This window comes from Roseovarius amoyensis, assembly GCF_003260265.1.
Lineage (GTDB): Bacteria > Pseudomonadota > Alphaproteobacteria > Rhodobacterales > Rhodobacteraceae > Roseovarius > Roseovarius amoyensis.
In genome coordinates this window covers 56,229-112,564 of record NZ_QITQ01000010.1, presented here as the reverse complement: position 1 = coordinate 112,564, position 56,336 = coordinate 56,229, and the positions used below count along the sequence as shown (strand labels likewise).

Below are 56,336 nucleotides of genomic sequence, written 5' to 3'. Positions count from 1 at the left end.
CAGAAACCTAATTCCATGGCCTCTACATGGTTGGTAGATGATAGGCGCGCCATTTTGAAAAAACAGCCACTCTCGGCCGCGAGCCTCACTCATCAGCGATAAATCCGCCGCTCGATCGGCAGCGCATCGACGAACCAACGCGCGATTCTAGCGAATCTAATGACGTTTGCTTGATTACCCATTCTATATGGCCCACTAGGCAACATGGCCGCTGTTTCGTCCTCCCTCTGCTACACGATTGCGGCTCCTTGAGGCCTATAGATCTTTCTTGAGGAGTGTGCCCTGTCATGTGTGGGTTGCATAATTTCGTGTTTCACGCTATGGCTAAGATGCTCTTGGCAGGAGCATGGCACTCGCCGTTCCGAAGCTGCAGGCAGCACTGCCCGAAAATCTTTCTAACGATCCCAATCAGCTAACACTCTGGCTTGTAGGGCGGTAGGCGAGTGACGTTCAGTGTCAAGCCGGGAGATAGCTATGCTGATCGATGGTCCACGACCCACCACCCTTGTTGGGGTGAAACGCCTTGCCAAGCAGTTGAAGAAGACAAACGGAATCAAGCATTCTGATGCGCTTGATCTCGCTGCCAAGTCTGCCGATTGTGTCAATTTTCGCCATGCGCAACGCACTTTGCCCGCCAGTGAGTTCACGAGATCCAAGCCCTATGTGTTGTTGACGATCTACTGGAGCGACAAGAAGCGGGGCCACCGCTGTGGGCGGGAGACATTGCGGACTGAGCTTTCCACACCGATCCTCGACCTCTGCTCCAAAAGTGCGCTCAAATACGTCCGCGGTTTCGGCACCCTTCGAATGGTTGCCGAAGACCATTTCGTCTGTGATGACATCGCCCCTTCGCAGGAGTACGCGAGGGATCAGCTTTGCGCTGCCGAGCGGTCGCTTCGTTTCATGGAGCATACCGGATTGCGTCCAAATCGAGACCGCAAGAAATATCCCAGAGTTCTGGACACCGATAAACTCCCCAACATCGACCATTCCACAGACTGGGTAGACCCGGCTAGCGAGCAATTTGTACTGATCGACGAGCCTTACGGCAATGTGCCCGACGAGACAGAACGCGCCGCTTGGGCGGATCGCAATGGTTGGAGGATCGCAAAGGCGTCATGGCCTGGGATGTACCGCCCCTACGAATGTGATCTCTATGTTGGGATCGACGCACGCTCTGGATACGACCTTGAAGCTCTCGTGGCAAAGATCTGTGCCATGCCAGCTCCGGTCGTTAGCGAAAACTGGACGGGCGAATCTGTATCTTCGTGGGAGACGTTTCTCAGCCCAATGGCGAAGACGAAACAGGACGAACGGCGCGCAAGGTGCAAGGGGATGATCTATCCCTCTGCGAGTAAGGCGACCGTACCCTATAACTACAACCCCGGGTGTTCTCTCCGCCGTCCTGTGGGCGAGCTTGGAATTAATGGTCATGTGCAGGCGGGGCGGGTGATTAAGGCCGTGATGTCATCGCAGTATGCGACGGATGGGGTTTATACGCGTTTGAGCGCGCTTCGCTCAGATCTCGAGGCTTGGTTGAGTCTGGAGATTGGCCCGGGGCAACTCGAGGGCCCTGAGTTTTTTGAGGTATACTATAGAAAAACTGATGATGATAAGGTTTTTCAGAAGTCAATGACTGCTGCTGGCGACTTTGTCGAAGCTCTTCGCGAGCTAGCAAGTCTGTTTAGGAAAGCCTATCCAGATTGTGCCCCACTTCGCCAACAGCTTCGAAGGATTGAAATGAGTGCAACAATAATCGAGAAATCGAGACGACTTGCGTCTTAAACCAAATAATGACTTCGCTCGCAACAGATTAGTTATAGGTGCGGCGAAAGCCAAACTAAGGAAAACCTTTGATCATGGACTATCCGGCAATTTGTAGGGAAGCTTTTGCTCTGGTCGACGATATCGGCAACGGAGCTTTCAACAACGAGTTCAGTGAACGCGGAACACTTGCAACGACCGTTCAGGTCGTCATGCCTGTCCTCGCGATTTTTCGTGAGTTGGACCCGGATGACCTGAATTCAGTCGTTGATGCGCAGTCTCGGCTTTCCGCACTTGCTTCAGCAGAGCAGGGAGTGTTTTCGCGCTATCCTGCTTTGGCTGCTTTTGCGCTTGGTGAGAGCATCGTCGTTCAATAATTCTAACAAGGGTATCATCGGGTCGAGCGAGGCAAAAGCTTGCCTCGCTTTTCTGTTTCGGTCTGATCTCTAGCCAACCTGCTCGTCACCTTTTCCTTCCCTGATGCGTCGCAACAGTTCTTTGTCTCTGGGGTCGACGCCATTCATAATCGCCTCCACCTGAAGGAGGTGTTGTGAGGCACGCCTCAGGTCCCGCGGGATAAGAGCTTCAGTGCTGGTCAGGGCTCTGTCGTCGATTACCTCGTGCCCTTCATGCATCGCCCACCCAAGGAACCCCGCTTCGAAGCGTTTTTTTGTTTCTGCGTCCAGGCAAAGTTCTTGCGTTGGTTGGCCGGCACGTATCCGCAGGACCTGAAAGTCGCGATGAAATCCGCCCCGCCAGTTCTCTGGCAACTTGCCGGACTTTTTCGGCGACTTTGGCATCGGGGTCAGCGCGACTTTCAGGTAGACATCCGGATCGTCAATATTGATCAGGGCCAAAGCTAGATCGAGCGGCTCGCCGAGCGTGCTCTGTGTCCAAATGTTGTGATCGAGGAGGTAATGATCTCCTTCGTGCGTCCAGTATTCGCCGTCGGGGACCCAGAACATAGGCCGATCATCGAGAGGGTCAGGTGCCGTAAACCCAATCGGTTCCCAAACCTGCATGAGTGGCTGGGACAACCTGAACCGGACGCTCCCATGTTCCGCAAATTGTTTCTGACCAAGATGCGGGGCCACTGCTGATGCTAGGCGCAGTGCCAGATCTAGATCGGTGGCCGAGGGCGTATCGCCCTCATCAAGAAGGACCCGCACCCCTTGAGATGCATGGCTTTCGTCAGGCATACGCCCATAAAATTCCGGAATAGACAGCACGCAATCGAAGGGACCGACAACGATCCGAAGCGCATTGCAAGCACTCTGCGCCAAGGTGGGGTACAGCTCGATGGAATTCAGATTTTGGATGGCGTTGTAGACGAGTTGCGCAGCGATCGCTTCAAGATCTGATGCATAGGCTTCGGCGATGCGAATGGCGCCCCCACGATTCAGGATCAGTTTTGCGTAGATGGATGCCTCGCTGTACCCATTCCCTTCCACGACGCTGAGTTCCAAGCCAATGATCGGGTCGCCGGCGTGCCGCATCGCAAATAGCGGGCGGGCTTCTTCAACCAGATAGGCGAGGTCTATTCCATTCCCGGTGTTTTTCAGTTCGGCCAATCGTGCCGGTAATTCTCTGGCGCTTCGATCGACCTCTGGAACCAAGCTGGTGTTCTGCCCTGTCGGCAGGCGAATTTGCTTCGTTTGCTTTGCTTTCAGCGCGCCCCAGTTTGAGCCTGGGGAGATTGCGGCGGCAAGATCGTTCAAGAGAGTCAGCTTGGTCGGGCGATTTTCGCCGGTCCATCGTTCCAGAATTCGGTCGACGCCTTTTGACAGGTTTTCGAGCTTGACAGGGAAGTCTTCGGCTGACCGCACATCAGTGTTCAGGTTCATTTTGCTCATTCCTCTGGCGTACCTCCGAATCCAAATTCAAGCCGTGGGCCCTATAGCAGGAGTCGGAAAGCGCGCAGCTGATTGAGCAAACCGATGAATGTCCAAAAACTCTCGCAAACCAGGATCCAATGGGCCCGGATCAGGTTCGCTGGGTTGGTTTCCACCTGCTGCGCCGACCTGTACCTTACAGCGCGCCAGCCCCAAGTGAGCATAAAGGAATCTACACTGTCTTCTGAGAGCAATCAACAGGAACGATCATTCACCTCAATACAAATAATTCTCCCTCGCCAAGCAAATAAGCTGACACCAGCCGCACACATGTGGTCTGGGACGCACACTACGAGGCTGTCGCCAGGGCGGAGTATTCCCATGATGCAATGCATGGAAGAAACGACCATTCCCGAAGCAGCGCTATAGATCTAGAATAAAATTCCCGAAGGGCCGACCGACGTGGGCTTGTTGACCGTGTACATCTGCACAGCCTACGACGAAAAGCACCTGGCGTCCGCTTGCCTACCTGTCTTCTCATCCCCCACCCCCATCCACATCCTCCGACACCTCCTGCCGCAGCTTCGGCCCTTGCGCCAGGCGCCGACCGAGAGCTGAGATAAACGCCTCGTAGCGCTCCCCTGCTTTCGCCCGTGCCGCCTTGGCCGCGGGTTCCGGCAGAGCGGGTGTTGTCGCAAGCCAGAAACGGATGAATACGGCCAGACTTTCGACGGAGATCCCGACATCCCGCTCCAGCCGGGTGATCCGCCTGTCGATCTGATCCAGGCGCCGGGCCAGAACCGCCTCGCGGCGCTCTGCGTCATCCGGGGAGAGGAAGGATGCGATCGCGGCCTCGGCCACCATCGATTGGGATCGGTCGCGCCGGGCGGCAAACTCCGCCAGCATCTGCATGACCTCGGGATCGAGATAGACCGAGATCTTCGTCTTCTTGCGGCTGGTAGTCATGATCAAAGCTCCATGCCGTCATCGGGATTGAGGGAAACCTGACGCGCGACACCGCGCATCTGCTGCAGGATGCGGCGATTGCGGATGGCGCCATCTTCTTCGTCCTCGGGTGGGTCGAATTCAAACTCGTTCTCGAGAGGCGTCTGCCTGTCGACCGGCTGAGGCTGCGCCAGCTCCGGCTGAAGACGGCGCTCCGACGCTGTCGGGTCCTCATCCTCCGGTACCGTCTCGGATACTGGCTCGAGCTCGTCGTCTTGGGTTGGGACTGCCAGGCTGCTCCAGTCATCTTTCCCCGAAGCGTCCACATCCACCAAGTCGGGTGGCGGCAAGACCCGTTCGGTGAACCGCGTATCTTCGTAATACCGTGCTTTCGTCGCCCGGATCGGCGGTGTACCGGCCACCATGACGATCTCGTCGGAGGGCGGCAGCTGCATGATTTCTCCGGGCGTGAGCAAGGCTCGCGCAGTTTCCGACCGGGACACCATGAGATGGCTGAGCCAGGGCGCCAGACGGTGACCGGCATAGTTCTTCATCGCCTTCATCTCGGTAGCGGTGCCGAGAGCGTCGGACACCCGCTTGGCCGTGCGCTCATCATTGGTCGCGAAGCTCACCCGGACGTGGCAATTGTCGAGGATCGAGTTGTTCGGACCATAGGCCTTCTCGATCTGGTTCAGCGACTGGGCGATGAGGAAGCTCTTAAGCCCGTAGCCCGCCATGAAGGCCAGCGCGCTCTCGAAGAAGTCGAGGCGACCGAGCGCCGGGAACTCGTCGAGCATCAGAAGCAGCCGATGACGGTCATCCTTGCCCTGCAGGTCTTCGGTCAGGCGTCGGCCGATTTGGTTGAGGATCAGGCGGATGAGCGGCTTGGTGCGATTGATGTCAGATGGCGGCACCACGAGATACAGCGTGACGGGGCGCACTCCGCCGACAATGTCACCGATCCGCCAGTCGCAGCGGCGCGTGACCTGGGCGACGACAGGGTCGCGATAGAGGCCAAGGAATGACATCGCCGTCGACAGCACACCGGAGCGTTCATTCTCGGACTTGTTGAGCAACTCGCGAGCGGCACTGGCGACCACCGGATGCGGCCCCGCCTCGCTCAGATGCGACGTCCGCATCATCGCGCGGAGTGTGGACTCCACGGGACGCCGCGGGTCGGACAGGAAGTTGGCGACGCCGGCCAGCGTCTTGTCCTTCTCGGCATAAAGGACATGCAGGATCGCCCCGACGAGCAGGCTGTGGCTGGTCTTCTCCCAGTGGTTTCGCCGCTCCAGGCTCCCCTCGGGGTCGACGAGGATGTCGGCGATGTTCTGGACATCGCGAACCTCCCACTCCCCACGGCGCACTTCCAGCAGGGGGTTGTAGGCCGAAGAGTTCGGATTGGTCGGATCGAAGAGCAGGACCCGACCGTGCTGGGCCCGGTAACCGGCGGTCAACTGCCAGTTCTCGCCCTTGATGTCATGAACGATGGCCGAGCCGGGCCAGGTGAGAAGAGAGGGCACGACAAGCCCTACCCCCTTGCCGGAGCGTGTCGGCGCGAAGCAGAGCACATGCTCCGGCCCATCGTGGCGCAGGTATTCCCTGTCATAGCGACCGAGAACCACGCCATCCGGGTCAAGAAGTCCGGCCGCCTTCACCTCGCCCTTCTCAGCCCATCGGGCAGATCCGTAGGTCGCGACGTTACGGGCCTCGCGGGCGCGCCAGACCGACATCGCAATGGCAACACCGATGGCGATGAAGCCTCCAGAGGCGGCGATGATCCCGCCCGTCGCGAAGACCGGTGGCGCATAGGCCTCGTAGAAATACCACCACCAGAAGATGGCCGGTGGATAGTAGACAGGCGTCCCGAACAGCACGAACCAGGGCGGGCCCAGCTGTGCCTGATAGCCGAGGCTCGCGGCCACGTATTGCGTCGCACCCCAGGTGGTGGCCAGAATGATGAGGAAGACGATGGAGATCTGCCCCCAGAGGATCTTGGTCGCGGACATGACTGTCGCTCCTTTCCGGTGTGTTGATCAGAGGCCGAGGCCGCGCTTGCGGCCAAAGTCCCAGTCCACTCCGCTGTCCCCGCGCGCGACGCCGGTGACATCCCGGCCGAGATGCTTTTCGAGAGACGGAGACCAGGGCACAAGCTGGAACCCGAGCGCGCCGTCAGTTCCATAGCCTTCGATCATCGCAAAGCGACCCGAAGCCAACGCGAGACGCTGGCGATAGATGCCGCTGACGTAGTCACCCGGATCCGCCTTGTTGAATGGCAGCCCGGTCTCCGCTGAGAGCTGCGCGCCAACCGTCTGCAGCTCCCGGTCGCGCAAAGTTCCGAGCAGGCGCCGGGCAAAGACCACCCTGCCGCCCCGCCGCTCGGCCAGCCCTTCCGTGAGCAGGTGCTCGGCCCGGGCTTCCAGGGCCTCCCGGACCTCGGCACCAAACCCCTGCTCCGACAGGGCGAGCGGATCCCGCGCGATGGCATGCCGATCGAGCCAGGTGGCCCCGGACGCGGTCACCTGCGCGGCAAGGTCCAGGTCGGACCGCACCGCCAGTGCGACGCGACGCTGGCCGCGCGCATCCCCGTAGGAGCGGAGCTCCACGATAGAGCCTGGGGCACTATCGCCGGCAGCGTCGAGATGGGGCAGACGGATATGGTGGCTCCGGCCATCGACACCATCGACGACAGCATAGGCTGTCCCCTTCAGCTCGTCATCGAGACCCCGCTGGACCAGACGACCGATGACGGGAACATCGAGCCTCTCCGAGGCAAGCACAAAGCTCGAGGACCCGCGCTCTATCCCCCGGTCCGTCAGGGCACAATGCATCCGCTTGATGATGTCGCCACGCTCACCCATCTCGCGCAGGACCGCCTCGGCATCGTCCCTGATATGCCATTGTGCCTGGCCGAGCTGGTCGGCAACGCCGAGCACTTCCAGCCGGCGCAGACGCCCGACCTTCAGCGGGTGAAGCGCATCCGGCTGCCGATCCGCATCCGGCGCCATGTCGAGGATGCGCGAACGCCCCGCATCCCGCAGCAACTGACGGTCGAGCTGCGTCCAGCGCTCGGTCCCGATCTGTCGCTCAAGCGTCCGGCGGATGTCGAGATCGCTACGTGGGCCCAGTTCCTGGGTGATGAGATCCCCTGCCCTGTCGCGCAGCCCCTCCTTGATGTAGTCCCGCGAGATCACGAGATCCTGGTCGTCGTCGCGCACACCCCGAACGATCAGGTGAACGTGCGGATGCGCGGTGTTCCAGTGATCGACGCCGACCCAGTCAAGTGAAGTGCCGAGATCCCGTTCCATACGCCCGACGAGATCGCGGGTGAAGGATTGCAGGTCCGACATGTCCGGCGCGTCGTCGGGCGAGACGATGAACCGGAAATGATGACGGTCATCGCGACACCGCTCGGCAAAGGTCCGGCCATCGGGATCCTCCGTTCCCGATCCGAAGAGCCTGGCCTTCTCCCCGTCCCGGGTCACGCCGTCCCGGCGCAGGTAATCGAGGTGGGCTCCGAGAGGCGCGGATTTCCCGCTGTGCCGCACCACACGCGCCTTGACCACCGCGCCGCGCGTGCGGGCGGTGATGAGGCGGTTGGCCTGAATGCTGGCGCGCTGACCACGCCCGAAGCGGGACCGATTGCCCGGGGTGACGCGCCCGGCCCGCGAGACACCACCCCCGGCCTTTTTCGCGGCAGCCAGAGCCTGCGCGATGAAGGGCCGGGCCTGCTGCGCCCGGGTGGAGCGGATACGCCCCGGGCGGATGCGGAACTCGCGATCATCGGGCATGGGAAATCCCCGCACAGTGCGAAACAACGCAAAAGATCAGAGTGTTAGGCACATTTCGCACGGTGCGCGCACACGCCACACGGTGCGGAACGCGGCGAAAACATGAACAAAAACAACCGCCCAACCGACGCGCACCGTGCGCCCTTTTATCCTGCCATCCTTCGGTCGTGGTGCCTGCCGCCACCCCTCGCGCCCTCCGAGACACGCCAGAGCACGACGGAATGCGAAGTGTCGTCGCGCGGGTCATGGCCGAACCTCACCAGTCTCCCGCTGGACAAAGAGGCCTTCAGGCTGCGGGGTGATGCCCGTCTGGGGCGACGCCGGGACGGGTGAAGCAGCGCCGCCGACGGTCCGGTGAGGCGACACAGAACCGATAGCAGACGCGCCGTCGTCGCGGCTGATGAAGAGCGCCGCCTCACGCCAATCGAGCGGCCGGGCTGCAGTGACAGCGATGCCCGATGGCCGCTCGCCAAGCAGAACGGGCGCAAGCGCAGCGACATAGGCGCGTGTCTCGGCGGGCAGCGGACGGTCCGCCAAGCGGTATTCGTCGTAGCGGGAGGGACCGGCGTTATAGGCGGCCAGCATCGCCGCGACATTGCCGTAGCGATCCCACATCTCGCGAAGATAGGCCGTGCCCGCGAGGATGTTGTCACGCGGCTCAAAAGGGTCTCGGCCGAGGCCATGACGGATGCGCAGCCCGGCCCAGGTGTCGGGCATGACCTGCATCAACCCCATCGCGCCAGCGGAAGAAACCGCACGCAGATCGCCCGCACTCTCTGCCCGCATCACGGCCATGATCCAGGTCGTCGGTATGCCGAAGCGCTGCGATGCCTCGGTGACTTGGGCGGCGTAGGGATGCACGGCGATTGCGTGTTCGGACACAGCGGTTTGCGCCAAGAGCGGCTGCGTGGCGGTGACCGGGATGAGGAGGCCGGAAAGAAGAAGGAGGAGAATGCGGTGGCAGATGCCACCGCTCCCCGAGGCGGGACGGGTGCAGGACATGATCATGGTCAGTCCTGCTCGTCGCGTTTCTTAGGGCGGGTCCAGTGCAACCCCCAGTCCCTGCCCTCCTCATCCGACTGGAACAGGCGGGCGCGGATCGGATGCCGGAAAACCGGATCATCGAGCAGGACCGAAACGAACGCCCCTGCGGTCTCGCCGGTATGTTTCCAGCCCGCGCCAACCTCCGGACCCTCCTCGTCACCGAGGTGGATACGATAGGCAGGAGCCTTCTCGGTATCGACGTTATCGGTTGGAACAAAGGTAAGCTCCAAGTCGAGTGAGAGCGTGCGAAGTTGTCCGGAATAGCCGGACGGGGTGCGTGTGAATTGACCAATCTGTGGCATTGGAGGCTCCTTCCTAATGCGGTGAATGGGAGGCAGGCCGCTCGCACGCCCCGCCATGGACGCGCGTCACCGCTCCGCCGCGTGCCAGTCGAGGCGGCCATCGCCAACCTCATCTGTGAACAGTGGACTGGCCCGACCGATCACCGCCGAGGTCGGGAACGGGCCGAAGTAGCGGCCGTCGAAACTGTCAGCGACCGCCGGGTTCATCAGGAAGACCTCGCCCTCCGCGATGGTGCGACAGCCCTGCCAGACGGGAAGATCGCGGCCCTGGCTGTCGCGCTCTCGCGCCTCCCCCAGGTGTCTGCCATCGATGGTGATCGCGGCGCCGTCACGGCAGACCCGTTGTCCCGGCAGCCCGATGACGTGCTTCAGGATCGGCACATCGCGACCGACATAGCCGCGCGCGACCATGAAAACCGCAAGGGGTTCGGGCGGCATGACCACGACCAGATCTGGCACCGCGAGCCGGTCCACCGGCGCGATGGTGTAGAAACCAATCGGCACGCTGGCCGAGGCGTTCCAGACCAGCCGTGGCGCAGTCGGAATGCTGCCGGCGATGACGGCGGCAAGCGCCGCAACCGTCACCATGATGTAGCGGACACGGGTCATTTTCCGATCTCCCGACGCCGGAGCCATGCGGCATGGCGTTCCGCCGAATAAGGACGCGGCGCTTCGCCCGCCTTCATCCAGTGGGCGACATGGCGCCAGTGGTCGGGGTCGACCTCGGCAGGGTCGATGCCGAAACCCTCGATCGCATCGACATGACGCAGAACCTCTTCGACCTTGGGCCAGCCTTCGACCTTCAACAAAATCTCGCCACCGGGACGCACGAAGGGCAGCGTCTGACAGGCGCTGCCAGGCGCGATCGTGCGCACGATGTCGATGCGCGAGACGACGGTTCCATAGTCATTCGCCGCCCAGCGGACGAAGCCAAATACGGCGCCGGGACGGAAGAAGACGATGCGGCGGCTGCGGTCGAGGATCTGCGTTCCGGCCTCCTGGCCGAACCTGATCCAAAACTCGATCCGCTTCTCCACCCAGGTCAGTTCCACGCGCGTCAGCTCGCCGCGGAAACGGGCATCGAACGATCCGTCTCCGGTCACGCCGGGGATCACAAAGCCGGTCATTGAAGTTCTCCTTCGGGTTCCGGATATTCGCGCCCGAGCAACTCGCGCAGCGTGTCAGCGACAGTGACGCCGCGGCTAAAAGCTGCGACCTCGATGCGACCGCGCAGGTCCGGGGTGATGTCGATGGTGAGCCGGGCCCTATAGATCGCCGCCGCGCGACCGTGTGCGGTTGGCGCCTCGCCAGCCTTGATCCAGGTCTCGGCATCGACTGGCCGCGCGGCGAAACCACGCTTGTCATTGCGCCCGCTCATACCGCCACCTTCCCAAGACCGAGGCGCCCGATCTCAGACGTCAGCGCCGCGATCTCTCGGGCAGCATGCGATTGACGGTCGATGTCACTGGCGAGGCGACCGGTTTGCGCCGCATCTGCAAAGACGACGCGCTGACCAATCGTGCTGGCAAGCACAGGAGGATTGTGCTCGGCCAGCGCCTCGGCGGTGTCCCGGGCGATGAGGGTGCGCGCGCCGCAGCGGTTGAGCAGGAAGCGGGCGACAAGTTCCGGCCGATAAATGCGGGCCTCCGCAAGGAGGGACAGCATCTCGGCAGAGGCCCAGCCATCGAATGGCGAGGGCTGTACCGGGATCAGCACCAGATCGGCGGTGAGCCGCGCCGAGCGCATGAGCCCCGCAACACGCGGTGGGCCATCAATAACGACATGATCGACTGGGCGGGCAAGTTCGGGGACTTCACGGTGCAGGGTGTCACGGGCCAGGCCGAGGGTGCCGAAGAGCCGCGGCAGACCTTCGCGGGCGCGTTGCTGCGACCAGTCCAGGGCGGAGCCTTGCGGGTCGGCATCGATCAGGGTGACACGCATGCCCTGTACCGCCAATTCACCAGCAATATGGAGCGCCAGCGTCGTCTTGCCGACGCCACCCTTCTGATTGAGCAGAGCGATGATCATTCGCCACCTCCCGGCAACTCGAGAGGAAGGCGGGGCGCATTTGGATGATCGGAGGCTGCTGCGACACCCTGATCGGAGGCAGTTCGCGGCACCGATGGGGCGACGGCTACCTTCGTCTTGCCGGCCAGACTGAGGCTTTTTGCGGTGGCACGGATGAGGTTTTCCACATCACGCGCGCGCTCTTCAAAGTTAGACTCTTTGTTAGACTCTAAGTTAAGGGCGCGATTTCCGATTTCGTTTCCGTACGTTAACCCCTGTTTGGGTTCCTGATAGCACGAGCCTCCGGTTCCCGATAGCACGATAGCTCGGGTTCCCGATAGCACGAGCCCATTCACAGGTTTTCCACAGCCCGGAGTGGGCTCGAAAGCCAGCAGCTTGCGGCCACCAACGTCTGTCTCGAGAAAGAGCGTGTAGCCCGGCAGCGGCTGCCGCCGGATGATGTCGCGAAGCTCGAAGGCGAAGCGCTTGAAGGGGGACAGCGAACCGGATTTCTGGTGAAGATGATGGAAATCGAAACGCCAACCGTCCCGTTGCCTGCCACCATGCTTGCGCACCAGGCGATAGAGCCAACGGTCAAGCCCGCCAGTCAGGTCGAAATACGCCCGGTCGATGGTGAGGACGAGCGCATTGTCGAGCACGGCCTGGTAGAACCAGTCGGGCACGATCAGCTCGATGCCGTCCGGGCGCCCGTCCCTGTCGCTGCGCTCCTGCCATTCGTTGATCCAGGAGAAACGATGGCGGCGTCCTTCCGCAGGCTGCCGGATCGAGGTGGAGATCGTCGTCGACTGCAGACGATCCAGCGCCGCCTTCAGGCGCTGATAGTCCCGCGCACTGGTTCCGCGACCAACATAGGTGAGGATCTCAAATGGGGTGGCCCCCATCAGCCGGGAGGTGCGCAGCCCCGCGTCACGCGCCTCGACGATCTGGCTCGCCGCCCAGATCAGGATGTCGGCATCCCAGATCGTGGCCATGCCGTGATCGGGAACCGCCTCGACCCGGATGCTGACGCTGCCAGCGGCAAAGTCGATCGGCGCAACGCGCTTCGACTTGGCGAGGGAGAAGAAAGGATAGGCCATGAGGTCCTGCGCATCTCTGGGGGCGAAGTCTCCGGGCAGCGCGCGGAACAGATCGAGCTGTCCGCGCTCGGAGCGGGGTTTGCGTCCATCGGTCATGACGGCATTGCTACTGCGTCAGCGCACGAAGCGGCCGGGCTGCGGCAGATTGGCGAGCGTGTGGCGTTTCGCCGGCAGCACCTGCCCGCGCGGGTCGGATGTCGAAGTGACGGCGCCGCGTCCGACCCAGGCCTGGAGGTCCTCGATCGCATAGACTACACGCCCGCCCAGCTTGTGGTAGGCGGGACCGGTGCCATAGGTCCGGTGCTTCTCCAGCGTCCGAGCCGACAGGCTCAGGAACTGGGCGGCTTCTTTGGTGCGCAGATAGCGCGGGGGAAGTTCGGTTGAGATGGCGGACATCGGGCGTCTCCCTGCTGTGTGTGACCAGTGCCGCGAAACAGCGGCTGATGACGGTCACGATGGCGAAGCGCGTCCGGTCAGATGCAGTGGGAAGGTAGCAGGGGTAAATTCGTACACCGCGGCGCGGAATCGCCGACCTAAAGGCGGCGCTGATGACGAAGGAGCTTGCGATAGCCGCCGGCGATCAGATCACGCCCCTCGCGAAGGAGGCTGGAAACAGCAAAGCGGGCTGAGGAGACCTGCCATTCATCGCGGTCCAGGTGACCGGTACGGAACAGGACCTCGGCGATCTGCTTCTGGGTCGCGCCGTCGAAGGCGGCGTCGGAGGCCTGGAGGACCCGCCGCAGGCGCGCTTTCTGCTGCGCGGTCAGGCGGGTGTCGCGTGGGATTGATCGACGGCGATGCTGGTCCGCCAGGAGCCGCTGGATCGCCTCGATGCGATCAAAGCCCTCGGGACCGAGAGGAACAGTGGCAACAAGCCGACCACGGTCTTTCAGAGGAGCGACGAGATGCAGGTATGTTCCGTCCGGCAGCCTGCGGCGCAGGTGCTTGCCAATGGGGGATGCCCTGCCCTTCGTGGCAACTATCTCATCGCCGGGCGCGCCAGTCTCTCCTGCGAGTGCCTCGGGGGCGACCGCGAGGATCACGGCGCTGGTATCGATTTCGGGGCGCCAGAATATCTCGGCGACAGTCGCGCTCAGACCGGGGCGAACCGGGAAAGCACAGACCCCATCGACGGCCGACCTGATCCCTCAGGTCAGCCCTCTCAGGTGGTGCTCCTGCAAGTTCTGCATAGTCATCTTGATATTCGGGATTGCGGCGCAGGCATTCCCAGCCGAGTTCCGGCGCGGCCAGATCATCGAGATAGTCATAGGCCGCCTGGTCACGCCAATTCGAGCGGTCGGGTTGCATGGCATCGCCTCTCCCCTGGGTTGATCTCAGGAAAGGATTCCGAGAGATCAATCACTTGGGAAGTCTGCCCCAAGGCATCAGGTGATGCGCGGGACGCATCACCTTCTCAGCCGGTGCGCCCCGCGGCCAATTGCCGATAGCCCTCGGAACTTAGCCAGCGAGCGCGTTCAAGATGGGCGTCGTGGACCAGGCGCGCCCGCTCCGGCTCTTTCTGCGTATCGAGGCCCAGGATGATCTGCGCCGCCTCCTGCCAGCTCGCGCCCTCGCCTGCAGCATCGAGCAAACGCATATACTGCGTCATGTGACGACGGTCATACTCCGTCACCACCGCCCCTTGCGGCGGCACACCCTGCAATTCGCCTCTTCTCACGCCCAACCCCATTGCGGTTTGCCAGCATGTTTAGCACGGTTGTTCGATCTTCTTGTGAGCATGGCGACTGCGGAAGTCCCTCTTCGGGGAGACGTGCCGGAAAACTCAGCCCTTCGGGACGGCCTTCGCCTGAACATGCATCACTCCAATCCCCTGGTCGGAGTTCAGGAGCAGAATGCCATTCGCTTCGAACGCCCGTCGAACCTGATCGCGCGTGGTCTCGTAGACCTCGAGTCCGCTTTCGGATTCGAGGCGCTTGAGCGCGGTCAAAGATACCCGGGCCTCATCCGCAAGCTGCTCCTGTGTCCATCCAAGAAGCGCACGCGCGGCCCGCGATTGTCGGGCGGTGATCATGCAGATCACCTCCCATCCGGCCCGGCGCGCACGCCAGAACTACGACTATTATAGTCGCCCTTGAGAGAATCTCCACCGTAATTCTTCTGCGTTTATATCGCGTTTTCGTCTTGGAACCGCCGAACGGGAAAACTGATTCGGTTGCCCGGTTTGGCGGGCGGGCCCCGGCCTGTCGGCCGGGGCCTCACGGCGCCGCTACTCGCTGCGGCGACCGTTGGGGCGGGACCAGATCAGCGCGTAGCTTTCGCCGTCTTCGTCGTCGAAGAGGTTGGCGTAGATCGGGGCGGTGAAGCTCGGATCGTCGAGCTTGAGGCCCAGATAGTCGCGGCCCTCGCCCGAGTGCTTGGACCAGGCGGCGCCGATCTCGGCGCGGCCGACCAGAACCCGGTGGCTGGGGGCGTTCTCGCCGGTGGCGCGGGTGTCGGGGACGATGCGCACGCCCTTGGCCTGGACGCTGAGGGTGACGATTTCGCCGGTGAATTCGTTGCCGGTCTTCTTGAAGGTGCCGATGGTCGCCATGTTAAGTCTCCGTTTTCCGTTTCCGGGTCCGCACCATTGCGGCCCGATGGCGATCGACAGGCCGGAGACGACCGGCGGCGCACCCCCGGCCTGCCGGGGGCCGGACAGCACAGGCAGAACTTTCTTGTTTCGCGCGGAATGGGCGCAGCCCAGGGGAAGAAAGTTATGGCGGCGCTGTTGCGCCAAGCCGGTCGAGGCACAGCCGGTCTTCGGCCAGATCAGGCCATTGAAAGGTCCGTATGGAGCGGACATGGACGGGTCAGAACGGAGACGATGGCGACCACAGGTACCCGTCAGCCTGACCGGTCTTTCCACCGGCGGGTTTCCTCACTTGCGGCCGGCCATGCGCATCGTTTTCCCTGCGCGCTCGCCGGCGACGTCCCTGATCACAGGTGCGGGTTGCCACTCGAACGGGCCGCCCCCCCCACCGCACGACCACGTCCTCGATGCCTGCCTCGTGCCGATCCGCATACCGCCCAATACCAGCATGCGAATGACCGGGATGCTGCGTTGCCACATTTGTCCAAACGTTCTTGCGATGAGTGGCGCAGTGTAACGCGCGTGATGGATGCCATAATGCCACGGGTGCTACAGAACTCATAAGACCAAGGGTGTGCAGCTCCCCACGGACCTCGGGAATTCAACCGGATCGAACTGGGCAGTTGAAAGTGCAATGGCTACTAGCTGGTCAAATGATCAACGATCGTTCAGGTTGGAGCAAGTGACTTTTCGAACAGGCATAAGAGGGCCGTCAAACCATGGGACAGACAGAATCGTTCATCGACCGTGCCCATTCTGCGCCCTTGGTATACTATATCGATGAAAGCGGAAATACTGGCGATCTGACCAAGGCAGGGGGCGAAACCTATGGCTTTGAGCAGCGTATGTTCACGCTTGCCGCTGTGGGCTGCGACCTCGACGATGCGTTCATGGAGAGGTTCAATGTCCTCAGGACAGCGCATCGCATCCAATCTCCAGAAGTAAAATCTCGACAAGCCTATGAACGGCCACAATTCGTCTCCGACCTTCTCGATCTGCTCGAGGAGCGCGGTTGCCCGATCTTCATCGAGGCCGTTGACAAACACTATTTCGTTATCGCGAATATCATAGATCGGATCGTCGTTCCCTATCTCGGGGCATGCGACGTTCAGCCGCGCTCGCTATGGATAAAGGGGGTGATGGCGGATCATATGGCGATTTACGGGCCGCCTGAGTTAGCCCAGGCCTTCGTCGCTTGCTGCCAGAGCCGTGATTACGCCGAGGTCCGCGACTTCTACAAGCAGATCATCCGGTGGGCTCAGACAAGCCAGCTTCCAACTGAAGGGGTTGCCGATGCTTTCGTCCGCTTTACCCGCGACAGCCTCAAGGATTTTCGAAAGCTGCCGAAGGCAAAGGCGGTGGAGAATGCACTGCCAATCCCGGACACCTCACCAAAGGGCAAGCTGCTATGGGTCTTGCCAAATCTGACATCCTTCACCCACGTTTATGCCCGGATCAACCGCTTCCTAGAAAAGCAGGTCTCGGGCGTGACGCTCTTCCATGACGAGCAGCTTCAGTTCGGAGACGTCCTGCGCCAGAATAAGGGGGTGATGGAGAGTTTCAACGCTCTAAACATACAGCTGCCGCTAAAGACGGCGGATTTCGAGTTCTCAGCATCTGCGGAGCTCGAGTTCGTTTGCTCTCACGACAGCATCGGCATTCAGATTGCCGATGTCCTCGCTGGCTTTGTGTCTAGATACATCCAGCAGGCTGTCTGGGGTGGAATAGCGATGGACGCTAACAGAATGGCCATATTTAACCGAATTGTAGATACCGGTGAGCGCGAGCGGGGTACTGGGATGAACATCGTAGCCCCAGAAAGTCTGCTCCGTTTTCTCGGCATAGCGCCACGAGCAAATTATATATAACCGTCATTACGGGATAGAAATATCCGCCCTTCTGGCGAAAAGGACACGGGATTGAGGAGGAAGTTGCAATGGAAGCGGTTGGCGATCTGGAGCGGGAAAGGCATCTTAGAAAGGCGCCCAGGAACCTACCGGCCTCCCTTCGCAATGTCGTAGAATACCGAAAGTCCGGCCTCAGTCTGAACCACGTTGTCGGTTGCCCGCTCGATTGCGGCTACTGCGTACGGCATATGTTCGACAACTTCGAGATGAAGCGGCCCCACCTCGTGATGGATGATGAAGAGGCTGTGAGCGCGTTGATCTCGCATTGGGCATTTGTCCCACATGTCACCCCCGTCCAGATATTCAATCGCGCGACTGACCCCTTTCTGCCTCTCGTGAAGCAGCACATGCTGCACACTCTCGAACTGCTCGATGGGCATGGGTTTGGAAATCACGTGCTAGTAATCACCCGCTGGAAGGTCACGCCTGAGGATGCCGAGCGACTTGAGCGCCTACGTCATCTCAAGGTCACGGTTCTAGTGACCTGGTCTGGCATCGCGGACCCACGTCTCGAACCGGTCGATAGCGTAATCGCGGAAAGGTCGCTTGAAGTACTTTGTAAGCATGCCAGCCGTACAAAGAGGATCCTCTACTGGCGCCCGATAATAGCCGGTGTGAACGACACCGATGAATGTATCGCCAGGGCCAGTGCGCTGTCGCGCTTCGCAGACGCCACCGTATTCACAGGCCTGTTTCATCGGGAGCAAATCCGCGCACACTTTCGCTCCGCAGGCGTCGAAGATCTCTATCATGACGTGCCTAGGCGCAAGATCCTCCCGCGCGTGGTCGAGCAACACATCCTGCGCCGATACTTTGGCGCTCCGATTTTCCGCAAGACATCTTGTGGTATCGCCTACGCGTACGGCGAAGCCGATTACAACGGTCATTATGGCATCCGGGAGATATGCGACATCTGCCCGTCGGGCCAGATCGAGATCTGCGCAGCGGGGCATCGGAGGCCCTCACCCGACCGGCTGTCATCGCTCGTCCAGATGGTCGGTCTTGACCCTGGGCGGGTTGAAATAGCTGCAGGAAAGGTGATTGTTGAGGACAGCACCGAGCAGCAGCGCTATTTTATCCAGCATTCCCTGGGATTCCAGGTGCATGATCGTACACAGCCGCATCTGCCTGAGCGACACGGCCGCGCCGAGGAGGGCTGGAGTTGAACGAGATAATGTGGGCTGTCGATGTTGAGGGCAGCGGGAAATCCCCCCCTGAGATCGTCGAGCTGGCGATCGCCGAGATGAAGGGGCTGACCCTAACCGGGCGCCGCAAGCATTGGCGCTTTAAGCCGAAGAAGGGAATCTCCCCGATGGCGTCCCACATCCATGGGATCTGGGACGATGACGTGGTCGATGCGCCGGATATCGAGGATGTGGCAGATGACGTGTTATTGTGGCTCGAGGACAAAGCCATCGTCGGTCATAACGTCAAGGTCGAGGTAGACATCCTCAGCCACGCGCTTGAAGGATGGGAACCCACAGCGGCCTATGACACGTTGAAGATCGCGCGGCGCCTACTCCCCGCGGAGGAAAAGCATGGGCTGGAGTACCTCGGGTCCGCGCTGGGCCTGAGCCCCCTGGCTGAGAAAATCACCGGCGGGAAGAGCCACTCTGCTCCCTTTGATGCGGTGTTGTCAGCTATCCTTCTGGACCACATGCTGCGTGACCGGACAGAGGAAGACCAGCGAGCGATCCTTGCCGGTGCGGACATTCTCGATGGCGCCCAGGGCTCGTTTCTATGAGACGCTCACCATTCCGCATTGCGGTCGCAGGAACGCATTCCACCGGCAAGACGACCTTCCTAAAACGTCTGAAGGCGTTGTTCGAGCAGCGCGGGCTTGCCGTGGCCTACGTTCACGACAGCGCGGTCAATGCCCAGGACAAAGGCTTCCCGATCCTTGCAGACCATACCTTTGAAAGCACGGCCTGGCTGATAGCCAGGGCCATCGAACTGGAAACTGAGGCCACCATCTCGGCAGACGTCATCCTCGTGGACCGTCCTGTTGCGGACGCTCTCGGATACCTTCAGGCGGCGCTCCTGCACACCTCCAGGTCGATAGCACCCGCCCGCTTACAGGCACTGGAGCGGATCTGCGAGGCCTGGGCGCCCGAATACGACCTCGCCTTCGTGACGGTCCTTGATCCATCCGTCGAACTCGGTGAGGGGCGGGACGGGGATGAGCTTTTCCGCGCCAGGGCCGCCGAGGAGGTGACCCGAGTAGTCGACAGGTTCATGCCCGACCGCCACCTTCTGCGCCATGGCGGCGCGGACGCAGCCTTGGCGTTCGCCATCGCAGCTTTCGACGATAAACACCGCGGAGTCTGATTATGGCCCGCGAGCAGAATGATCCTGCCAAGATCGCCGAAGCCCGGGCGATCGCCCTTGCGGGAAAGCGCCGCATTGGCCTCGGCTGCATGGCGCTGACCGGGATTTATGGCGCCGTTGGCCGTGAGCAAGCCGTCGCAACAATCACCGCAGCCCTAGATAACGGTGTGACGCTTTTTGACACGGCTCCGCTGTATGGCAACGGCGCGAACGAAAAATTGTTGGGCGAAGTGCTCTGCGGCCTCCCCAATGCGACCATCGTCACCAAGTTCGGCCTCTATTCCGATGCTGGGGGCAGTCTATATCGCGATAGTCGGCCCGAAGCGATCAGGCAATCGGTCGAGACCTCATTGAGACGCCTGAAGCGCGATCGCCTCGACCTTCTGCTCCAGCATCGCAGCGATCCCGATACGCCTGACGACGATGTTCAGGCCTGCATCGAGGATTTGATCTCCGCGGGCAAGGTGGGCGAGTTCGGGCTCTCCAGCGTTTCTGCCGACCAAATCGCAGGACGGCCGGTGGCACACACCCTTGGGGCTGTGCAGAACGAGCTTTCTTTGGTGACCGGCCAGAAGATCGAGGAAGTCGCTGCCGCCATGGCGCGGGGCGCCTGCTTCATGGCCTTCTCCCCATTGGGTAGGGGTATCCTGACAGGCTCAAAGCCTTCACAGCCAGATGATCTCAGGACATCAATGGTGGCTTTTGCGCAGCGCTCTACGAGCGGGCACCCGCATCGCGATGGTTATGGTGTCGAAATGGAAGTTGGGGAGTTGGTCTCCGCGCGCCGGGCGTTAGCATGGGTTCTGGCTCAGGGAGCCAACGTCGTTGCGATTCCCGGCTGTCGATCCCCGAGCCAAGTTTCAGTGATTTTTGATGATCTCGATGGTCCTACCACGGTCCGTGCCCCTTTCATCCAGGACAAGATCGCTCAGAACGCGTCAGACTGAAGGCACCTTGTATGCCGTGAGCTGAATCTCCTGCGGTTAGGGACCTCTCCTTAGTGAATGAACGGATGATAGGTTCCCAAGAACTGCCTCGGGAATGGCGGCGGCGAGTGCGGAAGAGCGGATGCTGTGAATGATGGCAACCCGGTCGGGCTCCATCAACCGGGCAGCCCGGAGACGGCCCCAAACCTGCCGTTCCAGTGTGTTTTAAAGAATGGCAGCGCTCACGCGCTGCCCTCCGCCAAGCGGTATACCGGGATGCCCATCTTGCGGGCCTTGTCGGCGAGGTTTTCCTGAATGCCGGTGCCGGGGAAGATGATGACCCCGATCGGCATGGTATCGAGCATCCGGTCGTTGCGCTTGAAGGGCGCGGCCTTGGCGTGTTTGGTCCAGTCAGGCTTGAAGGCGACCTGCGGCACCTTGCGGTTGTTGGCCCAAGTGGCGGCGATGCGTTCGGCGCCTTTCGGGCTGCCGCCGTGCAGAAGCACCATGTCGGGGTGCTTGGCGTGCACCTGATCGAGCCTGGCCCAGATCGTGCGGTGATCGGTGGTGTCGCCGCCCGAGAAGGCGATCTTCGGCCCGGCGGGTAGCAGTACCTCGTTGTCGGCCCTGCGCTTTGCGGCGATGAAGTCGCGGCTGTCGATCATGGCCGAGGTCATCTGTCGATGGTTGACCCGAGAGCCGGAGCGTTGCGACCAGGGCGTGCCGGTGGTGCGCAGATAGATGTCGGCGGCGGTTTCGCGGAAAGTCTCCATGCTGTCGCGGCGCTCGATCAGGTTTTGCCCGATGCCGATGAGGGTCTCCAACTGGACCGATTTGACTTCGCTGCCGTCCTGTTCGCGCTGAAGGCGCTTCTGGGCCTGCTCGTTGTCATCGAGTTTGCGTTCGATCCGTTCCACGGCGCGATGGAAGGTGTTGACGGTGGACCACATGATCTCGTCGAGGTCGAAATCGAGGCTGGTATCGACCATGGTGGAAATCAGGGCATCGAAGATGTCGGCAACCGCGCCCCGGATGGCGGTGTCCTCTGGCGTGATCCGGGGATCGGCCTCGCCCTCGGCGGGACGGTAGCCGTAGAGTTCAAGCTCTTCGATAACATGGCCGGTGGGAGATGTGCTGTGATCGGGTTCGAATTCGTCATGGGCAAACATGGGATGTGTCCTTCGGCTGGACCGCGACCGTCGCGGCCTTCATGGCGACGACAAGCCCACGGGCGCTCCGGTCTGGCAGCCCGAGCCTTCTGCGAGGGCCTTGATGGCAAAGCCCGACTGATTTGCTTCGCGCTGTAAAGGCGGGGGAGACGGGGTCCCCACGCGACCTGTCGCGTGGGGTGGCGGGCCGCCGACGGAAATCAGTCGGGCGGCGCCATTGCCGGGCCGGAGCGTTTGTGGGCCGCTCGCCCTCTCAGAAGGCCAAGGCGCGGTCCTCCTGCCGATGACAGGATGTAGCCCTCCGCGCATGACCGGATCAGAGCTTCCCGATCCCGGCCCCGTGCCGGCTATGGCGTCAGGGCCATGAAGCGGACAACGTCCTCGGGGGCGATCTGCACCCGGATCTGCGCCCGAAGCGCCTCCAGTCCGAAGCTGACGAGATCGTCGTTGAAATCCCCCAGCATGGGCGAAAGCGTGATGGCCTCGATCCCGGCCTCGATGGCCCGGTCCACCAGGCTGTCCCGTGCGGCGTCGCCTGCCGGATCGTTGTCGCGGACGAAATAGAGCCTGCGCAGATGCGGCGGGAATAGGACAGCAGCGAGATGTCCGGCCGAGAGTGCGGAGACCATCGGCATGATCGGCAATGCCTGCCGCAGCGAGAGGATGGTCTCGATCCCCTCGCCCGCTGCCATGACATCCTGCGCCTTGCCAAACCGGACGGCGTTTCCGAGCAGGTCTCCCCTTGCCTTTCTCGGCGGATCGAGCGGCGCCTTGCCGGAGCCGTCGCGGATGAGCCAGGTGCGATGCGCGCCGGTGATCTTGCCATCGAGGTCGGTGACGGCGGCAATCATGGCGGGCCAGGTTTCTGTCGGCCCATCGCCCTCGGGTCGCCAGTAGCAGGTCGGATGGAACCGCAGATTTGCGGTTCCGCTTAAATCCGTAATGCCGCGTCCGCGCAAATACGTCTCCGCGAGGCTGCCGATCAACGGCCGGGTCATGTGCCAGAGGCGGCGTGCGGCTTCGGACGATCCGGATGGTGCCGGCGGCGTTCGAGACTTGCGGGAGTGAGGCTCCGGTTCGGGATGCGGCAGGCTGAGGAAGCGTCGTGCTTCCTCAGCAACGTCGGCAAAATCGATGAGGCCGAGGCTTTCGCCGATCACGTCGAGCAGATCGCCATGTTCCCCGCTCTGCGCATCGGTCCATTTGCCGGCCGCGCCCTTGCCCGATACCGGCCCGGTCAGACGGACGAACATGGAGCGACCGGGACTGTTCTGCACATCGCCGACCTGCCAGTAATTGCCCTGCTTGCGCCCGTTCGAGAGATAGTAGCGGCACACCGCCTCGGCCTCTCGGCCGAGACGCTGCGCCAATTCGGCAGCGTTGAGGCGTGTCATCACGCGGCCTCCCGCTCGGAAATGCGCTCGACCGGGAAGCGGTCGAGCAGTCTGCCGATGATCTCCGGCCCGGCTTCCCCGACCGGAACGAAGAAGCGGAGCTTCCAGGAGATGATCTCGCTGAAGAGACCATAGGTTCGCAGGCGCTCGCGCATGGTATCGGTGAAGCCGGTCAGTTCGATCCGGTTCGCGCCCATGACACGCGAGCGTCGCAGCTGCAGCCCCTCGGCGAGATCAAGGATCGTGCGCCCCGCGATCAGCGCGGCATAGGCCTCGCCTGGGGTGATGCTGGTCGCAACCCCGCTAGCGGCGGCATTGGCCGCCCAAGCGGGTGAGACACGACGGCCGATGACGCGTTCGCCCTCATCGGTCTGAAGCCGGTAGACCCGGGAGGACTCCTGCGGCAGGCGCTTCCAGATCGGCAGCAGGAGCCCGGTCACCATGTGCAGGATGCTGTCGGTGAACTCCGGCACTTCGTACAGCTCGGCCCGCCATGCTGAGGCGAAGGCAGCGCGCTCGGCCTCGACCCAGTGGGTCTCGCCCATTGCCCGCACGGGCATGTTCATCGCATCCATCGGCCGGATCAGCCGCACGCGGCGTTCGATCTCGCCGTCATCGAGCATGACGCTGGTGGTCGGGACCAGCACAGCAGCCCGTCCGGATCGCTCGTTGATGAGCAATCTTGCGCGGGGATCATACTGTTCAGCCAAGGCCGCATCCAGCGTGATGGGCTGATTGCGCTTGCGCTCGGTCAGAGTCAGGAGCCGGGTTTCCGCACCGGTTCCCGGATGGGTGTGGATCACCTGTCGGTCGGTGACAATGAAGCTTTCGGCGCGAAGCGTCTCCAGCCCCATGTCATAGGTGCCCGATGCAATGGCGCCGTCGATGCGCGCCTGCAGAAGCTGCTCGAAGGCCGAGAACAGGATGCCCTGCATCTCGATGGTCAGCGCCAGAAGGCGGTTGAGAAAAGTGGTGATCGGCGGCAGATCGTCCTTGATCCCATTGCTGTCCATCAGTTTGAGACCGGTAGCGGATTCAAACCTCTCCAGCGAGCAGCCCTCGACCTTGCCGCGCACGATCAGCAGATAGAGCTGGCGTAGCGCATCGCGAGCGTAGGCGGATTCCAGATTGTCCTCGGGCCGGAACAGGCCCTGTCCGCCGGTCTGGCGCTGGCCGCGGGTGATCGCGCCGAGCGTGTCGAGACGACGCGCGATCGTGCTGAGGAAGCGCTTCTCGGCTTTGACGTCCGTGGCGATGGGCCGGAACAGCGGTGGTTGCGCCTGATTGGTGCGGTTTGTGCGCCCCAGCCCCTGAATGGCGGTGTCGGCCTTCCAGCCCGGTTCCAGCAGGTAATGCACCCGCAGCCGCTGGTTCCGCGCCGAGAGCTCCGCATGATAGCTGCGCCCGGTGCCCCCCGCATCCGAGAAGACCAGAATGCGCTTCTGATCATCCATGAAGGCCGAGGTCTCTGCCAGGTTTGCGGAGGGCGCACGGTTCTCGACCGCCAGACGCGCCGATGCGCCATCGCCCTTGCGCACGATCCGGCGCGAGCGGCCGGTGACCTCCGCCACCAGATCGGTGCCAAAGCGCTGGACGATCTGGTCGAGCGCCCCCGGAACCGGCGGCAACGAGCCGAGCTGTTCGAGCATCTCGTTCCGCCGGGCCACGGCTTCGCGGCTCTCGACCGGCTGACCGTCCCGGAACACCGGCCGCGAGGAGAGATTGCCCTCGCTGTCGGTGAAGGGTTCGTAGAGTTGCACCGGGAAGGAATGCTGCAGGTACGAGCCGACATACTCCCTCGGCGTGACATCGACGGAAATATCGTTGCATTCCCCGGTCGGGATCTCGGCCAGTCGCCGTTCCATCAGCGCCTCGCCGGTCGAGACGATCTGGATGACGGCCGCATGGCCCGCCGCCAGATCGGCTTCGATGGACCGGATCAGGGTCGGGGTTTTCATCGAGGTCAGCAGATGGCCGAAGAAACGCTGCTTGGTGCTCTCGAAAGCCGAGCGCGCGGCGGATTTGGCCCGCCGATTTAGCGTGCCTTCACTGCCGGTGATGTTGGCCGCCTCCATCGCCGCGTCCAGGTTTCCATGGATCACGGCGAACGCCGCAGCGCAAGCGTCATAGATGCGGCGCTGCTCATCCGTGAGCTTGTGCTCGACCAGCTCGTATTCCACGCCGTCATAGGAGAGCGAGCGCGCGGTATAGAGGCCGAGAGAACGCAAATCGCGAGCCAGCACTTCCATGGCCGCCACGCCGCCGGCCTCGATCGCCTCGACGAACTCGGCACGGGTCTGAAACGGGAAATCCTCGCCACCCCAGAGGCCGAGCCGCTGCGCATAGGCAAGGTTGTGAACCGTGGTGGCCCCGGTTGCCGAGACATAGACCACGCGCGCATCCGGCAGGGCATGCTGGAGCCGCAGGCCTGCGCGTCCCTGTTGCGAGGCGGCGATATCACCGCGGTCTCCCTTGCCGCCACCGGCATTCTGCATCGCGTGGCTCTCGTCGAAAATGATGACCCCATCGAAATCGGTGCCCAACCATTCGACGATCTGCTTGACGCGCGAAACCTTCTCGCCCCGGTCATCGGAGCGTAGCGTGGCATAGGTAGTGAACAGGATGCCTTCCGACAGCGTGATCGGCTTGCCCTGCGGGAAGCGCGAGAGTGGCGTTACCAGCAGTCGCTCCATGCCGAGCGCCGACCAGTCGCGCTGCGCGTCCTCGATCAGCTTGTCGGACTTGCTGATCCAGACCGCCTTGCGGCGGCCACGCAGCCAGTTGTCGAGGATGATCCCGGCCGACTGACGGCCCTTGCCGGCGCCGGTGCCGTCACCGAGCATGAAGCCCCGGCGGAAGCGGACAGCTCCGGCGGCATCCTCGGCGGCGGCGCGCACGTTGTCGAAATGTTCGTCCACGGTCCATGCGCCGGCGAGGTGATCGGCATGGGCTTCCCCTGCATAGATCACCGTCTCCAACTGCGCGTCCGACAGGCGGGTACGGATGTCGGCGGGCAGCATGGGCCGGTAGGAAGGCTTCGGCGGTGCGATCGAGGCCATGGCAACGGATTGCACCAGCCTGGTCGGGTGCGGCTCGGCGCCGGGAATGCGCAGCGATTGCAGCGCATATTCCTCATAGATAGCGTCGGACAGGTGAGCGCCTTCCGGTGGCGTCCAATCCACAGTCTCATAGGCAAGTTTGACGCCATCGGGATCGTGGGCGGGAGCAGCGGCAGGCCGCACCGCTGTCGCGCGGGCCAGATAGCCTCGCACGGTCTTCGGCGCGGCGGTCGAAGCGGGCACGACGATCTTCGGCAATGATACCGGCGAACGCTGTGGGACATGCGCCTCGATCCATTCGATCAGCGTGGCAACATCGGGCGCGATACCCGGTGAGGCAGGAAAACCCGCCGGATCGTCGGCGGGCAGCTTGTCGATGACGGTCAGCCGCGTGTCGATCGGGGTGCCGTGCTTTGCATAGACCGCGCCATCGACGGCGGCGGTGAACGCCACACGGCCACGGGCCTGCAAGCGGATGAAAGCGTCCCGCCATGCCGGAGCTTCGGGGCCAAAGCCTGCACCGGTGATCGTCACCAACCGACCGCCCGGAGCAAGGCGGGCCAGCGCCGAGGCGACATGACGATATGCAGCATCCGCCATCCGTCCCTCGACATTGGCCATGACCGAGAAAGGTGGGTTCATCAGAACCACGGACGGCATGGCGTCCGTGGTCAGATAGTCGTCGATCTGGGCGGCGTCGAACCGGGTGACGGGAAAGGCCGGAAAGAGGGAAGAGAGAAGATCGGCGCGGGTCTCGGCGAGTTCGTTGAGGATCAGCGAACCGCCGACGCTCTGGGCCAGGATCGCCATAAGGCCGGTACCGGCCGAGGGTTCCAGCACCACGTCATCAGGCGTGACCCAGGCCGCCGCCAGCGCGGCAAGGCCGAGAGGCAGAGGCGTGCTGAACTGCTGGAAGCTCTGACTTTCTTCGGAGCGGCGGGTCTGCGTCGGTAGTAACCCCGCGATCTTAGCCAGAGGACTGAGCCGGGACGCCGGAGAGGCGGCTTTGCGGAACAGCGCCTTTCCGTATTTGCGCAGTAACAGAACCGTGGCGACCTCGCAGGCCTCATAGGCGAGCTTCCAGTCCCAGGCGCCGGTGGCGTCGGACGCGCCGAAAGCGGTCTCCATGGCGCTTCGCAGGGCCGCGGTATCGACGCGCTGGCCGCGTTCGAGATGGGGAAGGAGGAGATTGGCGGCGGCCAGGATCGCGGGTGCGGCGCCGAGCGGCGTGACCGGATCGATCACGGGAGACGAGATGTTCATGTCGGAGATCCTCGGAGAGCTGGAGGGACAAGCCCGGACGGCGCTCTCTCTCGACCACCCGGACTCAACCCGTCCCGGCCCCTCTCTGACTCGGCCCCTCATGCCCCATCACCTCGCAGACCCGAGGGCGACAGCGCTCCACCATCAACTTTCGCAGGGCCTCGTTGATTGTAATCGATATTCATGAGATACACCGACTTAAGATCAATCATCGGGACCGAGAACTGAATTTCATGGAACAGGCGCAAAGGAATCCGTTTTCAGGTGCCGTCACCGTTTTTCACGAGCGCTGGCTCCCCGAGGAGGCCACACCTGCGGGCTATGCTGCGCTGATCGATGCCTATGCGCTCGCAACGCCCCTGCCCCGGACACTTTCCGCCATCGGCCCACGTCACAAGGTCTACGCGGCCGACGGCTGGCGCCTCTACACGCCCCGCCATGAACCCGAGGCGAGCCTCATCGGTCACCTGACCTTCGCGCTGCGCTACGAGGGGCTGGATCTCGCAGTTCTCAAGCGGCTGTTCAAGGCAACCGGCCCGGAGCCGATCCAGGCCATTGTCGAGGCCGCCCCGACGGGCAGCTACGCGCGCAGGATCTGGTTCCTCTATGAGTGGCTCCTCGGCGCGGAATTGGATCTGCCCGACGCCACGCGCGGCAATTACGCGCCCGTGGTCGATGCCAGGCTCCAATGGGATGCAGAGGGCGCCCCCTCGCCGCGCCACCGGGTCCGCAACAACCTGCCCGGCACCCCGGATTTTTGCCCGATGATCTTCCGCACTCCGGCAATCGAGGCTTTCATCGCCCGCGATCTGGCGGCCGAGGCCCGTGCGGTGCTGGCCGAGGTGCCCGCCGATCTGCTGGCGCGCACGGCGGCCTTCCTGCTGCTCAAGGATTCACGGTCGAGTTTCCAGATCGAAGGCGAGAACCCGCCCCAGGATCGTATCCGGCGGTGGGGCCAGATCATCGGTGAAGCCGGGCGCCATCCGATCGACCGGGCAGAACTCGAACGCCTGCAACGCATCGTCATCGGCGATGCCCGCTTCGTCCATCTGGGCCTGCGGCAGGAGGGCGGGTTCATTGGAGAGCACGACCGCGCGACCGGCGCCCCCCTGCCCGATCACGTCAGCGCCCGGCATGAAGACCTGCCTGCGCTGATCGCCGGGCTCGAAGCGTTCGACCGCGACGTCGCCCCGGGGCTCGACCCTGTTCTGGCCGCCGCCGGCCTCGCCTTCGGCTTCGTCTATATCCACCCGTTCGAGGACGGCAACGGGCGCCTTCATCGCTACCTGATCCACCACGTGCTTGCTGCACGCGGCTTCAATCCGCCCGGGCTGGTCTTCCCGGTGTCGGCGGTGATCCTCGAACGGATCGAGGCGTACCGACAGGTGCTCGAGAGTTATTCGCGTCGACTGCTGCCCCATGTCAGCTGGCGCCCAACCGATCGCGGAAACGTCGAGGTGCTGAACGACACCGGCGACTTCTATCGCTTCTTCGATGCCACGCCCCATGCCGAGTTCCTCTTCGCCTGCGTGGCCCAGACAATCGACCATGACCTGCCAGCAGAGACCCGGTTCCTGCGTGCCTATGACGGGTTCAAGTCCCGCGTCTCGGGCCTGATCGACATGCCGGACCGCGTGCTCGACCTGCTGTTTCGCTTCCTGCACCAGAACGGTGGCAGGCTTTCCGGACGCGCCAGAGCGAAGGAATTCGCCGCTCTGACCGACGCGGAGGCTGACCGGATCGAAGCTATCTTTGCGGAGTTGCAGGACGAGTTCTGAGGCGTTGCACCTCACCCGAACCGCTGCCCCGCCTCGGTGAACGTGTAGCCGTTGGCGATGATGGCCTCATCGACAACGTCATCCGAGGACAGATAATCGTATTCGCGCTCGAGCTGGCGGTAGAGCCAGCGAGCCAGATCACGCAGTGCCTCAATTATGGTGTCCTCGGCATCGGCGGTCATGTGCTGATATGTCGGACTGTCACGCTCGACCGAGATCCCCATGCAATGTTCGTGACGATAATGGCCGCGATGGCTGGCCTCGGCGCGAAGCTGGTAGAAATTGCGCCGCTGGATCGCCTGCAGGGCATCGGCGATGCAGTGCAGTTCGGTGTCCTTAGGCGCATATTCCCGGATCAGGCGCGGCGCGCCCTTGCGGTAGGCATAGAAAGTCTCGAAGCAGGCACCATCGCCCTGGCTCCAGAAGCCCCGGAACCAGATGCAGGGGTCTTGCCGTGTGCCGCCGCCTATTAACCGGACGGTTCGGGTCTCGAGGTTCAGCCCTAGGATTTCGGCTACGCGCTGGAAATCCTCATAGACGGCATCGTACCAGTCATCGCCGAAGCCACCCTCACAATACCAGACGCGGGCTTTGTCCCTGGCTGCGTCGGAAAGCTCGTCGAGGCGATAGACAGTGATCTCGATGACCTCACTCATAGGGATTGCCTCCCCCCAGCACGATGGCAAGCCAGCCGTCCGTGTAGAACCAGTCCACAGTCTCTCCGGTGGCGAGGTCGAGCACATGGGCGCCTCCGCCGAACCCGTCCACACGCGGCTTCGAGCAGGTGTTGGCGTATTGCATCCCCCAAAGGCCGGTCAGCCCGAACTCCTTCGCGCAGCATTTGACGAACTGGATGACATGCTCAGGATCGCCGGTGCCATCATCGCGCATCCAGAGCTGGGTTCCGCCATGCTCGGGTTGAATAGAAAGCAGAAACCCGTCCGAAGGCGGATCTTCGGCGGCATTGTCATCCGCCAGAGCGTTGTAGAGATCGAGCGCGCGGGCAGCGTTTTCGGGGGTGCCCACGTCAAGCAGGCAAGAAAAGCGTGTGAAATAGTCAGCCATGATGGTCTCCGGGCATGACATGGCCCGGAGTGACACCGGGCCGAATGGGATGGAAAGGGTGAAGCTCAGGCGGCCTGTGGCAGGTGGAGCAGATCGGCCGCGGTCTCGCGCCAGAAGGGATCAACCAACCGTGCCTCAAGCGCAGCGGCGCGGTAACGCAGCCGTATCGCATCACCGGGCTCCGAGGCTCGGAATGCCATACCGCGCATTCGCCTGGCCTCGGTCACAATCCTGCGTGCCTCGGCATCGGATGCGACCGGCTGTTGCCAGAGAATAATGCCGGCGCGGATTTCACCGGCGAGGACCAGGCGCTGATCTCGGTCCTGAATGAGCATGATGCGCGGCTGAAAATACGGAAAGCTATTCGGCCCCGTGCAAATCTCACCACGCGACATGCGCAAGACTGCGGCCTGGATGGCCTCTTCCGGTGACGGGCATTCTCCAAGCGGGATCACGCGGTCGAAACTGTTCGCCGCGTCACTGGCGTCATAGCTGGCGACGCCGAGGCAAGAGATGCGCAGCGGCAGCTTTTGCGACCGAAAAAGCGCGGGCAGAACATCGGCCACCAGAATCTGGCCGATGGAGCGGAAGGTTTCGGAACGGGCAAAGGTCATCGGGATCACTCCATGACGGGCGCCGGTGAGCCTCTCTCTCCAGCCCTTAACCCGTCACTGCCGAACGGCCCGCACTCTTCCTCTCTGACCGGGCTTATTCCCGGTTCCGCTGCCGACGATGGGGATCATCGCAAGGCTGAAGGCCCGAAGCGCGGGCTACCGCGCTCGGGCCGTTTGGGATGAGGCGCTGTCGCGCCTCAGGCCCATGGATCCAGTTCCAGCTTCACCATGTCCTCATCGCCGGCGAACTCGTCGGCGGGCATGGCGCCGTGGGTTCCGTCCCCGGCCTGGAACACGACGATCACGACCATCAGAGTGGTGGCGAGGCTGGCGGCGAAAGCGGTGGCATCTGCATAGGACATCGGGATTGGCTCCTGTCACTGGAGGCGGGGGACCATCCCCCGCGCTGACCAGGCGCCCGACGTGTCTGACCGGTTCTGCACTCACCCTCGGGCGTTCGGACTTTTTCCGAATCCCCGAGGGCGGCACGTATGCGTAAGCCGACCCCTCCGGGGTTGAATGTCAAAGAGACGGATCAGACCAAGGTTAGCGAATGGAAGCGGGGGTGGTGTCTTGCATCCGACAGGATGCCGGATACCCGTCGCAGATGCTCTGCCGCGCCAGCCTTGCCACCATGCTGGCATCAGGATCGTGTTCCCTTCAAGCCAGAGATGGCTGCCGCTTGCCAATATGCGATAATGACTGTCTCTATGGTGAAATTGGAACCGTAACTGTGGGTTCGAGGGAAAGTGCATGTCAAAAAGAGAGATTGCAGTGCCGGCCGAACTGATCAAGGAACTCGAAGAGAGCTTCTTTCAGGGGCCTATGCTCAATGAGGGCGGTCTTCGGAATTTGAACGAGGAGCAGGTCGCTCGCATCAATAAGATGTCCGTCAAGATCTGGCCTGACGAGCACCCGCCGCCGCACTTCCATGTAAAATTCGCTGGCGAGGATGCGAGCTTCGGCATTGCCGATTGTAAGCGCCTACCGAATGTGAAGGGGCTTGAAAAGTTCGAGCACAACATCAAGGCTTGGTGGAAGGACAACCTGTGCAGGCTAGTCGACGTCTGGAATTCCACCAGGCCCTCAGACTGTCAGGTCGGCGCTATCCCTGTTCCACCGGAGTGCGCACCAAGTAGTGAGACCGCCTGAAGATTGGCGACGCACCTGCGGCTATGTGTCGTGAACAGTCCCGCAGCCCAGTCCGCTTTGACCCGCTAGCCATTCGGAAGCAGACGGGCCGAAAACTACTCCGAAGCAGACATTGGCCGCTAACAAGGTGGTATGCGGGGCGACCGACGCCGCCCCGCATGCGTGCTATTCCGCAGCGACCATATGCTGATCCTCCTCATCGTCAGCCGGGTCGTCCTCGCCATCGCCGGAGAGGAAATCGGGCAGATCGTCGGCTTCCGCCGCAGCGCCCGATGCCGGATCGACTTCGATACCTTCATCCACCATGCGCAGCGGCTCAGGCAGCCAGCCGGATTCGGCCAGCAGGCGTTCGGCTTCCTTGGCCATGTCGCCCTTCTTGAGGTGCCCGATGAGATCGGCGGCCCTGTCTCCGGCCCCTTCGCGCACGGCTTCCAAGATCCGCGGCTTGGTCACGCGGCCGAGATAGTTGCCGACGGTCGGCCGCCAGCCCACGGCCACCATGTCGAGCCTGGTTGCCCGCGCCAGCCTGTCGGCCTGGGACAGGCGCACATCGAGCCCGTGCTGGCTGACGCCCATGCCGCCATAGGGGGTGGGCTTCTCGTGCAGGGCGTTGACGCCAAAACTGATGCAATGGGCGAGCAACTCCATCCGGGTGTCGTCGTCCTGGTCGACCAGCCAGTCCCAGAGCGCCGCATCGTCGGCCGGGATATGATCGCCCCAGCGTTCGTGCCGCTCGGCGATGGCGCGCGCCGAGACACTTTCGCCGAGGTCGTCGGCTTGTGCCGGGAAATGAACCTCCCGGACATGGGCCTCGAGGCACCCCCTGGTGGAATGCGGCAGGAAGCAATCGGTGACCAGCCGATGCAGCAGCGCCGTCATGGCGACATGCGGGTTCGCCGCCACGGCATCCCGGAGCGCCAGCGTGCGATGCGCGGTCAGCTCGCTGACGAGGCGGTCGGGCAGAGGCCGGGTGGTTTCGGTCTCATCCTCCTCCTCTTCGGTCGCCGTGCCGCCCACCGTGATGACAGCGCGCGGCATACCACCGGACTCGCTGCCCTCGGGAGAACAACCATCGGTACCCTCCCCTTCCTGACCGTCCACCGCCTCGTCGTCGGCACGGACATAGCCGCGCTCGACGGCGAACTGGCCGTCGTGGCGAATGCTGACGAAGGCACCGGCCTTCGCCATCTGGTCCGCGTCATAGCGCATCGGCCGGGCCTCGAAGGCCTCCAGCGCCTCCTCGATCTCCCCGAGCCGCGTATCCACCTTGTCGGGCAATTCGTCGGCCTCGGCATATTCCGCCTCCAGCGCGTCGAACTCGTCCCGCAGCTTCTCACGCTCGGCACGCTCCTCGTCAGTCAGGTCGATGGTGGTGCCGGCCAGACGGCGCATGCCGCTGGTATGGCCATAGGGGAAGTCCACGGCGACCTCGATCCACTTCCAGCCCTCGGCGGCGATGGTTTCTGCCTCGGCCTTCAGCTTCTCGGCCGACAGCCTCTCGAGCAGCACCAGGTCTTGAAGCCAGCCGCCATCGTCCTGCTGGAAAAGATCGCGCAGCACATAACCGCCCGCCGCCTCGTAAGTCTCAATGCCGACGAAGAGCGCCCGTTTGTCGGAGGCCCGCACCGTGGTCTCGGTCAGCATGCGACGGATGGTATAGGGCTCCTTCTGCCAGCTATCCTTGATCGCCTCCCAGACCTGTTCCTGGCGGGCATGGTTGTCGGAGACGGTGAAGGCCATGAGCTGTTCCAGCGTCATGCCGTCCTCGGCATAGACGTCGAGCAGCGCCGGCGAGGCCGAGACCAGGCGCAGGCGCTGCTTCACCACCTTGGCGTCGACGAAGAAGGCGGCGGCGATTTCCTCCTCGCTCATGCCCTTCTCGCGCAGCACCTGGAAGGCGCGGAACTGATCGAGCGGATGCAGCGGGGCGCGCTCGATATTCTCGGCCAGCGACACCTCGTCGATCAGGATGTCGTCACTGGCCTCCGAGACGACACAGGGCACCGGCGTGGTCTTGTTGAGGCGCTTCTGTTTGACCAAAAGCTCCAGCGCACGGTAGCGGCGGCCGCCAGCCGGCACCTCAAAGAGGCCGGTTTCCTGCCCTTCGGCGTCGAGCTCGGGCCGGACATGCAAGGACTGGATCAGCCCGCGGCGGGCGATGGACTCGGCCAGTTCCTCGACCGAGATGCCGGCCTTCACGCGCCGGACGTTGGACTGGCTGAGCACCAGCTTGTTGAAGGGGATGTCGCGCGAGGACGACAGGGTGATTTTCTGCGTGGCAGTGGCCATGTCAGGGTCTCCATGACGGACGCCGGGGAGCCTCTCTCTCCGGCAACCAGCCCGTCACGAAACCCCCGCCCTCCTTTCCCTCTCATGGGCCGACGTAGCGCGCGGCCCCATCAGAGATCACCGCGGGCGCGCAAGCTGGTCTCCCGGCCGGCGCCGGTGATGATGTGGTCGTGCAGTATCACCCCCAGGGACACACAGGCGTTTCGGATTTCCTTGGTCATCGCGAGGTCGGCGGCTGAGGGCTCGGGATCGCCGGCCGGATGATTATGGACGATGATCAGCGCCGAGGCATTGAGCGCCAGGCAGCGCCGCAGCACCTCCCGGGGATAGACCGGGACATGATCGACCGTGCCGATGGCGAGGCACTCGTCGGAGATCAGCCGGTTCCTCCGGTCGAGATAGAGGACATGGAAGCGCTCCACATTGCCCCTTATAGTGAGGGCGCAATAGTCGAGCACCCCCTGCCAGGACGACAGGACCGGGTTCTGGTTGAGATGGCGCAGCAGGATCTGCCGGGCCTCGTAGACCACGGCCTGCTCCTGGGCGGAGAACCGGAGCGGCTGTGCTTCGATGGCGGATGTTCTCGTGTTTCGTGTCATGGTGCTGTTCTCCGACGGGCAGCCGGCCGGGCGCCGAACTTTCACCGCGTCACGAGGAGAAGCGCCGCCCTCTTCCTGCGAAGAGAGCGGCGCCGAAGCTGCAGAACCCCTCAGGAACACGGGGGCTCCGTATCGGGGCGTGTCCCACCTGACAGGCGGCCCGAGCGATAGAGCAGGCGCTCGGCATCGCGAATGCTGCCGGTTTCGCGGGCGGCCTTGACCCAGACCGAGATCGGGAAATCCCCCGTGAACAGCAGATCCCGCTCGATGCCCATGCCGAAGGGCAGCCGAATGGAACGCAGTTCGTTAAGGCTCCAGGAGCCAAGCTCCGGGTAGCCAATGTCGGCCAGGCCAAACATGATGTCGCCGTCCTCGTCGAGCTCGGTCGCAAGCCAGACACCGGCGCCGAAGGGATTGAAGAATTTCACGACCGGAATGTGATCCTGATCGCGATCGCGGCCATTCGCCAGCAAACGGTCACGCTGTGTGTCGGTCAGGAGGATCATGCCGCGGCCCTCCCTTCCGTCGGGGTCTGCCGCTCAACATCGGTGCTGTCGTCGGGCAGATGGGCCAGCAGCCAGTCGGCCGCCTTGCTGGCCTGCGAGGCGGCGCGGACGATCGCGCGGGAATCCTCGCGCATCACCTCCAGCCAGGAGCCGATGTAATCGGCGTGGCGCACCGTCGGGATAATCCCGAGCGAGGCGCAACAGAACGCGCTCGAAATCTCGGCGATCAGTTCCTCGAAGGCGTATTTCTTCGTGCCGAAACCGCCCGAGAAGTCCCGCCCCAACCTTGAGGCATGTCCTGTCGCGTGCCCCATCTCGTGTAGCGCCGTGCGGTGCCAGTTGATCGGCTCGAAATAGGCCTGCGGAGGTGGCACCTGCACGTAATCGAGCGTGGGAACATAGAAGGCGCGGTTGCCACCGATCCGGAAGTCGATGCCGGTCGCGGCGATCAGTTCCTCGACCCGCGGCTCGATCAGCCCGGGCGGCGGTGGCGGCGCCTCGATGGCAATGTCTTCGGGCAGACCCTCGCATTGCGCCGCGTTGAACACGGTGAAGCGTTTCAGGAACGGGATGCTGTTTGCATCCTCCCCGGTCTCCCGGGCGCGGCGCTTTTCGTCGTCAGGCGTGAAACGGTCGGCATAGACGACGGTCGTTCCCCGCTCGCCCTTGCGGACATTGCCGCCAAGCGACAGCGCCTGGCGGAAGGTCAGCCAGTGCTGCGTTGGATAGCCCTGCTGGATGACCGCGCCCCAGAGGATCAGGACATTGATCCCGGAATATTGCCGACCTGTGCTGGCGTTGCACGGCATGGCGAGCGGCGCTTGCGCCGCCGCCGTCCCCCAGGGCTGGACCCAGGGCAGCCGGCCGTCCTCCAGCTCGGCGATGATCTTGTCGGTGATGTCGTCATAGAGGTTGGTGCGCGGGCCGCTCTTGCGGGCCGCGCGATGCTCTCTGGCCATCGGGATGATCTCCGCGACGGGCGCCGGAGGCCTCTCCTCCAGCCCTCAACCCGTCACGGAAAACCCGCCCGCACTTTCACTCTCGGGGGGCATTGCGGGGTCTCCCCGCTGATGGGGGTGTGTCGGCAACGCCAGTTCCGACCAGGGGGAAGGCTTTCTCCCAGACAATCCTCGTATTCAGCCGAGGCAGGCATAAAAGGGCAAAAGCCACCAACCGCGAGCCGCCAATCCCCGACGAGTTGTAATCCCCAGGATATCCGCGCTTATCTGACATGCAATCGCGGTGCATGCTTTCCAGCGCCAGACGCGTTTCTACCACAAGGCTCGGGCTCAAAGCCAACGGGCAATAAAAGAGGACCAAATGACGGATATCGATCTTAACGCCTTGTCGCTTCCCGAGCTGAAGCAGTTGCAAAAGAATGTTGCGAAGGCCATCGCGAGTTTCGAGGACCGTCGCAAGGCCGAGGCCCGCGCCCAGGTTGACGACTTGGCCCGCGAACTCGGTTTCAGTTTAGGCGAACTTGCGGAAGCCGCTCCCACCCGGAAACGCGCGGCGTCTGCGCCCAAGTACCGCCATCCGGAAAACGCCGAAATCACCTGGTCCGGCCGTGGGCGCAAACCGGCATGGATCGCCGAGGCGCTGGCTGCTGGAAAATCGCTCGAGGATTTTGCGATCTGATCGGGGAGACCTGCCTTGTACCAGCCCGCGAATGCCATCCGCCTGCATGTCTCTCTGGCGGAGATTGACCCGCCGATCTGGCGGCGACTTGTCGTGCCGTCGGACTGGACGCTCGACAGGCTGCATCTGGTGCTGCAGGCCGCGTTCAGCTGGACCGACAGCCATCTGCATGAGTTCTGGATCGGCGGGCTGCGCTATGGCGACCCCGATCAGCTTGAGGATGGCTTCGGCGGGCCGCAGACCTTCGACTACACCGGGGTCAGGCTGGCGGATTTCTCCGGCCAGGATCTGACCTTCACTTACCTCTACGACTTTGGCGATGACTGGACCCATGTGATCCGGATTGAGGAGTGGCTGTCCCTCGATCCCCTGCCCCGCCACGCAGAATGCACCGAAGGTGCCCGTGCCCGGCCGCCCGAGGACGTCGGTGGCCCCTGGTCCTATGCCGATTTCCTCAAGACCATCCGCGACCCGAACCATGAGGACCACAGCTCCAACCTTCGCTGGGCCGGCGGGCATTTCGATCCGGACTGGTTCGACATCGAGCTGGTCAACAGGGATCTGCGCAACACCTTCCGCAAGAACACCAGCCGACGCCTGCATCAGCCCAAACCAAAGCCTTCTGGTCGGTGAGCGCAGAGGGCTCGGCCCTCAAGGCGGTGCCGCGGGCCAGGATGACCCTCCTCCCGCCGGCATCACCGGTGTGGCAGCGCCCCCAGCGGGATGTCGGGTTGTCTGGGCCGCGAAAGGCGCACTTGTCTCGCGCCCTATCCAGTAGCGTTGTACGGCATCGGGGCTCCCGCCCGATTTGCGCGCCAAGCTATCCGCTTCCCCGCCTAACCGCTGCGCGCCCTTGTCCCAGCGATGCCATCGTGCTTCATTCCGGGATCATGAACACGGCGTTTCTCTTGATAGCGATGTATTCCGGGCGACCGATCATTCCCGCTGAGGATGTCGCCAGGGATTTTTTCGGTCTGAGTACCGAAAAGTTCATCCGCAAAGTCTCGGCTGGTTCCATCGCCCTGCCCCTAATCCGTATGGAAGCGTCGCAGAAATGCGCCAAAGGCGTCCATATCGACGATCTGGCCGAGTACCTGGACAAGAGGCGGGCTGCAGCGGTCAAGGAATGCCTTCAACTGCAGGGGCTGCGGTAAGCCTGCTCTTACAAGGAAAATCGACGAAAGGGAGCCTGAGATCCTTGGCCCGAAGCGACCACCCTCCTCACCACCTTCAACAGCACGGATTGAATTCTGTCAGAAAACTGCGTATATTTCTGACAGGAGAACGATCATGCAGCGCCTTGCCGAACAGATATTGACCCATGCAGAGGGACTTCCGGAAGGAGCGCCACTTGCCGCAAAGGGGCTGCTGCACCTCGGCAGCCGTGCCGGTGTGGATCAGGCCTTGTCGCGCCTCGCCGAGCGCAGCCAGCTGATCCGTGCCGGGCGCGGGGTTTACCTGCGACCAATCAAAAGCCGGTTTGGAACGCGCGCGCCGTCCGTGGAACAGGCCGTCGAGGCCCTCGCGGTGCAACGTGGCGAAGTCATCGTTCCAACCGGCGCCGCCGAAGCGAATGCACTCGGCCTGACCACGCAAGTGCCTGTTCGATCCGTGTACCTGACCTCGGGTCGCAGCCGCACGCTCTCATTGGGCAAACAACTCGTCGAACTGCGCCACGCCCCCCGATGGCAACTCGCCCTCGGGAAGAGGCCGGCAGGCAGTGCTGTTCGCGCCCTTGCCTGGCTCGGGCCGGAACAGGCGGAATCCGCGCTCAAATCACTGAAACAGAAACTGCCGGCAGCGGCCTTCGACGAATTGGTAACCGCTGCACCGCAATTCCCGACTTGGCTTGCACGCAGTGTCGGAAAGGCAGCGCATGCCTGAGCCCTTCCTGTCATTGTCGTCTGCAGACCGCAAGGAAGCCCGGGCCCTAACTGCAGATCGCTCCGGGCGGCCCGCGCACCTGCTCGAAAAGGACGACAGGGTTGTCTGGGCCCTCCAAACCTTCTTCAGTTCCGAGCTTGGTGAGCACCTCGTCTTCAAGGGCGGGTGATCCAGCGCTTCTCTGAAGATGTTGATCAAAATCTTCGGCCTCTTCGATAGCTGTCACCAAATGAAAGTATGGTGGCTGCTTCGCCAGATGGCAGGCTGGGTAGATCTGTCAGATCAAGGTCGAAGCGGACGTTCTCGATGGGATCGGCGTCACCGACCTGCGGTACTGGCAGCGACGCCGTATTGAAAATCGTCAGCGACGTGCCGTCAGGAAAGACGTTCAGCTTGATCGTGCTGCGGTATATATCCTGTCCGCCCTTGAGCACGCTTTGCTTCAAGAACGAAATACGCAACTCATCGTCGTCAATGTTTGCATATACATGGTCCATGAGTTCCGCAGCCGTTCGGCCAGAGTTGAGTTCGATGAGGGCGAGGGAAGCAACATAGACAGAGAAATCACTGCTCGGCCGCAACTGGTCCAGTGAAAATCGGTGTCTTCGGCGGCTGCGAAGGGTCGTCTTGGCTTCCAGGACGAAGTCGCGCGTCACGAAATCGTACTTCGCCATTTTGTGCCCGCACCAGCACCGAACCGCATGAGCGATGTTTGGTGCCTGCGACAAGATGTAGAGTTCGCCCCACAGCCCGAGAATGTCCGTATCGGAACTGGCTATCTGCTTGAATAGGTTAGCAAGCTCTAATATTTGGGCGGCAATGTCTTTGTTCACGTAAGGTGCACGGTCCTTGGGAAAGGTCTCCTCAAGAAGCCGAAGCAACATCCGCACGATGTCAGGGTCATTTTCGTTCAGCCGTATGACGCTGTACACGCCCGATGTGCCGTGCCCGTCGGGAGCCTCAATGACGCAATCCCTTGAGAACCGGGCGGAGACTGATCGCAGTTCGATGTCGCTCCTGACGTCGTCCCGCCGTGAACGGAAGAGCAACGACGGATAGGCGTCACCGTCGACCGAAAGCCAGAGCGATCCATCTGCACTCAAGGGCTCGCCGAAGAGCTGGTCGCACCCCTCTGGGAAGTCACCAAGCAGTTTCACGTAGGTTTCGAAGAGCACGCGATCCTACCTTTCGATCCAGACGCGCTCCATCAGATGATCAGGGACATGAACGGCGAGGATCGGCACGTCCCGTATCGTCCGTTTCTTGTCGGATGTCTGAATATCGTAGCGGTGCAGTTGGAAGGTGATCATTTCCGCAGAAACGAGCGCTCTAGCGCCGGGGTAATTGGTGGGGTCGTTCTTACCCTGGAAGAGGTTCTTGACCTTGGGCGGGCTGGTATCACCGAGTGAACGAACAGCCTCTACCCCCGACCATGGCCCAGAGAGCGCATAGAAGCTGCACGGCATGTCGGGCTCTTCGTTCGCCAAGCGCTCAAGTCCCAGTAGGAGCGCGGAATGCTGCAGGTTGTCATCCGGCCACTTATAGCGCAGTTGTCCGATCCGTGGCAGTAAATCAGCGAGTTTGATCGTGTCGCTGAAAGCTGGCACCTTTTGCTTTTCGTTCCAGCCCGCCTCGGCGTAGCCTTGGAAATCGAAGTCGGAAATGATGTCGTCCACCACTTCTCGGTTCTCTGCGACAATCTCTGAGTCATCGAAGGGATGGTCGGGAATGACCCAACCGCCGCGACCCTTAGACTGATACATTTCAAGTAGGATGACCGAGCTTCGCGTCGGTTTGAGGCTCTGATCTAGGAAATAGGTTCGCCGCCAATCTTTCAGGGTCTTCCCCTGTTGTAGGTGGTGCCTGATCGAGCCGCGAATAGACTCCTCATGCTTCACATAGTCGGTGAAGGCGTCGATGTTTTCAGCTGTCAGGTATATCCGGCAAAGCCCTAGATAACCTTTCTTGTAGCCAAAGAAACGTGCCCTTTGCTGGATGTTGTCTGCGTTTCCTACGCCCGTGGAGCGCGGCATGTAGCTGACAGTCAGACCTTCAACGGTGAAGCCCCTGTCGAGACCGATGCCGCCGACCAGAATCCAGCTATACTCGCCTTTCCAATCCACACTCGGAATGCGGTACTTCTCGCGGGTGTTCAACTCGACGACGGCGGTTTCTTCGATGGCATCGAACAGCACAGAAAGCACATCAGCGAATGCAAAGGGGGTGTTATAGGTATCCAGCAACTCCTTCGTGGAAAGCTCGAACGCCGCGATCAGATCACCATAGTCTTCGTGTTCCTCGTTCTGAAGGATGATCGACCAGTTCTCCTTGGTCTGCTTTATCCAGCGCGCGAACATCAGATGCTCGTCTTTCGGCACGGCCGGGTGAATCATCATGGAGCGATTGCGTCCCTTCTGATCCTCTTCTTCAAGCAAGCCGATGGCGACGCCGACAAAGTAGTGTCGCAAGGCTGCAAGCAAGCTTCTGGGCGGCTCTGTAGGCGGTTCGTTCTTGTCGGGCACGTCACCGGCGGGGATCGGCTCGATAAGCTTGCTTGCCCCTTCTACGAAAAATTCCTGACCACCCACATACTTGCTGCCCGGCGTAAGGACGCACCCGAAGTCAGGGGATAGCGTGTCGATCCGGCTGATCAGAAGCGGAGCCTGCGGCGTTGCTGTGTATGCCAAGTAGCTGTGATGCGGGAAGAGCTTCCGAAGCTCTAGGATTCGGGAATAGGTGGTGCTCTCCTCGTTCTGCTTGGCGCGCGTGTTGATGCCTGCCTGATCCCCTTCATCGTCAATGATGAGCGTCGGCACGTCACTGAGATCAGAGGCGGAGAGCAGCTTTGAAAGGCTGTCGAGGTGCTGGTGCTGCTTCATGGAGACGATGAGGATCGTTCGCGCGCGCGGGTTGCCGCGCCGCCACCTGGCGAGTTCCATATTGACGCGGTCGAGCTCGCTCTGCTGGAAGCCCTTCTGCTGTGTGGTGAACAGCTTCCATTCCCGCGTAGCATCAATGTCCAGATCGTCCTTCAAGCGGGCATGGGACTGCTCGACCAAGTTGTTCGTTGTCCCTGCCAGCAAGATAACCAGCCTGAATTGATTGTCTCTGGCTAGCGCCGCTAGCCCCGTGAACGAGAGAGTCTTGCCGCTTTGCACGTAGCCGATGACGAGGCCCGTGTTGACGTCTCCCGTTTTTGCCGGATCAACACATTGGGCAAGGATCGAGGTTGTTTCTTCGGATAGCCTGTCTTTCTCTTCCTGAGAAAGAGATGTGTTTGCACCCAGCATATCGCTGAAAGCGCTGCCCTGGATGGGGGACCATTTGCTGTTGGCAACTGCCGAGGACGGGGCGACCTTGATTATGCTTTTGCTTTCACCCATCCATCGCTCCCTTCGACATCTGGTTCCGCAATATCTCGTTGGTATAGCGACGGATTGCGGTCGGCTTCTTGTCAGCAAGTTCGGCGGCGACGACTTCGGCTAGCGCCATGGCCGCTGCGATGTTGAGGATTGCGGTAAAGCTGTCCGTGTCCATTGTCGGAAACTGCGCCATGAACGGGTGCAGCATCGCTACCCTGACTGTCACCCTGCGTGGTTCGGGGTCAGCGATCGAAGGGCGGTCCTGGATGGTCAGCCAGTCAGCATCATCGTCGGCGTAAGACAATTCCATGCCGACGATCCAACTCTGGCTCCGAAACCGCAGCTTGAACTCGGCCTGTTCCATGTCCCCGCTTTCGAGGTCAGGAAGCGCTTCATCTTCCGGCGGCGGAGGGGTGGGAACATCTTGCGGTGGGATGGGGGTATCGACATCTGCACTGGGCGTAGACAACGTCGCATCATTGAGATTGGCGGCCGTGGCGTTCAGCGCAGCGGCGGCATCCTTGCGCACCCCCTTTACGCTAGCCTTCGTTCGATGTTCGCGCGCTTGTTGCAACAGAGGGAACCCCTCTTCTGACAAGACCTTACGCAGTTTGCGCAGGAACTCGTCTTCGTTTTCCTCCCATTTGATGCCATCCTTGGTATGGGAGACGAAGAAACCTTTCAGATGAATTTCACCGAATATCCTCTGGTAGGGATAGGTGTTCGACCTGCCGAATATGTCTTCCGGCCGGTAGGCCTCGTCGGCACTGCCCATGATCAAGCGCTTGCGCCGGAAGAGCGCAAGACCCGCCAGCCTTGTATTGGCGGTCTCGCGGATGGCGACGAAGCCGCTGGCCGACTTACCGTCGCCCAGATCGAAGTCGATCTCTTTTTTCCAGGCAACGGGCTCACCGCTTGGATCACGGTAACTCGGCGCGGTCAGGATGGCCGGTTCATCGTAGGTCAGCTGTTCGCCATCGACGAAGAGCGCCAAAGACCCTTCGCGGATATAGACGCGGTAAATGCTGGACAGGTGTTCCTTGATCTTGTGGATCGTCTTGCCGCGCGGGAAGCGGCGGATATTTTCAAGGCGGACCTCGGTGTAGTGCTTTTCTTCGGCAACGCGCGTCGAGAGAACGTTGAGTTCCTCGATCCTGTCATGCACGATTTCGTCGATATCGAAGATGACCGTACGTTCGATGTTTTCGCCTAGTGCGCTCGAACGGACGCTCCAATTGGGCGCGAACCAGCAGGCGGCGCTCTTCATGCCCATACCGAACTCCGAGAGGCCAGAGGCGTTCGGGGGGATTTCGGCGGGGCGGAAGGCTCTTTGATAGTCTGTGGACGCGATGCCGGCGGCGTTATCCTTGATGGCAATCATGTTGCCGGCCACGTCAAAGTCGATGTCAACGCGGAGTTTGTACTGGGAGCCGTCGACAGCCTTAAGGGCCTTTTTGTTGTCGATGCTGCTTTGAATCGAGTTATCTACAAACTCCGCGAGAGCGAACCAGGATTTGTAGTTCAGGTGTGGGAGGACGGAGAGAACGTTGACCCCTGGTCGAATATTTACCGAACTTACATGCACCATTATTCTGCCGCGACCGCCAAACTATCGACTTCTTCGGAAGGCGTGCGGTTCATCAGGCAATCGAAAATGTGCCCGACGACCTCAACGTTGACCGCATTTCCAAACGCCTTGTAGGCACCGCCCTTTGAATCAGGCAGATGCTCAAGTGCGCCCATGCTCTGCAACCGGCTGCACTCGCGAGGCGTCATGTAGCGTTTGCGCCAAGCTACAATAGGCACCTGGCTGGTTGTCATGGCAATGAGCGAGGGAGCTGTGTCGGCCTTCTTGACGCGAATGCCGCTGGCTCGGAATTGAAGGATGTGGTTCCAGATGTTGCGCTCGGAGCCTTTGCAGTTCCACTCCAGCTTTTGAAAGCTGGGCGGGAAGTCCTTAATCTTCTCGATCCATCCATCAATCAGCGTTTTGTGCTGCGCGTAGAAATCCCGGTTTTTCTGTATGAAGTCGATCTTCCAGTCCGGGAATGCGTCCAATTCGGTGCGCGCGTAGCTAGGCAGCGCCTCTTTGACTTCGTCGGGGGACATTCCATCAAGCGGCTGGCCGAAGGTGCCCCTGAATCTGCCCATGCGCTTGTAGCCGCGCTTATGCGGCGTTGCTCCGTCCAGAGGGTAGTCGGCACCAAACTCCATCGCCCAGATCGGGAACGAAGGAAGGTCTTCTTCTTTCGGGAACGCTGCGACGAACTCCTGCCAGGCTTCGATATATTTGACGTGATTTTCGTTCAGAGCGTGGGCGTCGGGTGGATCGTTGTCGAGGATCGAATGAATCGAGATCTCGGGCAACTCTTTCGGCTTACGCCAGTCGAAGCCAGCGAGCCCTTGCCGGTCTCCGACGATGAAGGCGCGCTCCCGCTTCTGAGGGATGCCGAACATGTGGGGAGATAGCCGCTCGAACGAAATGTCGTAGCCCAAGCTCCGCAGTTGATTGCAGATGATCTCCCACGTCTCGCCGCCACGGTGACGCATAAGATTGGGAACGTTCTCGACGATGAAGTAGCGGGGCTGCTTCTTCTCAAGAATGTCAGCTACATAGTCAAAGAGGTTGCCCCATTGAGGGCACTCAAGGCCTTTTTGATCACCAGCTTTAGAAAACGGCTGACAGGGAAAACCCGCACAAAGAACGTCGTGATCAGGTATACTATCCAAATCGACGGCCCGAATGTCGCCAGCAGGACGAAGCCCAAAATTCTTTTCGTACAGCCCCGCAAGATGCGCGTTGAGCTCGGACGCAAAGACGCACTCTCCGCCGCGCAAGCTAAGAGCCTGATGGAACCCACCCAGGCCCGCAAATAAATCTATGAATTTCATGTGGTTATGTCTGGCCATCCATTTTCTTCACTCTACACGCATCCGACGAATGTTGCAAGAAAATGAAGCGGCACCGCACATGATATGGGTGGATGATTTTGCGTCAGCACAAGATCAGGTGAAACTCCCTGTCGGCAGGGCCTAAGGCGAGCAAGTACAGCTAGGCGTCTTGCTTGGTCCGGCGCCGGACCTGAGTGACTCTGATTGAACCGCTCTCGCCCCAGTGAGCCACCTGTCGACAAGCCAGCATGATCACACCTTGCGCAACTGGAGCACATAGATAAAGTTTAAACCGATTTGTACCGTGCTCGCTCAGCGCGCGGGATGAGGCAGTTCGACGAGAAGGATGGCAACCTTTGGGCCGTTCGGCTTTTTTGCCTAGCTACACCAAGGTGGACAGAAGCTGTCCGCAAGAGAGCAGGCAACAGCCATTGACCGGTCAGCACGATCTCTGCGGTCGCAGAAATGAAAACCACTGCTCACCGCCGACACCAGCGCGCACGAAATTTGGCGCCAAAGCATGGTTCTTTCGGCGCATTTGGGTATCCTTCTTTGATCCGATGATAATTTATGAACCACACTGATAGCTTTGCAGGTTCCACCGAATGAATGATACTCACGCCATCGCTTTAGCCTTGCTTGACAGGTCTATTCGGCAACAACGTTCATTCGTTAATCGATGGAACCAGCCCAAATCACCACTCTTATTCGAGCTCGTGCGCGCACTCGACAATCTATTTGTGGGCGACATGATGGCGCCGCCATCCGTTGAACTCTCCGAGACAGCAACGCGAAGCATTCAGAGTTTCGGAGTAAATTCGGCTTTGGCTATGATGGTTCCAGATGAATTGCGCATAGAGGACTTCACGCTTTTCCCAAGCCGGCCGCAAATACAACGCCAGGCCGACAATCTTCTCTTTCATTGCGGCATACTTCAGAGAGCACTGAAGTGCCGCCACGAGTTGTTTCACGACCTGTTAAATCCAACAGTTCGAAATTTCAAGAACCAGAGAGACAAAGCGATCGGGGTCCTCTTGGAACTTCATCCAAAGAGCGCCGAGTATAGATCTGAGCGTATCGCATACCGCAGCAGGGAGTGGTTGCAAGACCTGCAGTACCAAGCTGACAAGCCGATGGAAGAGGCACTAGAGAAGGAACACTACGCTATTCTGCCGGAGCTAGTCAAAAATGTAGAAAAATACCAAAACTGGGGCATAGCCTACCAAACCTCCCGAGAAATCGATGACTACTTCCTGGAATGGGGACGATTGTATTTGCGGCGAATGTGGGGGCAGGATTTGGTAGGCCTCGACGACCGCATTGGCCCCAGTCGATATAACGAGTATCTTGGCGTACTCGTCGGACTGGCCGGAAGAGCTCAGAAACATCTATGTTACGCTGCTATCCTGAGTAGACGCCACCCGGAACTAGATCACCGCAATTTGCTGACTACATTTGCTCCATATCATGATTTCCTTCATTCTTTGGCAAAACATCTCGACGCCGATCAACTTCAAATTCAACAAATTTGCGAGTCTCTAACACTGTCACCATTCAACAAGGCCACCCACACCGTTTCCGGTGATACGGCCTGGGCGCCACTGATTAGATCCTCCCAAGCGCATATCATCCTGCCACTTTTCGGCTTGGAGCACTCACCGTTTAGGTTCTTGCTTCGCGACCTTAAGGCAAATTTCGCAAGCGACTGGTTTTCGGCTGCCAATCGTCGAGAGAGGCGCTGGCAATCCGAACTCGAAGATTTATTTAGCTCAAGGCGATGGAGGGTCGCAGCTAGGGGAGTAAATCTCAAGCACGACGGGCGCATCCTTACCGACATAGATTTTCTTGTATTTGATGAGCAGAAAAACGCAGCTTTATTGTTTCAGTTGAAATGGCAAGATCCCGTCGGCTTGGACGATAAAGCCAAGTCTAGTGCGGCCCGCAATTTTGAACGTGAGGGCAACAGGTGGGTAGAAGCTACTAGCAGATGGTTGGAAACATATGGCCCTGAAGAACTCGGCACTCGAACAGGAACTCGCCTAAATTCAGAGACAGGCATCCTGCTAATCGTAATAGGTCGCTATACCGGGCCCCTCTTTTCAGCCGACGGCTTAGATCAACGATCCTGCTGGACGGACTGGGCGACCTTTCTCCAATCGATTTCTTCTGGCTCGCTAAGTTCGCTCGATCAACTGTGCCAAGATCTTAATCGACGTCAACAAGCTGTTGCCGACCCATCCTATGATGAATCTTATGCCTTTCCCATCGGGAAGCTAACGGTAGCTTTCGGGATGTCACTGCAGGACTGAGATACTGCTGCTGTTTCACCTCACGCGCCAGCAGTTCGCACTCTTGTCTTCAAGCGTGCGCTTCGGCCCCTTAGTAACGTTGCCTCGCATTTCCAGCGAGCTTTACGCTTGTCCCCCGTGTAGGATGTCCACCAGTCCTCCTTCAACGGCAGCAGCTCGTCGCTGCCTTCCCAGTATCGCTGCGACGGCCTTGCCGCACCGAGGTCAGGCACCTTTCCGCCCGTTGTGACAGAGCCTCGACCCCACCGGAACCGTGGAGCGTCCGACGCTTCCAGCCCTTAGCCTATTCCACGGATTGGTTTCACTGTGATCAGAGCTTGAGTGCGTCGCCTGTAGCTGATCTTCCCCAGAAATGAGCATCTAAAGACCCGCACGTAAGCCTTCAGGATCTTAACTTACCCACTCCCTTGACAATTCAGGTCTGCGCTGTACGCTATGGGCACCCAAAGGCCCGCGATGGCGTCTTATGGATATTAAATCACTCATATTGATGGGTTTACCATGAGAGTAACACGCAGCTACTCCCGAGCAACAAAGCAGACGCTTGCCCTCCTCGGCAAGCTAATAAAGGCTGGCCGGCTGGAGCGTGGCCTCACGGCCGAGGATCTGTCCGAACGGGCTGGGATCACCCGCAAGACGCTTCGCAAGATCGAAAATGGAGAGGCCGGCTCCGAGATCGGCATCGTCTTCGAAGTCGCAGCGCTGGTGGGTGTTCGACTGTTTGACCTCGATGATCGCAGCCTGCAAATGCACAATACCCGGCTCGACGAGAAGCTAACCTTGCTTCCGAAAAGCGTCCGCCATCGCAAGCAAGAGGTCGATGATGACTTCTAAGCTGAAGCAACACGATGACGCCTTTGTCTGGATTTGGCTGCCCGGAGAAACGGAGCCCGTCGTGGCTGGACGTCTCACAAAGAACGGGGATCAATTCGCCTTCAACTACGGTGCCAGCTACCTGAACCGTGCGGGCGCGATCCCGATCTACGAACCCGAGCTTCCGCTCGAGCGCGGCTTGATCGAACCCGCCCCTGGCCTGTCTATGGCAAGCTCCATTCGGGACGGCTCACCAGACGCCTGGGGCCGCAGGGTCATCATCAATCGCCTGGTTGGCGCCAAAGCCGCAGAGGCAGAAGCCCGCGAGATCAGCGAACTCACATACTTGCTGGAGTCGGGTTCGGACCGGATCGGCGCACTCGATTTTCAGCACTCCGCCACAGAGTTTATCCCGCGCCTAAAGGCCGAGGCGACCTATGAGGAGTTGCTCGAAGCGGCCGAGCGGATCGAAAAAGGCATCCCGCTCACGCCCGCGCTCGATCAGGCTTTGAACCACGGCACGTCGATTGGTGGTGCCCGCCCGAAGGCCCTGATTGACAATGGCGACCATAAGATGATCGCCAAATTCTCCTCGAGCACGGACCTCTACAGCGTCGTCAAGGCGGAGTTCGTCGCCATGAGGCTGGCAGCGGCCTGCGGGCTCACCGTCGCCCCTGTCTCGATGATTGCGGCGGGCGGCAAGGATGTGCTGCTGATCGAACGGTTCGATCGCATCAAAGTCGAGCAAGGCTGGCAGCGCAAGGCAATGGTTTCGGCTCTGACCATGCTAGGTCTCGACGAAATGATGGCGCGCTATGCCTCTTACGAAGACCTCGCCGAGATCATTCGCCACCGCTTCGCAGAGCCGAAGGAAACGCTCCGAGAGCTTTATGGTCGCATAGTATTCAACATCCTATGCGGCAACACCGACGACCATGCGCGCAACCATGCAGCCTTCTGGGATGGGAAGAGGCTCACCCTCACCCCTGCCTACGACATCTGCCCACAGGGCAGAACCGGCAACGAGGCGACGCAGGCGATGCTGATCAAGGGAGAGAACCGCATGAGCACGCTCCGAAGCTGTCTCGACGCGGCCCCTGATTTCTTGATCAAGGAGGATGACGCCAAGGCCATCATAGGGGACCAACTGACAACGCTGGCAGCCGAATGGGCCGGGGTCTGTGAAGACGCCAAACTGAACGAGACCGACCGGAATCTCTTTGCAGGTCGGCAATTTTTGAACAGCTACTGTGTCGAGGACTTAGACGTTGATCATGAAGACCTACGTGAGCGGTTTGAGGCGGCACGCGCCCAGCTTGCTGGCTAACACCCGTGAGCCAACATTGAGAGTCGGATACTGCTGATGCGGACCACGGTGCTCCTGGCGAACGGAGGCGCTTCAGCGATAGGTATCAGAGGTTCTCGCCCCGGCCCTTGATCCGATGTGGGAACAGATCCCCTCCTCGGTCTCGACCCGCATTGCTCGACGATATCGCGAGCCTTCCCAACCGCACCCTGAGTTTTGCCGCCAACCTTTGGTGAAGCCCGCCTACTTTAGGCCATGACGCGCATGTGCCCAATCGTGGGAACAGACCACGCCAATGCCCTGGAATTTCGAGGTTTATGGCGCACCCATCAGGATTCGAACCTGAGGCCTTCGCCTTCGGAGGGCGACGCTCTATCCAGCTGAGCTATGGGTGCGCAGTAGAACCGTCAGGCCCTGACTGCTTACGCAGTGCTTACGCGACTTCTCCGGCCTTTAAATCGAAAAACGATCTGCTCGGCAAGAGCTTGGTATCACGTATCTTTCTTAGTCCTCTTCATCACGGCATCCCCTTGACATCAGCCTTCGGAGGGCAGCGCTCTATCCAGCTGAGCTATGGGTGCGTCGCCGGGCGGTATAGCCGTGCCCCGTTGCACGCGCAATCGGGAAATTCACGCCCTGCGCCGCTGTCCGGCGACAGATTGCACCCTCAGGCCCGAGCCGCCAAGAACCTACCGGTCGCTTGGCCGGTCGCTTATCAAGGGTCACGCAACAGGTAAGAGGCCGCAACCCGTAACCGGTTTGCGGCCTCTTGATCTTGTCTTGCACCTGCCGTTACTGGCCGATGGGTCAAATTGACCCGTCGATCAGACCGGGTTGCCGTATTTGTCGTAAACCGGCTCCGGAACGACGATCGGTGCTTCCTGCTGCTGTTGCTGCTGCGCACAGGCGACAGCACCAAAACCAATTGCCAGCAGAGTGATAAGCTTGATCACTTTCATTAGGGCAGCTCCTTTCGCATTAAACACGGTGGATAAAACAACGAATTGAATCCGTTGTCGACCGTCTTTTCACACTAGCGTGACGAAATACCAATAGCCATAGCAAGAGTTTCCCGGGTGTTGCCGAGTTGACGCACCTTGACCGCATTCAGGCCGTTTTCTGGCCGGAATCCGCCCCCGAATCCATGTCCGCACCCGAGTTTCCGCGCGTGTCCGCCTCAGGCGAACAGGTCGTGCGCCAGTTCCAGCGCCTCGACCAGCGTGTCGATTTCGGCCTCGGTATTGTAAAGCCCCATCGAGGCGCGACAGGTTGCCGTAACCCCAAGATGGTCCATCAGCGGCCCGGCGCAATGATGCCCCGCGCGCACCGCCACGCCCTTTTTGTCGAGAATGGTCGAAATGTCGTGCGCATGCGCCGCCCCGTCCAGCGTGAACGAAAAGATCGCCGCCATGTCGGGCGCGGTGCCCTGCAGGTTCAGCCAGTTCAGCCCCGACAACCGCTCTACCGCGTAATCGCGCAGCCGGTCCTCGTGGGCGGCGATGTTGTCCATGCCCAGATCCATCAGGTATTCCAGCGCTGCCCCCAGCCCGATCGCCTGGACGATCCCGGGGGTGCCCGCCTCGAACTTCATCGGCGGGTCGGCATAGGTGACGCAATCCTTGTGAACCTCGCGGATCATGTCGCCGCCCCCCATGAAGGGGCGCATCTCGGCCAGCCGTTCATTGCGCACGAAGATCGCGCCCGACCCGGACGGGCCATAGAGCTTGTGCCCGGTGATGACGTAGAAGTCACAGCCCATGTCATCGAGGTTCTGCGCCGCGTGCACCGCGCCCTGGCTGCCATCAACCAGCACCGGCACGCCCTTTTCGCGCGCGGCGTGACAGAGCGCGCGGACATCGACACGCGTGCCCAGCACGTTGGAAAGCTGGGTGATGGCGACAAGACGGGTCCTGGGGCCGATTGCGTCGATCACCTTGCCGGCGTCCAGGCTGCCATCGGGTTCGGTATCGACCCATTTCAGCACCACGCCGCAGCGTTCGCGCAGGAAATGCCAGGGCACGATGTTGGCGTGATGCTCCATCACCGATAGCAGGATCTCGTCACCGGCCTGCAAATGCGGCATCGCCCAGGAATAGGCCACCATGTTGATGCCTTCGGTGGTCCCGGAATTGAGGATGATCTGGCGTTCATCCGCCACGCCGAGGAACCGCGCGATGATGCCGCGCACGGCCTCGTATTTCTCGGTGGCGATGTTGGACAGCGTGTGCAGGCCGCGATGGACGTTGGCATATTCGTCGCTATAGGCGCGCGTCACGGCGTCGATCACGACGCGCGGCTTCTGCGCCGAGGCACCATTGTCGAGATAGACCAGCGGCTTGCCGTTCACCTGTCGACTCAGGATCGGGAAATCGGCCCGCACCCGGTTCACATCCAGCATTTCAGCCTCCTCCCATCGAAAGCCCGCCGAGCACGGCAGAAAACAGCGTTATGCCCACGGAAAACGCGACGACCGCCGCCAGGCAAACCCCAAGCGCCTTGAATATGTTGTCAAAACGGTTGGCGGCATCAACCAGGGCGACAGTGGCCCACAGGCCCCAGGCCAGCGCCATCAGCGTCAGCACCCCGCCCGCAACGGGCACGATCAATCCAGCCACGAACAGCACCGCCGCCAGAACCAGCGATACGAACTGCAACCAGATCATAACCGCCAGCATGTCGCCCAGCGTGCCCTGCCCGCCAAACATCCGCCCGATCCAGTGCAGAACGAAGACCGACATCACCGCCTGCCCCCAGTTGATCACCGCAAAGATCAGCGGCGAGTGATAGGCCGGCGACATCCGGATCGCGTCCCCCATCGCGCCCGGCGGCAGCGGCGCACCGTGAAAGACCCCCGACACCATCAGCGACAGCAAAATCGCCATCAGCATCAGGGCCATCCACAGCCCCTGCAACGGCAGGCCAAGGGCGATCACCTCGCGCCCGGCCTGGCGCGGGTTGGTCATGGTGATGCGCAACAGATATTTGAGGTACGCGGCGTTCATCGTTCTCCCCATCCGGCCTCGCGTAGGGCCGAAATCCAGAACCACAGGAATACCGCCAGCCACAACGCACCGACCCCGGTCAGCCCCGGCCCCGGGCCGATAAAACCCGCCACCAGCCCGTTGAGTAACATCAGCGGGCTGGCCGCCAGCCACGACCAGAAAAGCGCCAGCCGCGCGGCAAAGGCATCATCCGTCCCGCCCAGCGCCCGCAGCACGAGGTGGCTGACGAATGCCAGGGCATAGAATATCAGCGGCGCGATAAAGAGCCACGCCATCAGCGCGCCGGCCATCTCAGAGTAAAGGTCCTGTTCGTTCAGATGCGCCTCGCGCGCCAGCCGGGGCCATTGCGAGATAAAGGTCACGGCGCAGCCCGACATCAGGATCGCCAGCGCCCGGCCTTCGTTCGGGCCCAACGCCAGCAGGCGGCGCATCACCATTCGCGGCCTCCGGTAGGAGGCCATGATATCGGTTGTGACCGGCATCAGTCCCGCCGGCGTGTCAGCCACGCGTCGAGGCGCGCTACCAGCTCTTCGCGCAGGGTCACGTCCTCAACCTCTTCGACGGCCTCGGCCAGAAAGGCCAGCGTCAGCAGGTCGGTGGCGATGCCATGCGGCACCCCCCGCGCACGCAGATAGAACAGCGCGTCCTCGTCGATCGCCCCGCTGGTCGAGCCGTGCGAACAGGCCACGTCATCGGCATAGATTTCCAGCTCGGGCTTGGCGTCGAACTCACTGTCGTCGTCCAGCATCAACGACTGGCTGATCTGGTAGCCGTCGGTCTTTTGCGCGCCGGACTTGACCAGGATCTTGCCCTGAAAGACGCCCCGCGCGCCGTTGCGCAGCACCTTCTTGAACACCTGGCGGCTTTCGCAGCCGACGGCGTCATGGGTGACGAAAACGGTGTCGTCATGCAGGAAATCACCGTCGCCCACGCAGGCCCCGGCGATATGTGCGATGCCGCCGTCACCCAGGAATTCGACCACGCATTCGTTGCGCGTCAGCACCCCGTTGACGGTCAGCGAGAACGACTTGAAGACGCTCTCGGCCCCCAGCCGCGCGAACAAATGCGTCACCGCGCGGCGTTGATGGTCGCGCCCCTGGGCGCGCACATGGTGCAGCGTGCCGCCATCGGCGATGTCGATTTCGATGCACTTGTTGAACCGCGCCGCCGCCGGCCCGTTTTCCAGAATCGTCGCCACCGCGCCGCTTTCCACCCGCACGACATGGTGCAGGAAAACGTCCGCCGCCTCGTCGACATGCATGTAGATCAGGTTGATCGGCTTGGACGGCTTGCCCGTCACGCGGATGGTGACCCCGTCGCCGGCATAGGCGGTATTGAGCGCCGCAAGCGGCCGCGCGACCGGTGTCTGGCCGCGCGCCTCCAGCGTGCCGTACAGGTCTTCGGCCCAGTGTTCCTTGGTGCAGCAGACATCCTCCAGCCGGTCGATCTCGACCCCTTCGAGGCTCAGATCATCCGATCTATCCGGGTCGAAGATGCCATCGACAAAGACGATCTTCAGCCGGTCTCCGCCGTCAAACACCGGCGGCTCGTCATCCTCGAACACCGCCGCGGCGGGGGCCTGTGGCTGTATCAGCGTGTCGGGGCGGGTGTATTTCCAGTACTCGTCGCGCGCCTGCGGCAGCCCCATGGCCCGCACCCTGCCCAGCGCCGCCTCGCGTGCGCGGGCGGTGCAGCCCACATCGGGCACCTCCATTGTCGCAAGCCGTTCCTCGGTGGCCGAAACCCTGGGATCGTCCAAAGCCATCACGCCACCTCTTCAAGGATGTCGGCATAGCCGTTCTCTTCGACCTCGAGCGCCAGTTCGGGGCCGCCGGTCTTGATGATGCGGCCATTGGCCATGATGTGCACCACGTCCGGCTTGATGTGGTTCAGCAGCCGCTGGTAGTGGGTAATCACAAGGAACGCACGCTTGCCGTCACGCAGCGCGTTCACTCCGTCGGCGACCAGCTTCATCGCGTCGACGTCCAGCCCGGAATCGGTTTCGTCGAGGATGCACATCTGCGGTTCCAGCACCGCCATCTGCAGGATCTCGTTACGCTTCTTCTCGCCGCCGGAAAACCCGACATTGACCGGCCGCTTCAGCATGTCGGCGTCGATCTTGAGCGTGCGGGCCTTTTCGCGCACCATCTTGAGGAAATCCGTCGCGCTCATCTCTTTCTCGCCGCGCGCCTTGCGCTGGGAATTCAGCGCCGTGCGCAGAAAGGTCATGTTGCCCACGCCGGGGATTTCCACCGGGTACTGAAACGCCAGGAACAGCCCCGCCGCGGCGCGTTCCTCTGTCTCCATGTCCAGGATGTCGCGGCCTTCCAGCGTCGCGCCGCCCTGCGTCACCTTATAGCCGTCGCGCCCCGCCAGAACATAGCTGAGCGTCGATTTTCCAGACCCGTTTGGCCCCATGATCGCATGCACCGAACCCGGTTCCACCGAGAGGGTCACCCCCTTGAGGATGGTCTTGTCTTCGTCTTCAAGATCGACGTGCAGATTGTTGATTTCCAACATTTCTCAGATTCTCCAGAATTCCTGCCGCCCGCCCGTGGCTGCCGCGGCGTCCAACCCTTTGTCCGTTTCCATCCCGCCCTTGGGCGCGCGGCGTATCAGCCCACGCTCCCTTCGAGCGAGATCGCGACCAGTTGCTGCGCCTCCATAGCGAATTCCATCGGCAGCGCCTGCAACACATCCTTGCAGAACCCGTTCACGACCAGCGCGACCGCCTCTTCCTCGTCCATGCCGCGCTGGCGGCAATAGAACATCTGGTCCTCGTCCACCTTTGACGTGGTCGCCTCGTGTTCCACCCGCGAAGAGTTGTTCTTGACCTCGATATAGGGAACCGTGTGCGCCCCGCACTTGTCACCGATCAGCAGGCTGTCGCACTGGGTATAGTTGCGGCTGTCCCTGGCCTTGGGGTGCATGCTGACCAGGCCGCGATAGGTGTTCTGCGCATGGCCCGCGCTGATGCCCTTGGACACGATGCGCGATCGCGTGTTGCGCCCCAGGTGAATCATCTTGGTGCCGGTATCGGCCTGCTGCCAGTTGTTGGTGATGGCGATGGAATAGAACTCGCCCTGCGATGCCTCGCCGCGCAGGATGCAGGACGGGTATTTCCACGTCACCGCGCTGCCGGTCTCGACCTGGGTCCACATGCACTTGGCACGGTCGCCGCGGCAATCCGCGCGCTTGGTGACGAAGTTATAGATGCCGCCCTTGCCGTTTTCATCGCCCGGGAACCAGTTCTGGACGGTCGAATACTTCACCTCGGCGTCTTCCTCGATGATGATCTCGACCACTGCAGCGTGCAGCTGGGCGACGTCGCGCTTGGGCGCGGTGCACCCTTCCAGATAGCTGACATAGGCGCCCTTGTCGGCGATGATCAGCGTGCGCTCGAACTGGCCGGTGTTTTCGGCATTGATGCGGAAATAGGTCGACAGCTCCATCGGGCAGCGCACGCCGGGCGGCACATAGACGAAAGAGCCGTCCGAAAAGACCGCCGAGTTGAGCGTGGCATAGAAATTGTCGCTGACAGGAACCACGGAACCGAGGTATTTCTTGACCAGCTCAGGGTGTTCGCGGATCGCCTCGGAGATCGAGCAAAAGATCACCCCGGCCCTTTTCAGTTCGGCCTGAAAGGTGGTGCCGACGCTGACCGAGTCGAAAACCGCATCGACCGCCACCTTGCGACCCTGGGCCTGCG

General features: G+C 61.4%; 55 protein-coding genes and 1 tRNA gene (1 of these 56 only partly in view). 16 read left to right on the top strand and 40 right to left on the bottom strand.

Annotated elements, in window-relative coordinates:
- Positions 1 to 474: 474 nt before the first annotated feature.
- Together DL899_RS10720 and DL899_RS10715 are read left to right on the top strand one after the other, a co-directional pair.
- On the top strand, positions 475 to 1,785 hold the full coding sequence (locus tag DL899_RS10720; RefSeq protein ID WP_162685556.1) for a DUF5623 domain-containing protein: 1,311 nt from the start codon (positions 475 to 477) through the stop codon (positions 1,783 to 1,785).
- 74 nt (positions 1,786 to 1,859) lie between these two features.
- On the top strand, positions 1,860 to 2,141 hold the full coding sequence (locus DL899_RS10715) for a hypothetical protein (RefSeq protein WP_111734342.1): 282 nt from the start codon (positions 1,860 to 1,862) through the stop codon (positions 2,139 to 2,141).
- Positions 2,142 to 2,210: 69 nt separating this feature from the next.
- Here the strand turns inward: DL899_RS10715 and DL899_RS10710 are convergent, their stop codons facing one another.
- The 17 genes from DL899_RS10710 to DL899_RS10635 form a co-directional block, all read right to left on the bottom strand.
- Complete coding sequence (locus DL899_RS10710) at positions 2,211 to 3,608, bottom strand: hypothetical protein (protein WP_162685555.1); 1,398 nt, start codon at positions 3,606 to 3,608, stop codon at positions 2,211 to 2,213.
- Positions 3,609 to 4,133: 525 nt separating this feature from the next.
- The gene (locus DL899_RS10705; protein WP_111734340.1) at positions 4,134 to 4,562 is read right to left on the bottom strand and encodes a CopG family transcriptional regulator; all 429 of its coding nucleotides are present in this window, start codon (positions 4,560 to 4,562) and stop codon (positions 4,134 to 4,136) included.
- Between the two features lie 2 nt (positions 4,563 to 4,564).
- Positions 4,565 to 6,550 (bottom strand): conjugal transfer protein TraG, encoded by a 1,986-nt coding sequence (locus DL899_RS10700; protein WP_111734339.1) that lies wholly within the window; start codon positions 6,548 to 6,550, stop codon positions 4,565 to 4,567.
- Between the two features lie 27 nt (positions 6,551 to 6,577).
- On the bottom strand, positions 6,578 to 8,332 hold the full coding sequence (locus tag DL899_RS10695) for a relaxase/mobilization nuclease domain-containing protein (RefSeq protein ID WP_111734338.1): 1,755 nt from the start codon (positions 8,330 to 8,332) through the stop codon (positions 6,578 to 6,580).
- Positions 8,333 to 8,575: 243 nt separating this feature from the next.
- Entirely contained in the window at positions 8,576 to 9,340 is a 765-nt protein-coding gene (locus DL899_RS10690; RefSeq protein ID WP_111734337.1) for a lytic transglycosylase domain-containing protein, read from the bottom strand.
- Positions 9,341 to 9,342: 2 nt separating this feature from the next.
- On the bottom strand, positions 9,343 to 9,678 hold the full coding sequence (locus DL899_RS10685; RefSeq protein WP_111734336.1) for a DUF736 domain-containing protein: 336 nt from the start codon (positions 9,676 to 9,678) through the stop codon (positions 9,343 to 9,345).
- 66 nt (positions 9,679 to 9,744) lie between these two features.
- Positions 9,745 to 10,287, bottom strand: a complete 543-nt coding sequence (locus DL899_RS10680; protein ID WP_111734335.1) for a S26 family signal peptidase — start codon at positions 10,285 to 10,287, stop codon at positions 9,745 to 9,747.
- Entirely contained in the window at positions 10,284 to 10,805 is a 522-nt protein-coding gene (locus tag DL899_RS10675) for a DUF2840 domain-containing protein (protein WP_111734334.1), read from the bottom strand. The genes DL899_RS10680 and DL899_RS10675 overlap by 4 nt, the downstream gene beginning before the upstream one ends.
- Positions 10,802 to 11,056, bottom strand: coding sequence for a hypothetical protein (locus DL899_RS10670; protein ID WP_111734333.1), 255 nt, complete (start codon positions 11,054 to 11,056; stop codon positions 10,802 to 10,804). Before DL899_RS10670 ends, DL899_RS10675 begins: the two co-directional genes overlap by 4 nt.
- A complete protein-coding gene (gene parA, locus DL899_RS10665; protein ID WP_111734332.1) occupies positions 11,053 to 11,706 on the bottom strand; it encodes a ParA family partition ATPase in 654 nt (217 codons plus the stop codon). The genes DL899_RS10670 and parA overlap by 4 nt, the downstream gene beginning before the upstream one ends.
- Positions 11,703 to 12,782, bottom strand: a complete 1,080-nt coding sequence (locus tag DL899_RS10660; protein WP_476705482.1) for a replication initiator protein A — start codon at positions 12,780 to 12,782, stop codon at positions 11,703 to 11,705. Before DL899_RS10660 ends, parA begins: the two co-directional genes overlap by 4 nt.
- 114 nt (positions 12,783 to 12,896) lie before the next feature.
- Positions 12,897 to 13,178: a helix-turn-helix transcriptional regulator gene (locus tag DL899_RS10655; RefSeq protein WP_093412520.1), complete on the bottom strand. Its 282-nt coding sequence runs from the start codon at positions 13,176 to 13,178 to the stop codon at positions 12,897 to 12,899.
- A 137-nt stretch (positions 13,179 to 13,315) separates the two neighbouring features.
- Positions 13,316 to 13,825, bottom strand: coding sequence for a DUF2285 domain-containing protein (locus DL899_RS10650; RefSeq protein ID WP_239494677.1), 510 nt, complete (start codon positions 13,823 to 13,825; stop codon positions 13,316 to 13,318).
- Positions 13,767 to 14,090: a transcriptional regulator domain-containing protein gene (locus DL899_RS20245; RefSeq protein WP_420820973.1), complete on the bottom strand. Its 324-nt coding sequence runs from the start codon at positions 14,088 to 14,090 to the stop codon at positions 13,767 to 13,769. The genes DL899_RS10650 and DL899_RS20245 overlap by 59 nt, the downstream gene beginning before the upstream one ends.
- A gap of 106 nt (positions 14,091 to 14,196) precedes the next feature.
- On the bottom strand, positions 14,197 to 14,460 hold the full coding sequence (locus tag DL899_RS10645) for a DNA -binding domain-containing protein (protein ID WP_476705481.1): 264 nt from the start codon (positions 14,458 to 14,460) through the stop codon (positions 14,197 to 14,199).
- Positions 14,461 to 14,565: 105 nt separating this feature from the next.
- Positions 14,566 to 14,814 (bottom strand): helix-turn-helix domain-containing protein, encoded by a 249-nt coding sequence (locus DL899_RS10640; RefSeq protein WP_058099626.1) that lies wholly within the window; start codon positions 14,812 to 14,814, stop codon positions 14,566 to 14,568.
- A gap of 195 nt (positions 14,815 to 15,009) precedes the next feature.
- Positions 15,010 to 15,333: a DUF736 domain-containing protein gene (locus tag DL899_RS10635; RefSeq protein ID WP_111734329.1), complete on the bottom strand. Its 324-nt coding sequence runs from the start codon at positions 15,331 to 15,333 to the stop codon at positions 15,010 to 15,012.
- Between the two features lie 758 nt (positions 15,334 to 16,091).
- Here DL899_RS10635 and DL899_RS10620 point away from each other — a divergent pair.
- The 5 genes from DL899_RS10620 (at position 16,092) to DL899_RS10600 (ending at position 20,554) form a co-directional block, all read left to right on the top strand.
- Complete coding sequence (locus DL899_RS10620) at positions 16,092 to 17,240, top strand: DUF3800 domain-containing protein (RefSeq protein WP_111734327.1); 1,149 nt, start codon at positions 16,092 to 16,094, stop codon at positions 17,238 to 17,240.
- Positions 17,241 to 17,308: 68 nt separating this feature from the next.
- A complete protein-coding gene (locus DL899_RS10615) occupies positions 17,309 to 18,445 on the top strand; it encodes a radical SAM protein (protein WP_111734326.1) in 1,137 nt (378 codons plus the stop codon).
- A complete protein-coding gene (locus tag DL899_RS10610; protein ID WP_204355296.1) occupies positions 18,442 to 19,023 on the top strand; it encodes a 3'-5' exonuclease in 582 nt (193 codons plus the stop codon). The genes DL899_RS10615 and DL899_RS10610 overlap by 4 nt, the downstream gene beginning before the upstream one ends.
- Positions 19,020 to 19,607: an AAA family ATPase gene (locus DL899_RS10605; RefSeq protein ID WP_111734324.1), complete on the top strand. Its 588-nt coding sequence runs from the start codon at positions 19,020 to 19,022 to the stop codon at positions 19,605 to 19,607. The genes DL899_RS10610 and DL899_RS10605 overlap by 4 nt, the downstream gene beginning before the upstream one ends.
- A gap of 2 nt (positions 19,608 to 19,609) precedes the next feature.
- A complete protein-coding gene (locus DL899_RS10600; RefSeq protein WP_111734323.1) occupies positions 19,610 to 20,554 on the top strand; it encodes an aldo/keto reductase in 945 nt (314 codons plus the stop codon).
- Between the two features lie 221 nt (positions 20,555 to 20,775).
- Here DL899_RS10600 and DL899_RS10595 read toward each other — a convergent pair whose 3' ends face one another.
- The 3 genes from DL899_RS10595 to DL899_RS10585 form a co-directional block, all read right to left on the bottom strand.
- Positions 20,776 to 21,702 (bottom strand): DUF2493 domain-containing protein, encoded by a 927-nt coding sequence (locus DL899_RS10595; protein WP_111734322.1) that lies wholly within the window; start codon positions 21,700 to 21,702, stop codon positions 20,776 to 20,778.
- A gap of 347 nt (positions 21,703 to 22,049) precedes the next feature.
- Entirely contained in the window at positions 22,050 to 23,096 is a 1,047-nt protein-coding gene (locus DL899_RS10590) for a DUF7146 domain-containing protein (RefSeq protein WP_111734321.1), read from the bottom strand.
- A complete protein-coding gene (locus tag DL899_RS10585) occupies positions 23,096 to 27,418 on the bottom strand; it encodes a strawberry notch-like NTP hydrolase domain-containing protein (protein ID WP_111734320.1) in 4,323 nt (1,440 codons plus the stop codon). The genes DL899_RS10590 and DL899_RS10585 overlap by 1 nt, the downstream gene beginning before the upstream one ends.
- Positions 27,419 to 27,651: 233 nt before the next feature.
- Here DL899_RS10585 and DL899_RS10580 point away from each other — a divergent pair, with 233 nt between their 5' ends.
- Positions 27,652 to 29,196: a Fic family protein gene (locus DL899_RS10580; RefSeq protein ID WP_111734319.1), complete on the top strand. Its 1,545-nt coding sequence runs from the start codon at positions 27,652 to 27,654 to the stop codon at positions 29,194 to 29,196.
- Positions 29,197 to 29,207: 11 nt separating this feature from the next.
- Here DL899_RS10580 and DL899_RS10575 read toward each other — a convergent pair whose 3' ends face one another.
- From DL899_RS10575 to DL899_RS19640, 4 genes are all read right to left on the bottom strand, one after another.
- Positions 29,208 to 29,852 carry an antitoxin of toxin-antitoxin stability system gene (locus tag DL899_RS10575; protein WP_111734318.1) on the bottom strand — a complete coding sequence of 215 codons (645 nt, stop codon included), beginning with the start codon at positions 29,850 to 29,852 and terminating at the stop codon, positions 29,208 to 29,210.
- Complete coding sequence (locus DL899_RS10570) at positions 29,845 to 30,261, bottom strand: hypothetical protein (RefSeq protein ID WP_111734368.1); 417 nt, start codon at positions 30,259 to 30,261, stop codon at positions 29,845 to 29,847. The genes DL899_RS10575 and DL899_RS10570 overlap by 8 nt, the downstream gene beginning before the upstream one ends.
- A gap of 65 nt (positions 30,262 to 30,326) precedes the next feature.
- On the bottom strand, positions 30,327 to 30,875 hold the full coding sequence (locus DL899_RS10565) for a hypothetical protein (protein ID WP_162685554.1): 549 nt from the start codon (positions 30,873 to 30,875) through the stop codon (positions 30,327 to 30,329).
- Positions 30,876 to 31,072: 197 nt separating this feature from the next.
- Complete coding sequence (locus tag DL899_RS19640; protein ID WP_111734316.1) at positions 31,073 to 31,237, bottom strand: hypothetical protein; 165 nt, start codon at positions 31,235 to 31,237, stop codon at positions 31,073 to 31,075.
- Positions 31,238 to 31,628: 391 nt separating this feature from the next.
- On the opposite strand from DL899_RS19640, the gene DL899_RS10555 reads away from it, so the two are divergent.
- Entirely contained in the window at positions 31,629 to 32,027 is a 399-nt protein-coding gene (locus DL899_RS10555; RefSeq protein WP_111734315.1) for a DUF4160 domain-containing protein, read from the top strand.
- A gap of 165 nt (positions 32,028 to 32,192) precedes the next feature.
- On the opposite strand, the gene DL899_RS10550 is transcribed toward DL899_RS10555, so the two are convergent.
- The 4 genes from DL899_RS10550 to DL899_RS10535 form a co-directional block, all read right to left on the bottom strand.
- A complete protein-coding gene (locus DL899_RS10550) occupies positions 32,193 to 34,316 on the bottom strand; it encodes a ParB/RepB/Spo0J family partition protein (RefSeq protein ID WP_111734314.1) in 2,124 nt (707 codons plus the stop codon).
- A gap of 110 nt (positions 34,317 to 34,426) precedes the next feature.
- Positions 34,427 to 34,915, bottom strand: coding sequence for a JAB domain-containing protein (locus DL899_RS10545; RefSeq protein WP_111734313.1), 489 nt, complete (start codon positions 34,913 to 34,915; stop codon positions 34,427 to 34,429).
- A 110-nt stretch (positions 34,916 to 35,025) separates the two neighbouring features.
- The gene (locus DL899_RS10540; RefSeq protein ID WP_111734312.1) at positions 35,026 to 35,421 is read right to left on the bottom strand and encodes a DUF2958 domain-containing protein; all 396 of its coding nucleotides are present in this window, start codon (positions 35,419 to 35,421) and stop codon (positions 35,026 to 35,028) included.
- On the bottom strand, positions 35,418 to 36,380 hold the full coding sequence (locus DL899_RS10535) for an ArdC family protein (protein WP_111734311.1): 963 nt from the start codon (positions 36,378 to 36,380) through the stop codon (positions 35,418 to 35,420). The genes DL899_RS10540 and DL899_RS10535 overlap by 4 nt, the downstream gene beginning before the upstream one ends.
- Before the next feature lie 361 nt (positions 36,381 to 36,741).
- Between DL899_RS10535 and DL899_RS10530 the strand changes: the two genes are divergently transcribed.
- The 4 genes from DL899_RS10530 to DL899_RS10515 all read left to right on the top strand — a co-directional run bounded on the left by DL899_RS10530 (position 36,742) and on the right by DL899_RS10515 (position 38,943).
- The gene (locus DL899_RS10530; protein ID WP_111734310.1) at positions 36,742 to 37,059 is read left to right on the top strand and encodes an H-NS histone family protein; all 318 of its coding nucleotides are present in this window, start codon (positions 36,742 to 36,744) and stop codon (positions 37,057 to 37,059) included.
- Positions 37,060 to 37,074: 15 nt separating this feature from the next.
- A complete protein-coding gene (locus DL899_RS10525; protein WP_111734309.1) occupies positions 37,075 to 37,692 on the top strand; it encodes a plasmid pRiA4b ORF-3 family protein in 618 nt (205 codons plus the stop codon).
- Between the two features lie 257 nt (positions 37,693 to 37,949).
- Positions 37,950 to 38,213, top strand: coding sequence for a pyocin activator PrtN family protein (locus DL899_RS10520; protein ID WP_111734308.1), 264 nt, complete (start codon positions 37,950 to 37,952; stop codon positions 38,211 to 38,213).
- 136 nt (positions 38,214 to 38,349) lie between these two features.
- Entirely contained in the window at positions 38,350 to 38,943 is a 594-nt protein-coding gene (locus DL899_RS10515; protein ID WP_111734307.1) for a DUF6088 family protein, read from the top strand.
- Between the two features lie 194 nt (positions 38,944 to 39,137).
- Here DL899_RS10515 and DL899_RS10505 read toward each other — a convergent pair whose 3' ends face one another.
- The 4 genes from DL899_RS10505 to DL899_RS10490 are packed head-to-tail and all read right to left on the bottom strand — an operon-like array spanning position 39,138 to position 45,197.
- Positions 39,138 to 40,118 carry a PD-(D/E)XK motif protein gene (locus DL899_RS10505; RefSeq protein WP_111734306.1) on the bottom strand — a complete coding sequence of 327 codons (981 nt, stop codon included), beginning with the start codon at positions 40,116 to 40,118 and terminating at the stop codon, positions 39,138 to 39,140.
- A gap of 6 nt (positions 40,119 to 40,124) precedes the next feature.
- The gene (locus DL899_RS10500) at positions 40,125 to 42,326 is read right to left on the bottom strand and encodes a Z1 domain-containing protein (protein ID WP_111734305.1); all 2,202 of its coding nucleotides are present in this window, start codon (positions 42,324 to 42,326) and stop codon (positions 40,125 to 40,127) included.
- The gene (locus DL899_RS10495; protein WP_111734304.1) at positions 42,319 to 43,893 is read right to left on the bottom strand and encodes an ATP-binding protein; all 1,575 of its coding nucleotides are present in this window, start codon (positions 43,891 to 43,893) and stop codon (positions 42,319 to 42,321) included. The genes DL899_RS10500 and DL899_RS10495 overlap by 8 nt, the downstream gene beginning before the upstream one ends.
- Positions 43,893 to 45,197, bottom strand: coding sequence for a DNA cytosine methyltransferase (locus DL899_RS10490; RefSeq protein ID WP_111734367.1), 1,305 nt, complete (start codon positions 45,195 to 45,197; stop codon positions 43,893 to 43,895). Before DL899_RS10490 ends, DL899_RS10495 begins: the two co-directional genes overlap by 1 nt.
- 605 nt (positions 45,198 to 45,802) lie before the next feature.
- Here DL899_RS10490 and DL899_RS19390 point away from each other — a divergent pair.
- The 3 genes from DL899_RS19390 (at position 45,803) to DL899_RS10475 (ending at position 49,646) form a co-directional block, all read left to right on the top strand.
- On the top strand, positions 45,803 to 47,506 hold the full coding sequence (locus tag DL899_RS19390) for a hypothetical protein (protein ID WP_162685553.1): 1,704 nt from the start codon (positions 45,803 to 45,805) through the stop codon (positions 47,504 to 47,506).
- Between the two features lie 501 nt (positions 47,507 to 48,007).
- Entirely contained in the window at positions 48,008 to 48,340 is a 333-nt protein-coding gene (locus tag DL899_RS10480) for a helix-turn-helix transcriptional regulator (protein ID WP_111734302.1), read from the top strand.
- The gene (locus DL899_RS10475; RefSeq protein ID WP_239494676.1) at positions 48,327 to 49,646 is read left to right on the top strand and encodes a type II toxin-antitoxin system HipA family toxin; all 1,320 of its coding nucleotides are present in this window, start codon (positions 48,327 to 48,329) and stop codon (positions 49,644 to 49,646) included. Before DL899_RS10480 ends, DL899_RS10475 begins: the two co-directional genes overlap by 14 nt.
- A gap of 297 nt (positions 49,647 to 49,943) precedes the next feature.
- On the opposite strand, the gene DL899_RS10470 is transcribed toward DL899_RS10475, so the two are convergent.
- The 8 genes from DL899_RS10470 to sufB all read right to left on the bottom strand — a co-directional run.
- Positions 49,944 to 50,020, bottom strand: a tRNA-Arg gene (locus DL899_RS10470).
- Positions 50,021 to 50,449: 429 nt separating this feature from the next.
- The gene (locus DL899_RS20095) at positions 50,450 to 50,584 is read right to left on the bottom strand and encodes a hypothetical protein (RefSeq protein WP_275426792.1); all 135 of its coding nucleotides are present in this window, start codon (positions 50,582 to 50,584) and stop codon (positions 50,450 to 50,452) included.
- Positions 50,585 to 50,802: 218 nt separating this feature from the next.
- Positions 50,803 to 52,023 (bottom strand): cysteine desulfurase, encoded by a 1,221-nt coding sequence (locus DL899_RS10465; protein ID WP_111734301.1) that lies wholly within the window; start codon positions 52,021 to 52,023, stop codon positions 50,803 to 50,805.
- A 1-nt stretch (position 52,024) separates the two neighbouring features.
- Entirely contained in the window at positions 52,025 to 52,627 is a 603-nt protein-coding gene (locus DL899_RS10460; RefSeq protein ID WP_162685552.1) for a Yip1 family protein, read from the bottom strand.
- The gene (locus DL899_RS10455; protein WP_111734299.1) at positions 52,624 to 53,109 is read right to left on the bottom strand and encodes a YIP1 family protein; all 486 of its coding nucleotides are present in this window, start codon (positions 53,107 to 53,109) and stop codon (positions 52,624 to 52,626) included. The genes DL899_RS10460 and DL899_RS10455 overlap by 4 nt, the downstream gene beginning before the upstream one ends.
- Positions 53,109 to 54,392 (bottom strand): SufB/SufD family protein, encoded by a 1,284-nt coding sequence (locus DL899_RS10450; RefSeq protein ID WP_111734298.1) that lies wholly within the window; start codon positions 54,390 to 54,392, stop codon positions 53,109 to 53,111. The genes DL899_RS10455 and DL899_RS10450 overlap by 1 nt, the downstream gene beginning before the upstream one ends.
- A complete protein-coding gene (gene sufC, locus DL899_RS10445; protein ID WP_111734297.1) occupies positions 54,392 to 55,147 on the bottom strand; it encodes a Fe-S cluster assembly ATPase SufC in 756 nt (251 codons plus the stop codon). Before sufC ends, DL899_RS10450 begins: the two co-directional genes overlap by 1 nt.
- A gap of 95 nt (positions 55,148 to 55,242) precedes the next feature.
- On the bottom strand, positions 55,243 to 56,336 hold the 3' portion of the coding sequence (gene sufB, locus DL899_RS10440; protein ID WP_111734296.1) for a Fe-S cluster assembly protein SufB. It continues 454 nt past the right edge of the window; 1,094 of the gene's 1,548 nt are visible here — the last part of the coding sequence; the start codon falls outside the window, past its right edge — the gene reads right to left on this strand; the stop codon is at positions 55,243 to 55,245.

Coding starts and splice junctions, on each gene's coding strand:
- DL899_RS10720 (WP_162685556.1), top strand. CDS start 475: ATGCTGATCGATGGTCCACGACCCACCACCCTTGTTGGGGTGAAACGC.
- DL899_RS10715 (WP_111734342.1), top strand. CDS start 1,860: ATGGACTATCCGGCAATTTGTAGGGAAGCTTTTGCTCTGGTCGACGAT.
- DL899_RS10710 (WP_162685555.1), bottom strand. CDS start 3,608: ATGAACCTGAACACTGATGTGCGGTCAGCCGAAGACTTCCCTGTCAAG.
- DL899_RS10705 (WP_111734340.1), bottom strand. CDS start 4,562: ATGACTACCAGCCGCAAGAAGACGAAGATCTCGGTCTATCTCGATCCC.
- DL899_RS10700 (WP_111734339.1), bottom strand. CDS start 6,550: ATGTCCGCGACCAAGATCCTCTGGGGGCAGATCTCCATCGTCTTCCTC.
- DL899_RS10695 (WP_111734338.1), bottom strand. CDS start 8,332: ATGCCCGATGATCGCGAGTTCCGCATCCGCCCGGGGCGTATCCGCTCC.
- DL899_RS10690 (WP_111734337.1), bottom strand. CDS start 9,340: ATGATCATGTCCTGCACCCGTCCCGCCTCGGGGAGCGGTGGCATCTGC.
- DL899_RS10685 (WP_111734336.1), bottom strand. CDS start 9,678: ATGCCACAGATTGGTCAATTCACACGCACCCCGTCCGGCTATTCCGGA.
- DL899_RS10680 (WP_111734335.1), bottom strand. CDS start 10,287: ATGACCCGTGTCCGCTACATCATGGTGACGGTTGCGGCGCTTGCCGCC.
- DL899_RS10675 (WP_111734334.1), bottom strand. CDS start 10,805: ATGACCGGCTTTGTGATCCCCGGCGTGACCGGAGACGGATCGTTCGAT.
- DL899_RS10670 (WP_111734333.1), bottom strand. CDS start 11,056: ATGAGCGGGCGCAATGACAAGCGTGGTTTCGCCGCGCGGCCAGTCGAT.
- parA (WP_111734332.1), bottom strand. CDS start 11,706: ATGATCATCGCTCTGCTCAATCAGAAGGGTGGCGTCGGCAAGACGACG.
- DL899_RS10660 (WP_476705482.1), bottom strand. CDS start 12,782: ATGGCCTATCCTTTCTTCTCCCTCGCCAAGTCGAAGCGCGTTGCGCCG.
- DL899_RS10655 (WP_093412520.1), bottom strand. CDS start 13,178: ATGTCCGCCATCTCAACCGAACTTCCCCCGCGCTATCTGCGCACCAAA.
- DL899_RS20245 (WP_420820973.1), bottom strand. CDS start 14,090: ATGCAACCCGACCGCTCGAATTGGCGTGACCAGGCGGCCTATGACTAT.
- DL899_RS10640 (WP_058099626.1), bottom strand. CDS start 14,814: ATGATCACCGCCCGACAATCGCGGGCCGCGCGTGCGCTTCTTGGATGG.
- DL899_RS10635 (WP_111734329.1), bottom strand. CDS start 15,333: ATGGCGACCATCGGCACCTTCAAGAAGACCGGCAACGAATTCACCGGC.
- DL899_RS10620 (WP_111734327.1), top strand. CDS start 16,092: ATGGGACAGACAGAATCGTTCATCGACCGTGCCCATTCTGCGCCCTTG.
- DL899_RS10615 (WP_111734326.1), top strand. CDS start 17,309: ATGGAAGCGGTTGGCGATCTGGAGCGGGAAAGGCATCTTAGAAAGGCG.
- DL899_RS10605 (WP_111734324.1), top strand. CDS start 19,020: ATGAGACGCTCACCATTCCGCATTGCGGTCGCAGGAACGCATTCCACC.
- DL899_RS10600 (WP_111734323.1), top strand. CDS start 19,610: ATGGCCCGCGAGCAGAATGATCCTGCCAAGATCGCCGAAGCCCGGGCG.
- DL899_RS10595 (WP_111734322.1), bottom strand. CDS start 21,702: ATGTTTGCCCATGACGAATTCGAACCCGATCACAGCACATCTCCCACC.
- DL899_RS10590 (WP_111734321.1), bottom strand. CDS start 23,096: ATGACACGCCTCAACGCTGCCGAATTGGCGCAGCGTCTCGGCCGAGAG.
- DL899_RS10585 (WP_111734320.1), bottom strand. CDS start 27,418: ATGAACATCTCGTCTCCCGTGATCGATCCGGTCACGCCGCTCGGCGCC.
- DL899_RS10580 (WP_111734319.1), top strand. CDS start 27,652: ATGGAACAGGCGCAAAGGAATCCGTTTTCAGGTGCCGTCACCGTTTTT.
- DL899_RS10575 (WP_111734318.1), bottom strand. CDS start 29,852: ATGAGTGAGGTCATCGAGATCACTGTCTATCGCCTCGACGAGCTTTCC.
- DL899_RS10570 (WP_111734368.1), bottom strand. CDS start 30,261: ATGGCTGACTATTTCACACGCTTTTCTTGCCTGCTTGACGTGGGCACC.
- DL899_RS10565 (WP_162685554.1), bottom strand. CDS start 30,875: ATGACCTTTGCCCGTTCCGAAACCTTCCGCTCCATCGGCCAGATTCTG.
- DL899_RS19640 (WP_111734316.1), bottom strand. CDS start 31,237: ATGTCCTATGCAGATGCCACCGCTTTCGCCGCCAGCCTCGCCACCACT.
- DL899_RS10555 (WP_111734315.1), top strand. CDS start 31,629: ATGTCAAAAAGAGAGATTGCAGTGCCGGCCGAACTGATCAAGGAACTC.
- DL899_RS10550 (WP_111734314.1), bottom strand. CDS start 34,316: ATGGCCACTGCCACGCAGAAAATCACCCTGTCGTCCTCGCGCGACATC.
- DL899_RS10545 (WP_111734313.1), bottom strand. CDS start 34,915: ATGACACGAAACACGAGAACATCCGCCATCGAAGCACAGCCGCTCCGG.
- DL899_RS10540 (WP_111734312.1), bottom strand. CDS start 35,421: ATGATCCTCCTGACCGACACACAGCGTGACCGTTTGCTGGCGAATGGC.
- DL899_RS10535 (WP_111734311.1), bottom strand. CDS start 36,380: ATGGCCAGAGAGCATCGCGCGGCCCGCAAGAGCGGCCCGCGCACCAAC.
- DL899_RS10530 (WP_111734310.1), top strand. CDS start 36,742: ATGACGGATATCGATCTTAACGCCTTGTCGCTTCCCGAGCTGAAGCAG.
- DL899_RS10520 (WP_111734308.1), top strand. CDS start 37,950: ATGAACACGGCGTTTCTCTTGATAGCGATGTATTCCGGGCGACCGATC.
- DL899_RS10515 (WP_111734307.1), top strand. CDS start 38,350: ATGCAGCGCCTTGCCGAACAGATATTGACCCATGCAGAGGGACTTCCG.
- DL899_RS10500 (WP_111734305.1), bottom strand. CDS start 42,326: ATGGGTGAAAGCAAAAGCATAATCAAGGTCGCCCCGTCCTCGGCAGTT.
- DL899_RS10495 (WP_111734304.1), bottom strand. CDS start 43,893: ATGGTGCATGTAAGTTCGGTAAATATTCGACCAGGGGTCAACGTTCTC.
- DL899_RS10490 (WP_111734367.1), bottom strand. CDS start 45,197: ATGAAATTCATAGATTTATTTGCGGGCCTGGGTGGGTTCCATCAGGCT.
- DL899_RS19390 (WP_162685553.1), top strand. CDS start 45,803: ATGAATGATACTCACGCCATCGCTTTAGCCTTGCTTGACAGGTCTATT.
- DL899_RS10480 (WP_111734302.1), top strand. CDS start 48,008: ATGAGAGTAACACGCAGCTACTCCCGAGCAACAAAGCAGACGCTTGCC.
- DL899_RS10475 (WP_239494676.1), top strand. CDS start 48,327: ATGATGACTTCTAAGCTGAAGCAACACGATGACGCCTTTGTCTGGATT.
- DL899_RS20095 (WP_275426792.1), bottom strand. CDS start 50,584: ATGAAAGTGATCAAGCTTATCACTCTGCTGGCAATTGGTTTTGGTGCT.
- DL899_RS10465 (WP_111734301.1), bottom strand. CDS start 52,023: ATGCTGGATGTGAACCGGGTGCGGGCCGATTTCCCGATCCTGAGTCGA.
- DL899_RS10460 (WP_162685552.1), bottom strand. CDS start 52,627: ATGAACGCCGCGTACCTCAAATATCTGTTGCGCATCACCATGACCAAC.
- DL899_RS10455 (WP_111734299.1), bottom strand. CDS start 53,109: ATGCCGGTCACAACCGATATCATGGCCTCCTACCGGAGGCCGCGAATG.
- DL899_RS10450 (WP_111734298.1), bottom strand. CDS start 54,392: ATGGCTTTGGACGATCCCAGGGTTTCGGCCACCGAGGAACGGCTTGCG.
- sufC (WP_111734297.1), bottom strand. CDS start 55,147: ATGTTGGAAATCAACAATCTGCACGTCGATCTTGAAGACGAAGACAAG.